The organism is Agromyces sp. NPDC127015 (assembly GCF_042725165.1).
In the GTDB taxonomy this organism is placed as follows: Bacteria; Actinomycetota; Actinomycetes; order Actinomycetales; family Microbacteriaceae; genus Agromyces; species Agromyces chromiiresistens.
In genome coordinates this window covers 341,370-396,822 of record NZ_JBHXDI010000001.1, presented here as the reverse complement: position 1 = coordinate 396,822, position 55,453 = coordinate 341,370, and the positions used below count along the sequence as shown (strand labels likewise).

The window sequence follows — 55,453 nt, the reverse complement described above, 5'->3', positions numbered from 1 at the left end:
CGCATGCTCGACGAGCTGCTGGTGCAGCGCTCACCTCGCCTCTCCGGGGTCATGGCCGACTACGACCGGGTGCTCAGGCAGCGCAACTCGCTCCTGAAGAGCGCGCGGGCCCGCGGACTGGCGGCCGACAAGCTCACGACCCTCGACATCTGGGACGAACGGCTCGTCGCGCTCGGCACCGAGATCATCGACCAGCGCATCGCACTCGTCGCCGAGTTGGGCGACCCCGTCGCCGCGGCGTACCGGTCGATCGTCGACGCCGACCACCGGCCGGAACTGCGCCCGGTGCTGTCGGTCGACGGGGCCGACGTCGACGGCGACGGGGCGGCCGGTCTCGATCGGGGAGCCGGTGGTGTCGTCGCGGCGGAGCACAGCGACGACGCGCATCGAGACCGGGCGGGCGCCACTCGACCAGCGGGGTCCACCGCTGACCGGTTCGCCGCCGCGCTGCGTGCGCTCCGCGGCAAGGAGCTCGAGCGCGGCGTCACGCTCGTCGGGCCGCACCGCGACGACGTGCTGCTGCTGCTCAACGGACTGCCGGCGAAGGGCTATGCGAGCCATGGCGAATCGTGGTCGTTCGCGCTCGCGATCCGGCTCGCCTCGGCCGAGCTGCTTCGTCGCGACTCGTCGACCGGCGATCCCGTGCTCGTGCTCGACGACGTCTTCGCCGAGCTCGACCGCCTCCGGCGGGAGCGCCTGGCCGAGGCGATCGGCGGATTCGAGCAGGTGCTCGTGACCGCTGCCGTGCTCGAAGACGTGCCGACGCCGCTCACGGCGCGTATCGTGCACATCGAGGCCGGGCGCATCGTCGACGGCGAGGCGACGCTCGGGCAGCAGGGTGAGCGCGGCGGCGAGTCCGACGACGCCTCGGTGTCCGTCGCCGAACACGAGGAGGGGGCCGCCGATGACTGACGTCTCCGAGGCCGCCCGCGTGTACCGGCACTTCCGCGAGATCTTCGGCGGTGAACCGCGTGTGCGACCCGGCCGCGCTCGAGTCCGCACCCGCGACGAGTCCGGCAGCCAGCCGTTCACCCCCGGTCGCGACCCGAAGCCGCTCGCCGCGACTCTCGACGGACTGAGTTCGCAGCTCGGCTGGACGGGCCCGCTCTCGCAGCACGACGTGCTCGCGTCGTGGGCGGAGATCGTCGGCGACGAGACCGCGCGGCACTCCGAGGCGATCGCGATCGAGGGCGGCGTGCTGCAGGTCAAATGCGAGTCGACCGCGTGGGCGACGCAGCTTCGACTGATGCGCACGCAGCTCGTCACCGAGATCGTCTCGAGGTTCCCCGGCGCGGGGGTCGAGACCATCCGCTTTCAAGGACCCGACGCCCCCACCTGGAAAAGGGGTCCCAGATCGGTTCCAGGGCGCGGTCCTCGCGATACCTACGGCTGAAGAGGCGAAAACGGTCGCTCGACCTGAGTTATCCCCTGAGAAGGCCCGTCGGCGGCCGTTCGGGACACTTGGTTTGATAGGATCGAACGTCGCCAGAACGACGGTTTGGAGCCCGATTCACCCATGACAGCGGAACCGACGAAGGCCCAGAGCGCGCCCGAATACGGCGCAGACGCGATCCAGGTTCTCGAGGGCCTCGAAGCGGTACGCAAGCGGCCCGGCATGTACATCGGATCGACCGGGCCCCGAGGGCTCCACCACCTCGTCTACGAGATCGTCGACAACTCCGTCGACGAGGCGCTCGCGGGCTATGCGACCGACATCGACGTGACGATCCTGCCCGACGGCGGTGTCCGCGTCGTCGACAACGGGCGAGGCATCCCCGTCGACGTCCACAAGACCGAGGGCAGGTCGACCGTCGAGGTCGTGCACACCGTGCTGCACGCCGGCGGCAAGTTCGGCGGCGGCGGATACGCCGTCTCCGGCGGACTGCACGGCGTCGGCGCATCGGTCGTGAACGCACTGTCCAGCCGGTTCGAGGTCGAGGTGCGCCGGCAGGGCCACGTGTGGCGCCAGGCGTACGAGATCGGCGTGCCGATGGCTCCGCTCTCGCAAGACGAGGCGAGCGATGCGACCGGCACGACGACCACCTTCTGGGCGAGCCCCGAGATCTTCGAGACCGTCGAGTACGACTACGAGACGCTGCGCACCCGCTTCCAGCAGATGGCGTTCCTCAACAAGGGCCTGCGCATCACGCTGACCGACCTGCGTGCCGGCCACGTGGTCGTCGACCCCGACGACACCGCAGAGGTCGAGGCGGACGCCGCGTCGTCCGGCCCGCGCACCGACACGTTCCTCTATGAACGCGGTCTCAGCGACTACGTCGAGTACCTCAACAAGTCCAAGCGGTCCGAGCTCGTGAACGACGAGATCATCTCGTTCGAGGCCGAGGACACCGAGCGCAACATCGCGCTCGAGGTCGCGATGCAGTGGACGACGGCGTACACCGAGTCGGTGCACACCTACGCGAACACGATCAACACGCACGAGGGCGGCACCCACGAAGAGGGCTTCCGGGCCGCGCTCACGACGCTGATCAACCGCTACGCCCGTGAGAAGAACATCCTCAAGGAGAAGGACGACAACCTCTCCGGCGACGACGTGCGCGAGGGGCTCACCGCGGTGATCTCGGTCAAGCTCGGCGAACCGCAGTTCGAGGGCCAGACGAAGACGAAGCTCGGCAACACCGAGGCCAAGTCGTTCGTGCAGAAGGTGACCGGAGACCAGCTCGGCGACTGGTTCGAGCGCAACCCCACGCAGGCTCGCGACATCATCCGCAAGGCGATCCAGGCGGCGACCGCCCGGCTCGCGGCGCGCAAGGCGCGCGAGGCGACCCGGCGCAAGGGCCTGCTCGAGTCGGGCGGCATGCCCGGCAAGCTGAAGGACTGCTCGTCGAAGGACCCGTCGCTCAGCGAGATCTTCATCGTCGAGGGCGATTCGGCCGGCGGATCGGCCGTGCAGGGGCGCAACCCCGAGACGCAGGCGATCCTGCCGCTGCGCGGCAAGATCCTCAACGTCGAGAAGGCCCGCCTCGACCGAGCGCTCGCGAACAACGAGGTCCAGGCGATGATCACGGCGTTCGGCGCCGGCATCGGCGAGGACTTCAACACCGAGAAGGCCAGGTACCACAAGATCGTGCTCATGGCCGACGCCGATGTCGACGGCCAGCACATCACGACACTGCTGCTGACGTTGCTCTTCCGCTATATGCGGCCGCTCATCGAGCTCGGCTACGTGTACCTCGCGCAGCCCCCGCTCTACCGGCTGAAGTGGTCGAACGCCGACCACCAGTTCGTCTACTCCGATCGCGAGCGTGACGCCCTGCTCGTCGACGGGCAGGCGAAGGGGTGGCGCATCCCGAAGGACAACGGGATCCAGCGCTACAAGGGCCTCGGCGAGATGAGCTACCAGGAGCTCTGGGAGACCACGATGAACCCCGAGACCCGCACGCTGCTGCAGGTCACCATGGACGACGCGGCCGCCGCCGACGAGATCTTCTCGACCCTGATGGGCGAAGACGTCGAGAGCCGCCGAAACTTCATCCAGAAGAACGCGAAGGACGTGCGTTTCCTTGACATCTGATGTGATCGAACCCGGCGACAACGGCGAGGGCCCCGGCATCCACGGCAGGATCGACCAGGTCGACCTGCAGCTCGAGATGCAGCGCTCGTACCTCGACTACGCGATGAGCGTGATCGTGGGCCGTGCCCTGCCCGACGTGCGCGACGGGCTGAAGCCCGTGCACCGCCGCGTCATCTACGCGATGTACGACGGCGGGTACCGTCCCGACAAGGCGTTCTCGAAGTGCGCCCGCGTCGTGGGCGACGTCATGGGCCAGTTCCACCCCCACGGCGACACCGCGATCTACGACGCGCTCGTGCGCCTCGTGCAGCCGTGGAGCCTGCGCTACCCGCTCGCGCTCGGCCAGGGCAACTTCGGCTCGCCCGGCAACGACGGCGCCGCCGCTCCGCGATACACCGAGACCAAGATGGCTCCGCTCGCGCTCGAGATGGTTCGCGACATCGACAAGGAGACCGTCGACTTCCAGGACAACTACGACGGTCGCACCCAGGAGCCGTCGATCCTGCCGGCGCGGTTCCCGAACCTCCTCGTCAACGGTTCCGTCGGCATCGCGGTCGGCATGGCGACGAACATCCCGCCGCACAACCTCCGCGAGGTCGCGTCGGGCGCCCAGTGGTACCTCGAGAACCCCGAGGCATCCCGCGAGGAGCTGCAGGAGGCGCTCCTGCAGCGCATCAAGGGACCCGACTTCCCGACGGGTGCGCAGATCCTCGGCGTCAAGGGCATCACCGACGCCTACCGCACGGGTCGCGGCTCGATCACGATGCGCGCCGTCGTCGACGTGGAGGAGATCCACGGCCGCACCTGCCTCGTCGTCACCGAGCTGCCGTACCAGGTCAACCCCGACAACCTCGCCATCAAGATCGCCGACCTCGTGAAGGACGGCAAGGTCTCGGGCATCGCCGACATCCGCGACGAGACCTCCGGCCGTACCGGCCAGCGCCTCGTCATCGTGCTCAAGCGCGATGCGGTCGCGAAGGTCGTGCTGAACAACCTGTACAAGCACACCCAGCTGCAGGAGAACTTCGGCGCGAACATGCTCGCGATCGTCGACGGCGTGCCCCGCACGCTCTCGATCGACGGCTTCATCGCGCACTGGGTCGACCACCAGATCGAGGTCATCGTCCGTCGCACGCAGTACCTGCTGCGCGAGGCCGAGGCGCGCATGCACATCCTGCGCGGCTACCTCAAGGCGCTCGACGCGCTCGACGAGGTCATCGCCCTCATTCGCGCCTCGGCCACGGTCGACGTCGCCCGAGACGGCCTGAAAGAGCTGCTCGACATCGACGACCTGCAGGCCGACGCGATCCTCGCGATGCAGCTGCGCCGACTCGCCGCGCTCGAGCGCCAGAAGATCATCGACGAGGCGAACGAGCTCGAGGCGAAGATCGCCGACTACAACGACATCCTCGCGACGCCGGCGCGCCAGCGCACGATCGTCTCCGAGGAGCTCGCCGAGATCGTCGACAAGTACGGCGACGAGCGACGCACGCACATCATGCCCGGGTTCGACGGCGACATGTCGGTCGAAGACCTGATCCCCGAAGAGGAGATGGTCGTCACGGTGACCCGTGGCGGGTACGTCAAGCGCACCCGCAGCGACAACTACCGGTCGCAGCACCGCGGCGGCAAGGGCGTCAAGGGCGCGCAGCTGCGCGCCGACGACGTGGTCGACCACTTCTTCGTGACCACGACCCACCACTGGCTGCTGTTCTTCACGAACATGGGCCGGGTCTACCGGGCGAAGGCGTACGAGATCCAGGAGGCCGGCCGCGACGCGAAGGGCCAGCACGTCGCGAACCTGCTCGAGATGCAGCCTGACGAGGAGATCGCCGAGATCCTCGACATCCGCGACTACGAGGCGGCGAAGTACCTCGTGCTCGCGACCCGCGGCGGGCTCGTCAAGAAGACCGAGCTGACCGCGTACGACACCAACCGCTCGCGCGGCGTCATCGCGATCAACCTGCGCGACGGCGACGAGCTCGTGTCGGCGATGCTCGCCGACGAGCACGACGAGATCCTGCTCGTCTCGAAGAAGGGCATGTCGCTCCGCTTCGAGGCGACCGACGAGGCGCTGCGCCCCATGGGTCGCTCGACCTCGGGCGTGAAGGGCATGGCGTTCCGCGACGGTGACGCCCTGCTCGCGGCCAACGTCGTGCCCGGCTCCGGCCTCGAGTCCGGCACCGTGCCCGATTCCCGTGAAGCCGCCGAGAATACGGTGGATGCCTCGGCCGAGGCCGACGGCGACCAGTACGTGTTCGTCGTCACCGAGGGCGGCTACGCCAAGCGCACCGCGGTCGACCAGTATCGCCTGCAGAACCGCGGCGGACTGGGCATCAAGGTCGCCAAGCTGAACGAAGATCGCGGCGACCTCGCCGGCGCCCTCATCGTCGGAACCGACGACGAGGTGCTGGTGGTCCTTGCCAGCGGCAAGGTGGTACGCTCCGATGTCGCCGAGGTCCCCGCCAAGGGCAGGGATACGATGGGCGTCGTCTTCGCGAAGTTCGCGATGGACGACCGGATCATCGCCATCGCGAAGAATTCCGAACGGAATCTCGTGGAGGAGGCCGCCGAGTCCGAAGCGGCCGAGCCCGCGGGAGAGGAGTAATCGTCTATGAGTAGCGTCGCCGAGAAGCTGGCCCGCAAGTCGAGCAAGCGCCCGCCGGCCAAGCAGGTGCGCCTGCGGCTCGTCTACATCGACTTCTGGTCGGCGGTGAAGCTGTCGTTCCTGGTCGCCGTGTGCCTCGCGGTCGTGTCGATCGTGGCGACCTTCCTCATCTGGACGGTGCTGAACTCGACCGACGTCTTCGACAAGCTCAACGAGCTCGTGAAGGACGTGGCGGGCACGGGCGGCGACCTGTCGTCGGTGCTGTCGCTCGGCAACGTCATGGGCTTCGCGATCGTCGCGTCGCTCCTGAACCTCGTCGTGACGACCGCCCTCGGTGCGATTCTCGCGGTGCTCTACAACCTCAGCGTGAAGATCACGGGCGGAATCCTGGTCGGCTTCACGAACAACTGAGCCGGCTTCGGCTCGATTCGGACTTTCGCCCGGAGTCGGGTAGTCTGTCCTTCGGCCGAAATTCGGGGATATAGCTCAGGCGGTTAGAGCGCTTCGCTGATAACGAAGAGGTCCGAGGTTCAAGTCCTCGTATCCCCACTCCACAACTCCACATCGCAGGTGCCGTACGGCACCTGCCCGGGGGCCTTAGCTCAGTTGGTAGAGCGCCTGCTTTGCAAGCAGGATGTCAGGAGTTCGATTCTCCTAGGCTCCACCCTCGCTCCGCCGAATCGGCGTGATTTCCACCCGCCGTCAAGACGCCGACTCCGGTAGCCTTGAGCCAAACGAGATCGGCGATCCCGGCTCGTCTCGATCACAGCGAAAGGCGACCGCGATGAACATGTGGAGCAACTTCTGGGACATCTTCAGCGGGCTCTTCGGCGTCTTCGTCTTCGTGGCGTACCTCGCGGTGCTGCTGACCATCATCCTCGACCTCTTCCGTGACCCGAAGCTCGCCGGCTGGGCGAAGGCGGTCTGGCTGATCTTCCTCGTCTTCGTGCCCTTCCTCACGGCACTCGTGTACGTCATCGCCCGTGGCCGCGGGCTCGCCCAGCGTGAGCGGGCGAAGCGCGGACTCGAGCAGGAGTACATCGACGACCGGGGCAACGTCTCGCAGGCGAGCGTCACTCCCGAGGTCGCTAAGGCGCAGGGACTGGGCGGCGATCCGACCGTCAGCCGCTCGTCGTTCGACTCCGTGCAGAACGACTCGATGATCCAGAGCTGAGGCCGGGCTCGGCGACACCGGTCGAGCGCGTCGCCGACCGCCCGGGTAGGGTGACCGAATGGACATCCGCATCGCCGCGTACGCCGTGATCATCCGCGACGGCGAGATCCTGCTCTCGCACTGGAACGAGCACGGTCGCTCGGGCTGGGCCCTCCCCGGCGGCGGCATCGAGGGCGACGAACACCCGGTCGTGGCCGCACGGCGCGAGGTGGCGGAGGAGACCGGCTACGAGGCATCCATCGATCGCCTGCTCGGCATCGACACGATGGTCGTTCCTGCGGCGAAGCGTCACACGGGCGCAGTACCGCTCTACGCGATGCGCGTCGTCTACCGGGGGCGCGTCGTCGGCGGTGAGTTGCGCAACGAGGTCGGCGGATCGAGCGACGAGGCACGCTGGGTGCGACTCGACGAGATTCGACGGCTCAAGCGCGTGAGCCTCGTCGACATCGCGCTGCGCCTGAACGACGCCGAACCCGCCGACGGGGTGCCGCCGACGTCGTGATCCGCCATCCGCAGTCCGGGAGGGCTCTGGGGTCAGGCCGTCGGCCGCGCCGGCACGACATCGACGTTCCGGCCGAGGCCGAACCGCCGGTGACGCGCCGGCGCGGTGGTGCCGGACCGCTCGGCTGAGGCATCCCGGCCGGGGGAATGGGGGGACGGCGCCGCCGCGAGGGCGACGGCGCCGTCCGCTGGGGTGATCATCGTGCTGGCCATGGGTATCGGCCGATCACAGGTGGGGGGCGATGAGGGCGACCCGCTGGAGGTCGCCGCCACGGACCCGGTGCGCGAGGCGCGTGTTCTGCTGTCGCAGCATCACGGCGTCGTGCGAGAGGCGCTCGCTCTGACGGCGGCTCCACGCGATGAGCGCGAGGCCGGCCCGCAGGGCGATGCGCTCGTTGAGTCGGCGCGCCTGGGCGCGCATCTCGGTGGCCTGTCGCTGCGACTGGCCGAGGGCGAGAGAACTGGTGTTCACGGTGTGTCCTTCATTCAGGGTGTTGGGAGGGTGCACCGGTCGGTGCGGAGAGCGTCGCCGCGGTCGCGGCGACGTCGTCGAGGGGTGATGCGGCGACGGCGGAAACGCTGTTCCGGTCACCGGGAGGCGGCGAAGGCCGCGGACCGACGAGGTGGCGGCGAGGCATCCGAGCGTCGGTCGCCCGATGCGTCGGGCATGACGGATGCTGCGGACAAGCCGCGGCTCGCACCTCGAAGGTGGCTGGCGAACGCGCTTCAGCGCGTGACGCCGGGGCGGAGAACTAGCAGGCCGGAGCGGTGAGGAGGATCACCGAGCGGCCGGCCGTGAATGCTGGCGTGAAGATGTACTTCATCATCGGGATCAACTCCTCTCTTCGTCTCCGGTGCGATTCGCACCGAGATCAGACACTAGCGGGGAACTCACGCCGACCGCAAGGCGCTTTCTCAGATTTCTCGGAAATCAGTGCAGGCCCTGAGCCCGGGTCGCGTCAGGCGAGGTCGGCGGCGGTGCGCTCGGCCGACTGGATCACGGCCTCGACACCGAGCATGAACAGCTCGCGGTCTTCCAGGTCGAGCAGTCGCGTGTTGATCGAGGTGATGAGCGGGTAGCGTCGCGGGTCGGCGAGCAGCGGCCCTTCGAACCAGGGGCTCGGCGCGTCGTCGGCGATGCCGTGCTCGCGCTGCTCGCCGCGGGCCCGCGCGATGCCGGCGGCGCTCGAGAGCATGTGCGACGCGAGCAGCGCGTAGTGGCGAACGAGGTCGTCGCCGGTGAGCCCCGCACGACTGAAGCAGTCGAGCATGAACTCGATCGCGTCGAGCTCGCCGGTGCCGTGCGTCGTGAGCACGGTCGCCTCGACGCCGACCGGAGGATGGCCGGCGATCTGCTCGAGCGTGCTCGCCGCCAACTGCCGGAGCCTGCCGCGCCAGTCGTCGGCGTCGGCGGTCACCGCGAGGAGACTGCGCCGGGTGAGTTCGTCGAGCAGCGCCTGCATGAGTTGGTCTTTGTTGCGGAAGTGGCGGTAGATGGCGGTCGGGTCGGCACCGAGGTGCGCTCCGAGCTCGCGCACCGAGAGCGAGGTCGTCGAGGCGGCGGCGAGTTCGAGACCGGCCGCGATGATCGAATCGCGATCGAGCCTGGTCTTGCCGCTCGAGCCGGAGGCGTCGCGCCGTCGCGTGGTGCTCGTCGGCATCTGGGCTCCCTTCGGCTGCTGTGCCATTCATGCTGCCACGCCCGCGACCCCTGTGTCGCGAAGACCTCGCGAGCGTGGCAGCCCGCCCAGCATAACAATCGGATCAATCGTGATGTCAACACTGTTGACATCACGAAGGGGCCCGGGCTAGTGTCACCACGTCCGACGCATTCGATGAGGAACGAGGGGCCGAGTTGCCTGTTGCCGACGTGCTGTTCACCGGCGGAGCCGTGTTCACCGGAACGGGGGAGCCCCTGCACGGGCACGCCGTCGCCGTGACGGGCGGCCGCATCGCCGCGATCGTGCCCGAGAACGAGGCATCCGCCCTCGTCGGCGAGGGCACGCGCGTCGTCGAGCTGGGCGGTGCACTGCTCAGCCCGGGCTTCCAGGACGCGCACATCCACCCGGTCGGCGGCGGCGTCGAGCTGCTGCAGTGCAACCTGACCGAGGCCGAGAGCGCCGACGAGGCCGTCGCGACGATCGCCGCCTACGCCGCGGCCAACCCCGATGAGCCGTGGATCCTCGGCGGCGGCTGGTCGATGGACCACTTCCCGGGCGGCGCGCCCCTGCGGGGGCTGCTCGACGCGATCGTGCCCGACCGGCCCGTGCTGCTCGTCAGCCGCGACCACCACAGCGCATGGGCGAACACCGTCGCCATGCGACTCGCCGGCATCGACGCCGAGACCGCCGACCCCGTCGACGGACGGGTCGAGCGCGAGAACGACGGGCACCCTGCCGGCACCTTCCACGAAGGTGCCGCCGACCTGTTCTCCGACGTCCGGCCGGGCACCGACCCCGAGCTCGTCTACCGGGGGCTCCTGCGTGCGCAGGACGAGCTCATCGCGCTCGGCATCACCGGCTGGCAGGACGCCCTCATCGGAACGATGAGCGGCGTGCCCGACGCGCTCGACGCCTACCTGCGGGCGATCGACGAAGGCACGCTCAAGGTGCACGTCGTCGGCGCCCAGTGGTGGGAGCGCTCGCGCGGCATCGAGCAGGTCGACGAGATGATCCGCCTTCGTGAGGAGATCCGCGCCCGCGGCCACGAGGAGCGGTTCTCGCTCGCCACCACGAAGATCATGGTCGACGGCGTGGCCGAGAACCAGACCGCCGCGATGCTCACGCCCTACCGCGACGGCCACGGCCACGACACGCACAACCACGGGCTCTCGTTCGTCGACCCGGAGCTGCTCGCCGAGGCCGTCACCGCGCTCGACGCCGCCGGGCAGCAGGTGCACTTCCACGCCCTCGGCGACCGTGCGGTGCGCGAGGCGCTCGACGCGGTGGCGGCGGCACGCGAAGCGAACGGGCCGAGCGACGGCCGGCACCACCTCGCGCACCTGCAGATCGTGGCCGAGGCAGAGACCGCCCGGTTCGCCGAGCTCGACGCGATCGCGAACATCCAGGCGCTCTGGGCGACCCACGAGGACCAGATCGACGAGCTCACCCTGCCCTTCCTGCAGGACGGCCAGGAGGCGCGCCAGTACCCGTTCGGCGAGCTCGTCGCGCGCGGGGCACGACTCGCGGGCGGCAGTGACTGGCCCGTGTCGACGGCCGACCCGATGGCCGAGATCCACATCGCCGTCACGCGCGTCACCCCCGGCGTCGACGCCGAACCGCTCGGCGGTGCGCACCAACGGCTCGACCTCGCGACCGCGCTGGCCGCGTACACGTCGGGGACCGCGTACGTGAACCACCGCGACCACGACACCGGGCACATCCGCGAGGGCTACCTCGCGAACCTCGTCGTGCTCGAACCCGATCCCTTCACCGTTCCCGCCGACGACCTCCACCGCACCACGGTGGCCTCGACGTGGATCGAGGGCGAACCGGTCTACTCCCGACAGGCCGATGCCCTGCCCGGCACCACCCCTTCCACCGAACCGTCCCTCACCGCCTGACCCCGAGGAGGCCCCTCCGATGTCCAACTTCCGAACCCCCGCCGGCCGGCGCAGCGTCGCGCTCGTCGCCGGCGCCGCGGCAGCGCTCCTGGCGCTGACCGGCTGCACCGCCGACTCATCCGACGAGGAGCCCACCGGCGCCGACTGGGAGATCACCGACACGACGCCGGCGCCGTCGGGCGACATCGACTCGTTCAGCTGGGCCAGCTACGCCGAGCCGTACTCGCTCGACTACGCCTACGCGTTCGACTACGCCGACAACCAGGTGCTGTCGAACGTCTGCGAGTCGCTGCTGCGGCTCAACCCCGACTACACGCTCTCGCCGGGCCTCGCCGAGTCGTACGAGCAGACGAGCGACCTCACGTGGGTCTACAAGATCCGCGAGGGCGTCACCTTCCACGACGGCAGCCCGCTGACGGCGGCCGACGTCGTCGCGTCGATGAACCGCATCATCGACCCGGCGGTCGGCTCGTCGTGGTACTCGGTGTACCAGAACGTCGCATCGATCGAGCAGACGGGCGACATGGAGGTCACCGTCACGACGACGATTCCCGACTCGCAGTTCAACCAGGGCCTCGGCGGCTCGGCCGGCGTCATCGAATCGGCGAAGACGCTCGGCGAGAAGGGCGCCGACTACGGCAACTCGACCGGCCTGGTGAACTGCACGGGCCCCTTCGAGATCAGCGAGTGGAAGTCGGGCGAGTCGATCACGCTCAGCCGCTACGACGACTACTGGGACGACTCGCTGAAGGCGAAGGCCGGCGAGGTCGAGATCGTCTTCATGAACGACTCGACCGCGCGCACGAACGCGCTCAAGTCGGGCGACGTCGACGGCGGCTACATGCTGCCGGTCGACGCGATCGACCAGCTGCGCGACTCCGACAACGGCGATGTGTACTTCGGCCTCACCTCGGCGGTGTCGAGCCTCATCGTCTCGAACCTCGAGGGACCGCTCGGCGACCAGCGCGTGCGCCAGGCCCTGCTCATGGCGCTCGACCGCGAGGGCATCCTGGATGCCGCGGCGAAGGGCTATGGCGAGGTGACGAATGCGCTGACCACCGAATCGGTCTGGACCGGTGCGACGGACGCGACTCGCGACGAGGCGTTCAGTGGGCTCGAGGAGTACCCGAACGACCTCGAGGCCGCCAAGAAGCTCGTCGAGGAGGCGGGGGCGACCGGTGAGAAGATCACCTTCGCGACTGCGCCGATCGGCAACGACTTCAATGTGATCTCTCAGGCGACGGTCGCGGCGGCGCAGTCGATCGGCCTCGAGGCCGAGATCGAGACGGTCACGCCGAACGCCTACACCGCGCTCTTCAGCGACCCGAGCGCTCGCGAGGGCATCGACATGTTCTACACGGTCTGGTACCTCTCGAGCCCCGACCCGCTGGAGATGTACGGCGTGCTGCGCACCGGTGAGTTCAGCAACTACGGCAACTGGTCCGACCCCGAGTACGACGAGATCGCCACGCAGGCGGTCGGCACGTTCGACTCGGAGGAGCGTGCGAAGCTCACGAGCGAGCTGCAGCACATCGCGAACGAGCAGCTGCCGTGGCTGCCGCTCTACACCGGACCGATGACGATGTTCATGAGCGACCGCATCACCGGCGCCTCGCCGTCGATCGCGTTCCTGTACTACCCGTGGGCGGCGACCATTGGCGCTCGATAGTTCCACCAAGGCGGTCGCCGCGCAGCGCGCGGCGGCCGCCGGCCCCCACCGCGGCGGTCACGCCGCCGCCACCGTGCGTCGCGTCGCGGGCAAGCTCGGCAGCCTTGCGCTGACGCTCTTCCTCGCGTCGCTGCTCGTGTTCTTCTCGCGGTTCCTCGTGCCGGGCGACCCGGTGAGCTTCCTGCTTCGCGGCCGCAAGCCGAGCCCCGAGGCGATCGCCCAGGTCACGGCGCAGTACGGCCTCGACCTGCCGCCGTGGCAGCAGTACCTGAACTGGCTGTTCGGCGCCCTGCAGGGCGACTGGGGGCGTTCGCTGCAGTACCGCCAGGACGTCTCCACCGTGATCGGGGAGCGCCTGCCCGTGACGCTCATGCTCGTCGTCATGGCGGGCATCCTCATCGCGATCGTGGGCCTCAGCGCCGGCATCGTCGCGTCGCTCAACAAGGGCAGGGTGCTCGACCGGGCGACGCTCATCGGCCTGACCGTGCTCAGCGCGATCCCCTCGTTCGTCGGTTCGATCGTGCTCATCGCGGTGTTCGCCGTGCAGCTCGGATGGTTCCCCACGTTCGGATCGGGCGAGGGGTTCGCCGACACCGTGTACCACCTCGTGCTGCCCTCGATCGCACTCGCGATCGTCTTCGTCGTGCTCGTCGGCAAGGTCACCCGTTCGTCGATGGTCGAGCAGCTCGGCCGCGAGCACGTCGAGGTCGCCACGAGCCGCGGGCTCAAGCGCGGAACCGTCATCCGCCGGCACGTCTTCCGCAACTCGCTCGGACCGATCCTCACCGTGAGCGGCATCCTCGTCGCCGGCCTGATCGTGGCCTCGACGATCGTCGAGGCGGCGTTCGGCATCGCCGGCATCGGTTCCCTGCTCGTGGCCTCGGTCGACCGCCTCGACTTCCCGGTCGTGCAGGCGATCGTGATGCTCGTCGTGACCACCTTCGTCGTCGTGAACGCGATCATCGACATCGCCGAACCCCTCATCGACCCGCGATCCGCGGCAGGAGCCAGTGCCAGATGACCGTCTCGAACAACACCCTCGCCGTCGAGGTGATGCGGGCCCCGAAGCTGAAGCCCGCGAACGCGACCTTCGGCATCGCCATCGGCGTCATCTCGGTGATGACCCTCGCCGCGATCTTCGCGCCGTTCATCGCGCCGTACCCGCCCGACCAGCTCGACTTCGCCGCGGTCAACGCGCCGCCGAGCCCCGAGCACTGGCTCGGCACCGACGGCCTCGGCCGTGACCTCCTGAGCCGGCTCATCTTCGGCGCTCGCACCGCGCTGCTCGGCCCGCTGCTCGTCGTCATCGGGTCGACCGTCGTCGGCATGCTGCTCGGCCTCATCGCCGGATGGCGCGGCGGTTGGATCGACGCGGTGCTCGGCCGAATCTTCGACGTGCTCTTCGCCTTCCCGTCGCTGCTGCTCGCGATCATGGCGGTGGCGCTCTTCGGCAAGGGCCTCGTCGCCCCGGTCATCGCGATGAGCATCGCGTATGCACCGTTCGTCGCCCGGCTCACGCGTGCGCTCATCAAGGCCGAGCGCACCCGACCCTACGTCGCGGCCTACCGCGTGCAGGGCTTCAGCGGCCCCTGGATCGCGCTGCGCCGCGTGCTGCCGAACGTGACCCCGATCGTGGGCGCGCAGTCGACGCTGAACTTCGGGTACGTGCTCGCCGAGCTCGCCGGCCTGTCGTTCCTCGGCCTCGGCGTGCAACCGCCGACACCCGACTGGGGCGCCATGATCAACGAGGCCCAGGCGGGCATCGTCGGCGGCCACTTCCTGCCCGCGCTCGAGCCAGCCGTCTGCGTCGTGCTCGTCGTCGTGGCGTTCAACATCATCGGAGAAGAGCTCTCCGACCGCATCGGAGGCGAGATCCCCGCATGAGCCTGCTCGACATCTCCGACCTGACGCTCGACCTGCCGAACGGCACCAGGCTGCTCGACGGGATCTCGCTCGGCGTCGAAGCCGGTGAGACCGTCGGCCTCGTGGGCGAGTCGGGCTCGGGCAAGTCGCTCACGGCGCGCACCGTGCTCGGCCTGACCCCCGACGGGTCGGCCCTCGGCGGGCGCGTGCTCGTCGACGGCCGCGACCTCGTGGCCGCCGGCAGGCGCGACGTGCTCGACGTGCGCCGCCACGCGGCTGCGATGATCTTCCAGGACCCCCGCGCCGGCATCAACCCGATGCGCACCATCGGCGACCACATGACCGAGACGCTTCGCCTGTGCGAGGGCAAGTCCGAGTCGGAGGCGAGGGCGCGCGCGATCGAGCTGCTCGCCGCCGTGCGACTGCCTCGCCCCGAGGACCACCTCAAGCAGTACCCGCACGAGTTCTCGGGCGGCATGCTGCAGCGCGTCATGATCGCCGGTGCGCTCACGAGCTCGCCGAAGCTGCTCGTGTGCGACGAGCCGACCACCGCCCTCGACGTGACCACGCAGGCCGAGATCATCCGCGTGCTCGTCGAGCAGCGGGCGAGCCGGGGCATGGGCATGCTCTTCATCACCCACGACCTGAACCTCGCGGCGTCGATCTGCGATCGCGTCGTCGTCATGAACAAGGGTCGCGTCGAGGAGACGGGTGACGCGCGCCGGGTGTTCAGCGCACCGCAGGCGGACTACACGAAGCGGCTCGTCGCCGCGACCCCCACGGTCACCGGGTCCGCCGGTCCGGTCATCGAGATCCGGGATGCCTCGGCGCCCGCGACCTCGCCCGTCGACGCCCCCGGGGGTGACGCGGCAGGTCCGGTTCCCGAGCCGGTCGCGGCTCCGACGCCGCTCGAGCGCGCGGACGAGGCATCCGCCATGACCGTGGCCGCGGCGCCAGCGGACGACGAGCCGATGCTCGCCGTGGCGGGGGTCTCGAAGACGTACCACCTGCGGGGCAAGCCGCCGGTGCACGCGGTCGCGTCGACCGACCTGCGACTCGCCCGCGGGCGAGCGCTCGCGGTCGTCGGCGAGTCGGGCTCGGGCAAGTCGACGCTCGCGCGCATGATCGTCGGCCTCGAAGAGCCCGACACCGGTGAGATCAGGGTCGCCGGTCGCGACCGCACGATCGTGCCGAAGTCGCGGCAGGAGCGCATCGCGCACGCGCGCAGCGTGCAGATGGTGTTCCAGGACCCGTACCTCTCGTTGGATCCGCGGATCACGGCGGGCCGCGCCATCGAAGACGCGCTGCGGCTGCACACCGAGCTGTCGACGACCGGCGCCCGTGCCCGGGTGGTCGAACTGCTGGAGCAGGTGGGTCTCGGGGCGCAGCACGCGCAGGCGCGTCCGCGCACGCTCTCGGGCGGCCAGCGCCAGCGCGTGGCGATCGCGCGCGCGCTCGCGATCGAGCCCGACGTGCTCGTCATGGACGAGGCGACGAGCGCGCTCGACGTGTCGGTGCAGGCGCAGGTGCTCGACCTCGTCGCACGCATCCGCGAGGAGCGCGGCCTCACGCTGCTGTTCATCAGCCACGACCTCGCCGTCGTACGCCGAGTCTGCGAGGAGACCGTCGTCATGCGCTACGGAGAGATCGTCGAGCGCGGCAGCACCGTCGAACTCCTCGCCGCACCGCAGCACCCCTACACGCAGCTGCTCATCGACTCGGTGCCGAAGCCCGAATGGGCGCCGGAGCCGCGACGCGCCGAGGCATCCGCCTGATCTCTTGCGGTCGGTCGCCGTGGTGACCCGCCCCCGTCATGCGAAACGGCCCCGCTCGTGCGGGGCCGTTTCGTCGTGCGGTGCCGGGCTCAGCCCTGGCTCGTGGGACCGCTCGGCTCGTCGTCGGCGACCCAGAGCTCGTCGTCGGCGCGGAAGGTCTGCCAGACGGCATAGGCGACGCCCGCGGCGGCCACCACGCCGGCGCCGATCGCGAGCCAGGTGCCGACGCCAGGGCCCTTCTTCTGCTCGACCACGACGGCCGCCCGCGGCGAGACGCGCTCGAGGGCGCGTCGCACGCGAGCGTCGTTGGCGATGTCGCCGATCGACAGGACCGAGCCCAGGGCGGTGCCGAGCCCGCGCTCGACCGAGTCGCCGGCCGACCTGGCGTAGCGGCCGGCCTGCTGGACTCCGGGTCGGACGTAGCTCTCGTACCCGGTGCGCACCCGCGGAACGACCTCTTCGCGGGTCAGGTGCCCGAGCTGTCGGCTGGCCTCGCGAGCGACGGCATTGGCGTGCTCGAGCACGTGCTGCTGGTTCCCCCAGAGTTCCTCCGCACTGCTGCGCAGCCGCTTGAGTTCCTTCCGGCGCTTGCGTGACAGGCTCATCTCGACCTCCATCGTCAGTACAGCGAACGTTTCCATCTTGCCACCGAACCGGCTGGAAACGGGGTGGGAGTCGCAATACGGCATGCCGCTTGACGAACCTGCGCATGACAGAATATGAGGATGCCGATTCACACCGCCGTCGCGACGATCAACACCAACCACGGCCCCATCAAGGTCGACCTCTACGGAGACCACGCCCCGAAGACCGTCAAGAACTTCGTCGGCCTCGCCACGGGTGAGATCGAGTGGACGCATCCGGCCACCGGCCAGAAGACGACCGACCCGCTCTACGACGGGGTCATCTTCCACCGCATCATCCCCGGCTTCATGATCCAGGGCGGCGACCCGCTCGGTCAGGGCGTCGGCGGCCCCGGCTACCAGTTCGACGACGAGATCAACCCCGAGCTCGACTTCACCGAGCCCTACGTGCTCGCCATGGCGAACGCCGGCCGCGACCGCATCACGGGCGGCGGCACCAACGGCTCGCAGTTCTTCATCACCGTCGGCCCGACCACCTGGCTGCAGGGCAAGCACACCATCTTCGGCAAGGTGACCGACGCGGCCAGCCAGGCCGTCGTCGACAAGCTCGCCTCGGTCGCCACCGACGGCCGCGACAAGCCCCTCGACGACGTCGTCATCGAGAACATCACCGTCGAACAGGTCTGATCCAGCGGTGAGCACCGTGCCTTCGGCCGGCTCCGGGGCGGCCGATCGGTCGAACTTCTGCTATCGGCACCCCGATCGGCAGAGCTACGTGCTGTGCCAGCGCTGCGGTCGCACCATCTGCCCCGAATGCATGACGCAGGGCGCCGTCGGCGTCATCTGCCCCGAGTGCATGCGCGAGCAGCGCGCGAGCGCGCCCCGCACCAAGCCGGCCGTGCTCACGCGCGCTCGTGCTGCGGCGGGCCGCGGAGCGCCCATCGTGACGTATGCCCTCATCGGCATCACGCTCGCCGTCTACGTGCTGCAGCTCATTCCGGGGCTCGCCGTCACTGAGCGGCTGCTCTACGCCGGCGTGTACTCGATACCCGGCAACCTCGAGCCCTGGCGCATGCTGACCTCGGTCTTCGTGCACTCGACCGGGCTCATCTTCCACGTGCTGCTGAACATGTACACGTTGTGGATCTTCGGCCAGTTGCTCGAGGGGTTGCTCGGCCGCTGGCGGTTCCTCGCCCTCTACCTGATCGCCGGGCTCGGCGGCTCGGTCGGCGTGCTCTGGCTCTCCGACCCGCGCGTCGGCGTCGTCGGCGCCTCCGGCGCCATCTTCGGGCTCATGGGCGCGTTCCTGGTCATCCAGCGCCGGCTCGGCGGGCAGACGACGCAGCTGTTCATCCTGCTCGGCATCAACCTCGTGATCGGGTTCGTGCCCGGATTCAACGTCGCCTGGCAGGCCCACCTCGGCGGACTCGTGACCGGCGCCCTCGTCGGCCTCATCTACGTGGAGACGCGCAAGCGGTCGCAGCAGACGCTGCAGGTGTGGCTGCTGATCGCGCTCGTCGTCGTGCTGCTCGTGCTCAGCCTGCGTTACGTCTTCTTCCCGGTCTTCTGACTCGACGCCGCGGTCTTCGTGCCGCGCTCGCGTTGAACCCCCTCGCGGTTATCCACAATTCTCTCCACAGCTGTTGAGAGTTACACGTGTGTAATTGTCCGCACTTCAGTGGACGGGCGGACTTCGGAGATCTCCACATCTGTGGATAACCGTGGGAAACCTGTGGACAGTGCTGAGGATGAGCGGTGGACGGCATGTGGGAAACGGCCCACCACGCGGAGTCGCTCCTGACTGGCGCCGCAGCGCCCCGGGGCCGCACCGACATGCGGAAAGGGCGGATGCCGAAGCATCCGCCCTTTCCGGTCGAAGCGAGCCGGCGTCAGCGCCAGCGGGTGGTCATGAGGAAACCGACGAAGGCGATGCCGAAGCCGATGAGGATGTTCCACGAGCCGAGATCGGCGATGGGGAAGCGGCCCTGGCTGACGTAGAACACGATGATCCAGGCGAGCCCGAGCAGCATGAAGCCGAACATGACGGGCTTGAACCACACCGGGTTCGGTGCCTCCTCGCCGTTCGCCGCGGCCTCGGCGCGCGCCGGCTTCGTTGATTTCGTACGTGCCATGGGCTGATTCTAGCCGAGGCGCATGCATGCTCGCAGCGAGCTCACGTCCTGGCGGAATAGAATCGCCGTTATGTCTGAGTCGCAGCCCGACGGCCGGCGTGCCGCGCGACGCGCGACGCGCGATCGGCACCGCGTCAGCGTGGTCGGCGTGCTCGGCGAGCTGCTGCTCACGGCGGGCGTGCTGATCCTGCTGTTCCTCGGCTGGCAGCTGTGGTGGAACGACGCGATCATGAACACCCAGCAGTCGCAGGCGGCCGGTGAGCAGAGCGCCGAATGGGCCGAAGCGTCGAAGGCCGAGCGCGGAGGAACGCCGCCCCCGGCGACGCCCGACCCCGGCGAGCCCGTCGTCGACACCACGGAGTACGGCAACGGCGAGGCGTTCGCGGTCATGTACGTGCCGCGCTTCGACAGCGAGGGCACGCACGACTCGGTGCGCAACATCGCGGAGGGCTACGGGCTCGACGTGCTCAACAGCTTCGACCTCGGCATCGGCCACTACCCCGGCACCCAGATGCCCGGCGAGGTCGGCAACTTCGCGATCGCGTCGCACCGCAGCGCGTACGGGGGCGGCATGCATGAGATCGAGCAGCTGCAGCTCGGCGACGCGATCTACATCCAGACGAAGGACGGCTGGTACACGTACCGGTTCCGCGACTTCGAGTACGTCACGCCGGCCACCACCGGGGTGCTGGCCGCAGTGCCGCACCATCCCGAGCTTCAGCCGACCGACCGCATCATCACGCTCACGAGCTGCAACCCGCTCTACTCGACGGCCGAGCGCATCATCGCGTACGGCGTGCTCGAGTCGTGGCAGCCGGGCGCCGACAACCCGCCCGCCGAGATCGCCTCGGTCGTCGCCGAATGGGGGAACTGAGCATGTACGGCGCGCTCTGGCGCATCCTTCCCGGACCGGCGTGGCTGCGCGTCATCCTGCTGCTGGTCCTCGCCGCAGCGGTCGTCTACGCGCTCTTCACGTGGGTGTTCCCCTGGGTCGACTCGATCCTCAACCCGATCAACGTCACGGTGGAAGAATGACCCGCATCCTCGTCATCGACAACTACGACAGCTTCGTCTACACGCTCAACGGCTACCTGCGCGAGCTCGGCGCGGAGACCGAGGTCGTGCGCAACGACGACTTCGGCGCCGCCGAGGTGCCCGCTCGCATCGCCGACTACGACGGCGTGCTCGTCTCGCCCGGCCCGGGCAAGCCGTCCGACGCGGGCGTGTCGATCGCGGTCGTCGAAGCCGCGCTCGCGGGCGGTCGGCCGCTGCTGGGCGTCTGCCTCGGCCATCAGGCGATCGCCGAGGCGTTCGGCGGTGTCGTCACCAACGCCGAAGAGCTCATGCACGGCAAGACCTCGCGGATCGAGCACGACGGCAGCCCGTTCTACGAGGGCGTGCCGCAGCCGTTCACGGCGACGCGCTATCACTCGCTCGCCGTGGTCGACGGCACGCTTCCGCCGTCGCTCGTCGTCACGAGTCGCACGCAGGGCGGCGTGATCATGGGGCTCCGCCACGTCGAGGCGCCCATCTTCGGCGTGCAGTTCCACCCCGAGTCGGTGCTCACCGAGGGTGGGTACCGCATGCTCGGCAACTGGCTCGCGGTCGCTGGCCTGCCCGAGGCGCGAGCTCGCGCCGAGCACCTGAGCCCGCTGGTGCGCGCGAGCGCCTGACGGCGAGGCGCGCCCGGGCCGGCACCCACCACGCTCCGGCAGGTGAGTTCGCCGAAGGCTCGCTGCTACCGCTCAGCCGAGGCTCAGCCCGCGCAGTAGGTCAGCTCGACCTCCGAGCCCTGCGGCACCTCGCCCGGCGCGAGCGACTGATGCGTGATGGGGGAGCCGGGCTCGGTGGGGCACGACGTGTCCTGGACGGGGGTGACGTTCAGTTGGCGGTCGTCGGCGGTGAGCAGGCCGACCGCGGCGTCGAGGGAGACGCCGATCACGTCGACCATCTCGACCTTGCCGTTCGACAGCGTGAACTCGACGGTCGAACCCTGTTCGACCGCCTTTCCGGCCTCAGGATTCGTGGACAGCACGACGTCGGCCGCGACGGTCGCCGAGTTGACGCGCGTCTCCTTGCCGGGCTTCAGCCCGGCCGCTTCGAGCGCCTTCTTCGCCTCGTCGAGCGACATGTTGACGGTCTCGGGGACCTTCACGGCTTCGCGTCCCGTCGAGACGTAGACGGTGATCGCCTGCCCCGCGTTGACGATCTCGCCCTCAGCGGGCTCGGTGCCGATCACCTGGTCGGCCGGGACGGTCTCGTCCGTCTGGTCGACCTCGGTCGCGGGCAGCCCGAGCTTCTGCAGCTCCTCGACCGCCTGCTCGTAGGTCATGCCCGCGACTGCCGGCACCTTGCGCGCGCTCGAGGGGATCTCCTCGGTCGGCTGCAGATTGAACGCCCAGTACATCACTGCGATGACGATGACGATGACGCCGATGATGCCCGACCAGATCCAGATCGCCGGAGGGCGACGCTGGGTGCGCGACATGGTCTCGTCCTCGGTGAGCTGCCGCAGCGCGAGCTCCGAGCTCGAGAGCGACGCGGTCGGCGCGCCGAACAGCATCGTTGCCTGGTCGGGCTCACGATGCACCGGCACCCGACCGGATGCCGCGGTGTCGACGTCCGCGCGGAACTCCACCGCCGTCTGGTAGCGCTGGTCGCGGTTCTTCGCAAGGGCTCGCATGACGACCGCGTCGAGCGCCGGCGAGACCTTCGGGTTGATGACGCTCGGCTTGACCGGCCGCTCGCTCACGTGCTGGTAGGCGACCGCGACGGGCGTGTCACCGCGGAACGGCGGCCGCCCGGTGAGCAGTTCGAAGAGCACGACGCCCGTCGAGTAGAGGTCGGTGCGGGCATCGACCGTCTCGCCCTTCGCCTGCTCGGGTGAGAAGTACGACGCCGTTCCGAGGATCGCCGTCGTCTGGGCGACCGTCGTCGACGAGTCCGAGACCGCCCGGGCGATGCCGAAGTCCATGACCTTGACCTGGCCGGTCGTCGTGATCATGATGTTGCCCGGCTTGATGTCGCGGTGCACGACGCCTGCCCGGTGCGAGTACTCGAGCGCCGTGAGCACGCCGTCGATGACCCTGACGGCCGCGGCCGGCTCGAGCGGGCCGTCGTGGATGATGTCCTTGAGCAGGCGCCCCTCGACGAACTCCATGACGATGAACGGCAGCTGCACCTCGTGGCCGGAGGCGTCGACCACCGTCTCTTCGCCGGCGTCGAACACCCGCACGATCGTGGGGTGCGCCATGCGAGCGGCCGACTGCGCCTCCTGGCGGAACCGCATGCGGAACGCCGGGTCGGTCGCGAGCTGGGGCTTCAGCAGCTTGACGGCGACCTGGCGGCCGAGCCGGGTGTCGGTGCCGACGTGCACGTCGGACATGCCGCCGCGCCCGATGAGCGCGCCCACGCGGTAACGCCCGGCGAGGACGCGTCCTTCATCGTTCACGGTGTGCGGCTCCCTTCAGGCGGCTCGGCCGTTCGTCTCTACTGGCTACTGGTTGCGGATGCCTCGGCGCGGCGTCAGCCGCCGGTGCCGAGCTCGGTCGTGTCGGGACCCTGGACGTCGGCCGGGACGACCTGCGTCGAGCCGGCCGGCGAGGTCGGCGAGCTCACCTGACCGCAGAAGTAGACGTAGGTGACCTTGATCGTCGAGTTCTCCGCGGCGTCCTTGTTGACGAGCATCTTGGCTTCGTTCGTGTTCGAGTCGAACTGCAGCTGATTCGCCGTCGCCGGACCATCGATCGTCAGCGAGTAGCCCGAGAGCGTCTGCCCTGCCGGGCACTGGGCGCGACTCCACGAGACCGTGAACTCCTCTTCGGGATTGACCGTCTCGGGGAGGGTGGGTGCCGGCGGTTCTGCCGGTTGCTCGACCGCGGCGTAGTACGTGATCGTGATCTCGCTGTTGAACGGCACCGGACCCGTCGGGTTGACGTCGTAGACGGTGCCGACCAGATCGGGGTCGGTCGCCGCGTTGCCCTCGACCGCGTTCGCGACCATCTTCAGTTCGGACAGCTTCGCGCGCGCCTCGTCGACCGTGAGGCCGATGAAGTCGTCGGCGTTGATCTGCGCCGTCGTCGGGGCCTCGCTGGTGGGCGGGGGTGTGTCGGTCGGCGTCTGCGACTGCGTGGTCGCCGGCGTCTTCGTCGACGAGGTCTTCACCGGGTCCTTCTGGCCCGAGTTCAGAGCGAGCGCGATGATCGTGCCGATCAGCACGATCGCGAGCAGCGCGATGAGCACGATGAGCGGCCACGTCCACGGGCTGCGCTTCTTCTTCTCGCCCTCTTCTTCGCCCTCGGGCTCGCCGTCGGGCGCAGCTGTGGGCAGCACCGTCGTCGCGGCGGTCGCACCGGCCTGCGGCAGGAGCATCGTGGCCGCCGTGAGGCCGGCCGCGCCGAGCACGGCGGGCACCGCCGCCGCCGCGCCCTGCACGTCGCCGCGACGCAGGGCGGTCGCCGCCCGCGCGAGGTGCGCGGCCGACTGCGGACGGTCGGCCGGGTTCTTCGCGATGCACGAGTAGACGAGATTGCGCACCGGCTCGGTCACCGTGACGGGGAGGTCGGGCGGCGTCTCGTTGATCTGCGCCATCGCGATCGCGACCTGCGACTCACCGGTGAACGGACGGCGACCCGCGAGCGCCTCGTACGCGACGATGCCGAGCGAGTAGATGTCGGTCGTCGGCGACGCCGGGTGACCCGACGCCTGCTCGGGCGAGAGGTACTGCACCGTGCCCATGACCTGGCCGGTCGCGGTGAGCGGCACCTGGTCGGCGATGCGCGCGATGCCGAAGTCGGTGATCTTCACGCGTCCGTCGGGCGTGATGAGCAGGTTGCCGGGCTTGATGTCGCGGTGCACGAGGCCCGCCGCGTGCGCGGCCTGCAGCGCCGCCGCGGTCTGCGCCACGATGTCGAGGACCTTGTCGGTCGAGAGCACGTGCTCGCGCTCGAGGATCGTCGACAGCGCCTCGCCGGGCACGAGCTCCATGACGAGGTAGGCGCTGCCCTCTTCCTCGCCGTAGTCGAAGACGTTCGCGATGCCCTCGTGGTTGACGAGCGCGGCGTGACGGGCCTCGGCGCGGAAGCGCTCGAGGAACCCGGGGTCGCCGAGGTACTCGTCCTTGAGGATCTTGATGGCGACCTGTCGGCCGATCACGAGGTCGGTGGCCTGCCACACCTCGCCCATCCCGCCGATCGCGATGCGGGATTGCAGTTCGTAGCGCCCCCCGAAGGTGAGCCCTGCGCTCGGTCTCATTTGTTCAGCACCGCCTCTAGTACCTGCTTTGCAATAGGTGCGGCAATCAGGTTGCCGTACCCCTCCTGGCCCATTCCTCCGCCGTCTTCCACGAGTACCGTGATCGCGTACTGAGGGTCGTCGGCGGGGGCGAATCCGGTGAACCACAAGGTATACGGGTCATCCTCGCCGTTCTCCGCAGTTCCGGTCTTACCGGCCACGCTGACGCCGTCTATTCTTGCATTACTCGCGGCCCCGTTCTCGACGCCGTTGACCATCATCTGCACCATTGTGCGCGCCGTCTCCTCGCTGATCGCGCGGCCGAACTCCGTCGCCTGGAACTCCTGCAGCGGGCGGAAGTCGGGGGCCGTGATCTGGTCGACGAGATTCGGGTTCATCACGATGCCGCCGTTCGCGATCGCGGCCGACACCATCGCCATCTGCATGGGCGTCGCGCGGACGCTGCCCTGGCCGAACGCGCTGAGCGCCGTCTGCGCGTCGTCGAGGCCCTTCGGGTAGACGCTCGGCTCGGTCTCCGTCGGGATCGCGAACTCGTGGTCGAAGCCGAACTTCTCGGCCTGGTCGCGGATCGCGTTGTCGCCGAGCTCCACGCCGAGCTCCGCGAACGGGATGTTGCACGAGAGCCGGAGCGCGTCGGCGAGCGTGACCGTGGCACCCGGACCGCACGTGCCGCCGCCCGAGTTGCGCACGACCGACGACGAGCCGGGCAGGGTGTATTCGCCCGGGTTCGGGAAGGTCGACTCGGGCGTGTATTTGCCCGACTCGAGCGCCGCCGCCGTCACGACGAGCTTGAACACCGAGCCGGGCGGGTTCATGTCGCCGCCGGTGGCGCGGTTGTAGAGCGGATCGCTGGGGTCCTCGACGAGCGCGTTGTACGTCTCGAGCACCTGCTCGCCGTCGTGCACCGCGAGGGCGTTCGGGTCGTAGGTCGGCTTAGTGACCATCGCGAGGATGCGTCCGGTCGAGGGTTCGGTGACGATGACGGCGCCCGTGTAGTCGCCGAGCGCGTCCCACGCGGCCTGCTGCGCGACCGCGTCGATCGCGACCTCGACCGAGGCGCCCATCGGGTCCTGTCCGGAGATGAGGCGGTTGAGCTGGTCGAAGAACTGGCTCGACGACTGGCCGCTGAGGTAGTCGTTGAGCGAGCGCTCGAGGCCGGTCGCCTCGCCGTTGACCGGGATGTACCCCGTCACCGGGGCGTACAGCGGCCCGTTCGAGTAGACCCGCTGGAACCGGTAGAAGTCGTTCGACGGTTCCGAGAAGGCGATCGGGTCGCCCTTCACGAGGATGGGCCCTCGCTCGACCGAATAGCTCTCGTACAGTGTGCGCGAGTTGCGCGGGTCGGCGGCGAGCGAGTCGGCCTGGACGAACTGGATGATCGTCGACGACACCAGCAGCGTCAGGAACATGGCGAGTGCGAGCACCGAGACCCGCTTGAGTTCGCGGTTCATCCGTCGATCACCAGCCTCGGATGGTTGCGGACCGTATCGGACAGGCGCAGCAGCAGGGCCACGATCATCCAGTTGGCGACGAGCGACGAGCCGCCGGCCGCGAGGAACGGCGTCGTGAGGCCGGTCAGCGGGATGACGCGGGTGACGCCGCCCACGACGATGAAGACCTGCAGTGCGACGACGAACGCGAGGCCGACGCCGAGCAGCTTGCCGAAGTCGTCCTGCCCGGCGAACCCGATGCGGAAGCCGCGGGCCACGAAGAGCAGGTAGAGCGAGAGGATCGCGAAGATGCCGGCCAGCCCGAGCTCCTCGCCGAGCGAGGCCATGATGTAGTCGCTCTGCGCGACCGGGGTGATGTCGGGCCTGCCCTGGCCCCAGCCCGTGCCGATGAGTCCGCCGTTCGCGAGCCCGAACAGGCCCTGCACGAGCTGGTAGCTGCCGCCGATCTCGGCGCTGAACCGGTCGTCGGCGAACGGGTCGAGCCAGTTCGCGAAGCGGTTGCCCACGTAGCCGAGCGTCTGGCTCGCGATGATCGCGCCGGCGAAGAAGAGCGAGAGGCCGAGCACGACCCACGAGATGCGGCTCGTCGCGACGTAGAGCATGACGAGGAAGAGCCCGAAGTAGAGCAGGGCGGTGCCGAGGTCGCGCTGGAACACGATGACCGCCATCGAGAGCGCCCAGACGACGAGCAGCGGGCCGAGGTCGCGGGCCCGGGGGAACTTCATGCCGAGGAACTTCGTGCCCACCATCGACAGGGAATCGCGGTTGCGCACGAGGTAGCCGGCGAAGAACACCGCGAGGGCGATCTTCGCGATCTCACCGGGCTGGAAGGTGGCGATGTCGCCGATGCCGATCCACACCCGTGCGCCGTACACCTCGCGGCCGAGACCCGGGATGAGCGGAAGGAGCAGCAGCACGATGGCCGCGAGCCCGGAGACGTACATGTACTTGAACAGCACCCGGTGGTTGCGGATCACCATGATCACCACGATCGCGGCGATGATCGCGATCGCGCTCCACGCGATCTGGCGCACCGCAGCGCTCTCCCAGCCCGCCTCGTTGTTCGCGATGTCGATGCGGTAGATCATCGCGATGCCGAGGCCGTTGAGCACGGTCGCGATCGGCAGCAGGAACGGGTCGGCGTCGCGTGCGACGAACCGCATCGCGAAGTGCAGGCCGAACACGAGCAGCGAGAGCCCGGCGCCGAGCAGTACGAGCTGGGTGTCGACGCGGCCGAGCGCCCCGAGCTGCACGAGCACGATCGCGGACGCGTTGATGACGCAGGCCACGGCGAGCAGCCAGAACTCGAGGTTGCGCAGCTTCTGCGGCATCCGGATTCTGCGGACCCCGCTGGGCGGGGTCGTCGGCTTGGCGGGCGCGCCGCCGTCGCCGGCGGTCACGACGCCCTGCGTGGGCAGGTCGGAGCGGTCAGTCAAGGGACGCCTCCAATCGCTCCACGATCTGGGATGCCTCGGCGAGCGAGCCCGCGCTGATGGTCTGCTCGACGCGCTGCTGGTCGTACGTGCGCAGCTCGGACACGTCGATCTCGGTCTCGCGGTGCAGCTCGTGCAACGAGATGGGGCCGAGATTCTGCTGGATGCCCTGGTAGATGGCCACCCGGCCGTTCGACTCGCCGACGTAGTAGCGCGTCTGCGTCCACTGGTAGCCGAGCACGACGGCCGCGACGATCGCGGCGACAAAGAGCGTGATCCACACGCCCCACACGATGCGGCGGCGGCGCCGCCGGCGCTCGTCCTCCTCGATCAGCTCGTCGAAGTAGTCGGCCGAGTCGGGCTCGAAGTGCGTCTCCTGCACCGGGTGCGGCCGGAACGGCGTCAGGCGGATGCCCCGGGGCTTCACGGGCTCGGCGGCGGCGCCGAACGCGAGCGGGGCGGCGGCGGAGCCGACGATGAGCGGCGGCGTCGCCGGGGCGGCGGGCTCGCCGATGTCGACCACGACCACCGTGACGTTATCGGGTGCGCCGCCGTCGAGCGCAGCCTTGACGAGTCGGTCGGCGACCGGCTTGGCGCCCGCCTCGGAGGACATGAGCTCGTGGATGTCGTCGAACGCGACGACGCCCGAGAGTCCGTCGGAGCAGAGCATCCAACGGTCGCCCTCGCGGGTGTCGAGCACCATCTGGTCGATCTCGGGCGACGCCTCGACATCGCCGAGCACGCGCATGAGCACCGAACGACGGGGGTGCACCATCGCCTCTTCGGCCGTGATGCGGCCGGCGTCGACGAGCCGCTGCACGAAGGTGTGGTCGGTCGAGATCTGGCTGAGCTCGCCCGAACGGAGCAGGTAGATGCGCGAGTCGCCGATGTGCGAGATCACGATGCGGTCGCCCAGGTGCAGCATGGCGCTCACGGTCGTGCCCATGCCGGTGAGCTCGGAGTGCTCGGCGACGGTCTCGGCAAGCCGGCGGTTCGCCGCGATCAGGGCGCCCTCGAGCGCGGCGGCGGCCTCGGGGGCGCTGTCGTAGTCGAGGTCGGCGTCGGCGATGCGCCGCGTCGCGATCGCGCTCGCGACATCGCCGCCCGCGTGACCGCCCATGCCGTCGGCGACGAGGAACAACCGGCGTCCGGCGTAGCCGGAGTCCTGGTTGTTCGAGCGGATGCGCCCGACATGCGAGACCGCTGCGCTCGCCTTGACCGCCGGCATCGGTTACCGCCGCAGCTCGAACGTCGTCGCGCCGACCTTGACGGTGGCTCCGAGCGGGATGGGCGTGGGCACGGTCACTCGGGAGCCGTTGAGGAAGGTGCCGTTCGTCGAGTCGAGGTCCTGGATCATCCACCGGCCGTTCCACAGCATGAGCCGGGCATGGTGGGTCGAGGTGTAGTCGTCGCGGATGATGATCGCCGAGTCGCTCGACCGGCCGATCGTGATCTCGTCGGTGCCGAGCGGGAACTCGGTGCCCGACTTCGCGCCGTTCGTGATGATCAAGCGCCGCGCGTTGTCGCTCGAGGCGAGCTCGCCGTTGCCGCCGGACGGCGGCGTCGTGACCGCCTCAGTCGGCGCGGCCGCCGCGGCCGGCGCGGATGCGACCGGCGAGCTCGGGAACGAACTCGCCGTCGGTGCGGACGCGGCCGCCGCGTCGGGCTGGAGCTTGCGCACGCGCTGGCCGAACAGGTCGCTGCGCAGCGCGTACACGATCGCGAAGATGAACACCCACAGGAGCAGCAGGAACGCGAGCTGGAGGACGAGGAGGGTCAGTTCGCTCATACGGTCGGCCCCCAGAATCCGCCCATGTCGTGACGACGGGTGGCCGACGGCGGCTCGCCGCCGCCGGCGGCCTGGGCGAGCACGCGGAACACGATGCGCGATCGCCCGATCGTGATGACGGAGTCGGGTGGCAGGATGGCCTCCTTCACGGGGGCGCCGTCGAGCTGGGTGCCGTTGGTCGAGCCGAGGTCGCGCACGCGGGCGCGCGATCCGTCCCACTGGACCTCGGCGTGGCGGCGCGAAGCGCCCGAGTCGTCGAGGGTGACGTCGGCCTCCGAGCCGCGGCCGATGACCGTGCGGCCCTTGATGATCGGGTAGCGCTTGCCGTTGACGTCGAGCACCGGGGTCCAGGCCACCTGGCCCTTCACGTTCTGCGAGTCCACCTGCACCATGCCGACGCTGAGGCCCTCGTCGGACCGGAGCGCGATCGTGATGCCGCCGGCGAACTGGAAGTGCTGGCTCGCCGCGTGCTTCTGCACGAGGTCGACCAGCTCGTCGATGAGTGCGGGACCTAGCCCCGACATGTGCTCGTGGTCGGTCGGCGACATGCGCACGACGAAGTTGTTCGGCACGAGCACGCGGTCGCGCGAGACCACGGCCGCCTTCGTGTCGATCTCGCGCTTGAGCGCCGAGGTGATCTCGACCGGTTGCAGCCCCGAACGGAAGGTCTTCGCGAACGCGCCGTTCACGGCGCGCTCGAGACCTTTCTCGAAGTTGTCCAGTAGGCCCACAGGTCTCCCGATTCCGGTGTCTGACTTCGCGTCATGTTAGCGCGAGCGGCTGGAAACACCCCGGATCAGTCGATCGGGATGACGGTTTCGATGTCGTCGGCGTCGAGCGACAGGGTCGGGATGGACGCCGTGAGCAGGGTACCGTCGGCCCGGCGCGTGCCCGCGACATCCTGCATCGTCGGCGAGCCGTAGAGCCGCGGCCCCTGGCCGTCGAGCGGCACCGACACCGGCGCGTCCGCCGTCACCGTCACCTCGACGCCGCGCACCGAGAGCGTCGCGGCGGTGCCGGCTTCGACCGTGAACGCGATCTGCTCGGGGGTCAGCTCGACGCGGACGCGGGTGCCGAGCACGGTGACCCTGAAGGTGAGCCCCGTCCAGCCGTCGGGCAGGCGCGGGTCGAACGTGAACCGGCCGCCGTGGTCGCGGAATCCGCCGAAGCCCGAGACGAGCGCCGACCACACGCCGCCCGTCGAGGCGACGTGCACGCCGTCGGCCGCGTTGTGGTGCAGGTCGGCGAGGTCGACGAACAGGGCCGATCGGAAGTACCGCATCGCGAGCTCGTGGTAGCCGACCTCGGCCGCGACGATCGACTGCACGACCGCCGACAGCGTCGAGTCGCCCGTCGTCAGCGGGTCGTAGTACTCGAAGTTCGCGCGCTTCGCCTCGGCCGTGAATCGGTCGCCCTGCAGGTAGAGGGCGAGCACCACGTCGGCCTGCTTGAGCACCTGGAAGCGGTAGATGACGAGAGGGTGGTAGTGCAGCAGCAGCGGACGCCGGTCGTCGGGCGTGTTCTCGAGGTCCCACAGCTCCTTCTGCAGGAACGCCGAATCCTGCGGGTGGATGCCGAGCTGTTCGTCGTAGGGGATGTGCATGTGCGCCGCCGCGCGCCGCCAGCTCGCGACCTCGGCCGGCGTGACGCCGAGTCGGTCGACGAGCCGGTGGTAGGCCGCCGCATCGTTCACCTGCAGGTTGTCGACCGCGCCCGCCGCGGCCGCGAGGTTCGCGCGCGCCATGACGTTCGTGTAGAGGTTGTCGTTCACGACGGTCGTGTACTCGTCGGGACCGGTGACGCCGTGGATGTGGAACACGTCGTCGGCGTTCGACCGCCAGAAGCCGAGGTCCTCCCACATGCGGGCGGTCTCGACGAGGACGTCGATCGCGCCCCGGCCGAGGAAGTCGTCGTCGCCGGTCGCGGCGACGTACTGGCACAGGGCGAAGGCGATGTCGGCGTCGATGTGGTACTGAGCCGTGCCCGCCGCGTAGTACGCGCTCGACTCGAGGCCGTTGATCGTGCGCCACGGGAAGAGGGCTCCGCGCTGGTTGAGCTCGAGCGCCCGGGCGCGCGCGGCGTCGAGCATGCGCTGCCGGAAGCGCAGCACGTTGCGGGCGACGATCGGCGCCGTGTACGTGAGGAACGGCAGGACGTAGATCTCCGAGTCCCAGAAGTAGTGCCCGCCGTAGCCGGAGCCCGACACGCCCTTGGCCGCGACCCCGCCGCCGTCGGTGCGCGCCGTGGCCTGCGCGAGCTGGAACAGGTTCCAGCGCGTCGCCTGCTGCAGCATCGGCCGGCCCGCGATCTCGACGTCGGAGCGGGCCCAGAAGTCGTCGAGCCACGACCGCTGCTGCGCGAACAGCTCGCCCGTGCCGATCTCGGCGGCCCGGTCGAGCGTGCGATCGCAGCGGTCGGCGAGCTCGCGCGCGGGCACCTTGCGCGCCGTGTGGTAGCTGATCGTCTTCGTGATGCGGATCGGCATGCCCTGCTTCGCCTGCACCCGGTACACGTGCTTCGCGAGGTCGTCGCCGATCGTGCCGCTCTCGGTGAACGGGTTGTCGGTCGTGATCGCGTGCTCGGCGCCCACGGCGAGGGTCATGCTCGAGTTCGTGCACTGGTAGCCGAGCATGTAGCGGCCGCCCTCGGTGCGCTTGACGCGCGGCTGCAGCACCCGATCGTTGAACTGCTCGGCCTTGCGCGGATCGAAGGCGCCGGGGGTCTGCGCCTCCTGCTGGACGCCAGAGCGGTACTCGTCGCGGCCGTCCTGGCGGTTGAGGATCTGGCTCGAGATCGTCACGGCGGCGTCGGCGTCGAGCAGTTCGACCTCGTAGTCGACGACCGCGAGGTGCCGGTCGGTGAAGCTCGTCATGCGACGGCTCGTGATGAGCACGCGCTTTCCGGCCGGCGTGCGCCACTCGATCGACCGGCTCAGCGCGCCGAGGCGGAAATCGAGTCGCCGCTCGTACGAGAGCAGCTCGGCCTCGGTGAGCACGAGCGGCTCGTCGTCGACGTAGAGCCGGATGATCTTCGCGTCGGGCGCGTTCACGATCGTCTGCCCGACCCGCGCGAAGCCGAACGCCTCCTCCGCGTGGCGGATCGGCCACGTCTCGTGGAAGCCGTTCACGAACGTGCCGTGCATGTGGCCGTCGCGGCCCTCTTCGACGTTGCCGCGGAGGCCCAGGTAGCCGTTGCCCACGGCGAAGAGGGTCTCGGTGCGGCCCATGTCGGACTCGCCGAACTCGGTCTCGACGAGCGCCCACTCGTCGACCGGGAACCTGCTGCGGTTCAGGGGGTCGTCGTCGGCGAACCTCATGTGGTGTCCTTCCGGTTCGGATCGAGATCGGGGATCAGCTCGTCGAGCTCGTCGACCACGACATCGGCGCCGAGACGCTCGAGCACGTCGCGACCGACCCCGCGGTCGACGCCGACGACGAGCCCGAAGTCGCCCGCCGCGCCCGACTTCACGCCCGACTCGGCGTCTTCGACGACGGCGCACGCGGTGGTCGGCAGGCCGAGCAGCTCGGCGGCGCGCTCGTACGTGTCGGGGGCGGGCTTGCCGGGCAGTCCCTCGCGGGCCGCGACGGCACCGTCGACGACGACCTCGAAGCGATCGGCGATGCCCGCCGCCTCGAGCACGGACGGCGCGTTCTTCGAGCTGGAGACGACGGCCACGAGGCATCCGGCCGCCTGCACCGCGTCGAGGAAGGCGACGCTCGCCGGATACGGCGCGACGCCCTCGTCGGCCAGCGTCTCGTTGAAGGCGGCGTTCTTGCGGTTGCCGAGCCCGCACACGGTGTCGGCCTCGGGGGGATCGGCGGGTGTGCCCTCGGGCACGTGGATGCCTCGGCTCTCGAGCAGGCTCCGCACCCCGTCGTAGCGCGGCATTCCGTCGATGTACGCGAAGTAGTCGGCGTCGGTGTACGGCGCGGCGCCGTGCGCCTCGAGGTAGGGGGTGAAGAGGCGCGACCACGCGTGCATGTGCACGATCGCGGTCGGGGTGAGCACGCCGTCGAGGTCGAAGAGCCAGCCGCGGATGTCGCGGGGCCGGGTCGCGCGTTCGGATCGCTCGTCGGGGGTGGAGGTGGGGAGATGGGTCACGGGGCGCTCCTTTCGTCGCATCGGTCGGTGGGCGCCGGTACCCGGGGTTCCGATGCTATTCCCGGCCGGCCGACGGGCGCGAGGCCGGTGCGCGACTCGGAGCGGATGCCAAGGGTTCTGCTCCGGGCGGGTCGAAGGGGTGCGGAGGCGTCTCGAATGGAGTTGTCGGCCGCGAGGTGTTAGGCTCTCGTGGCTGGACGCACTACGGTGCGACCACACATGCGCGAGTGGCGGAATTGGCAGACGCGCTGGCTTCAGGTGCCAGTACTCGCAAGGGTGTGGGGGTTCAAGTCCCCCCTCGCGCACGAACAGAAGAGCCCCCGCGGTCGCGGGGGCTCTTCGTCGTTCGAGGATGGTTCCCTCGGCCGGGTCTACTTCGCGAGGAAGGCGAGCAGCGCCTCGGTGACCTCGTCGCCGTGCGTCCAGAGCAGCCCGTGCGGCGCGCCCTCGATCTCGACGTAGTCGGCAGCGGGGAGTCGCTTCACGAACTCGCGGGCGGTCGAGTCGATCGGGAGGATGCGGTCGGCGGTGCCGTGCAGGATGAGGCTCGGCACCTCGACCTTCGCGATGTCGTCGCGGAAGTCGGTGAGCCAGGACTGCACGACCGCCGACGAGGCGTACCAGGAGGCGCCCGCCGCCGTGTTCCAGCTCGCGCGGACGGCCGCATCGCTGATGCGGCTGCCGAGCGTCTCGTCGAGGTTGTAGAAGTTCTGGAAGAACTCGTCGAACCAGGCGTAGCGGTCGGCCTTCGCCGCCTGCTCGATGCCGGCGAAGACCTCGGCGGAAACGCCGGCCGGGTTGTCGTCGGTCTGCAGCAGGAACGGCTCGAGCGAGGCGAGGAAGGCGGCCTTCGCGATGCGCTCGCCGCCGTACGCACCGAGGTAACGGCCGAGCTCGCCCGTGCCCATCGAGAAGCCGACGAGCACGACGTCGCGCAGGTCGAGCGTCTCGAGCACCACCTTCAGGTCGTGGGCGAACGTGTCGTAGTCGTAGCCGGTGGTGGGCTGGCTGGACTTGCCGAAGCCTCGCCGATCGTAGGTGATCACGCGGTAGCCGGCCTCGAGCAGCGCGGCCGACTGCTTCTCCCACGATGCGCCGCTGAGCGGGTAGCCGTGGATCAGCACGACCGGCTGCCCGGACCCGTGGTCCTCGTAGTACAGGTCGATGTTCTGCGAGTTCTCGGTTCCGACGGTGATGTACGACATGGGGTCCTCCTGGGTTCCTTCCGGTATAACTGGATTGCAGTTTCAATCCGGTTAGTTCTGGTGTGGATGCAACGCTATAACCCCATCGCTATTCCATGCAAGTTAGAATTGGGAACACCGGATGAACCCGAGGAGCCGTCATGACCGAGCCCGTCGCCACCGCAGGGCTGCTGCTCGACCTCGTCAACTCGCGACTCGTCTACGACGATCGGGTCGACGACGAACTCGACGACGAGCGGGGGGCGGCTTGGCTGCGTGCGCACGGAGTCCCCGCCGAGGCATCCGACCTCGACGACGCCCGAGCGGTGCGCGACGCGCTCGTCGCGGTGCTGCGCGGCACCCGCTCGCCGGATGCGCTCGAGCCCTGGCTCGTGGCGATGACCCGCCGGCCCGAGCTCGCCGCCGAGGGAGGGCTCGTCTGGCGCGACCGCGACGAGGCGGGCCGCCGCATCGGCGGTGCCGCCATCCGTGAGTGGGCGGCGCTGCAGTCCCCGTCGGGGTCGCGCATCCGGCCGTGCGCCGCGCCCGACTGCCAGCACTTCTTCATCGACACGAGTCGCGGCAACGCGCGGCGGTGGCACTCGATGGAGAGCTGCGGCAACCGTGAGAAGGCACGTCGCCACTACGCGAAGGCGGCTCTCTGAGCTGAGATCCCGTCCGGGGTCATCGGCACCTGCGCGCGCCCGCCGGGTCGTGGATCGGAATCGTCCGGGGCGCATCCGCCCTCGAACGGTCTCCGCGGGTGGCGTTCTGCCTGCGATGCTTCCAATCGGTCGACGGGATGATTGGATGGATCCCTGCCGATTCCCGCAGACCATTCACATCGAGGTGAAATGACCAGTTTGGAAACCACTCCGGCCGAGGCGACGGAGCCCGGTGGTGAGGCGAGCGACGCGCTGCCGCTCGTCGAGGATCGGGCGGGAGAGGCGCGCGATGAGGCGTCCGCTCCGCCGCTGCGGCGATCGCGCGGGATGCTCGTCGCGATCTGGCTGCTCGCGATCGCACTGTCGGCGGCGATCGCGGGCGGCGTCTGGTACTACCTGCAGCTCCAGGACGCGCAGGATCGGCTGATCGAGCAGCAGCAGCGACTCGAGGAGCAGCGCGATCTCATCGAGAAGAAGGAGACGTTCGGCGCGGCGATGGACGGGCTCGTCGAGTCGGCGGCGAAATTCGACGGCGTGCTCATGGCGTCCGCCGTGCCGTGGGAGGACTACCGCCGGCTCGCGGTGCAGTCATGGGTGCATCGCTGGGATGCGTCCGAGCTCGCCGACGACACCCGCGCCGTGGAGCGCGCGACGGCCGAACTCGAGTCGCGCTGGGGTGCTGCGCAGACCCAGGCCGCCACGAACGCCACCGGATCGACCTACGAGTCCGTCATCGACCGCCTGTCCGGTGGATTCGTGGAGTCCGTCATCGATGGCACCGATCAGCTCTGCGATGTCGACGTCGGCGACCGCGATGTGCTCGGGTGCGTCATCAGCGACGATCCCTATCTCGTCCACTTCGACGCCAGCGCCAACGCACTGCCGTACATGACCGACGAACTGCGCACCGGAATCGCCTACCACGAGTTCGCACATGTGCTGCAGTTCACCAATCCCGTCGCCACCGCTGACGCGCTCGACGCGTTCGACGGCGACGGCGAGGTCATGGCCGACTGCTTCGCCCTCACGTTCCTCGACGGCTGGACACTCGACCACCGCATCTGGACGAGTGACTACGAGTACTGGGACGTCAACATCGGCTATGGGAAGGCGTGCACCGGCCCGCAGCAGCAGGCTGTCCGCGACTGGTACGGGCGACTCGGCGTCGAGCTGAAGCCGATCTCGAGCGGCGCGCTCACCTGACGCCGACGGGCGTCGGCCACGGAGCACCCGCCCTCGAACGGATGCGGGCACCGCTGCCCATTGCGCCACTGGGCGCAGGCCGCCATTCTTGAGCAGGGCCACCCGAGGCCCCCGACCCGAACCCGCCCGAGAGGACCCAATGCTCGAGTTCTTCGCCGCCGCCCCGATCATCGGCATCGTCATCCTTGCCGTCATCGTCGTGATCGCCCTGTGGATCTGGGCGAAGGTGCTGTACCGCAACGTCTCGCCCGACGAGGCCATCGTCGTCACCGGCAAGCGCTCGCGTCGCCGCGTCGTCGACGGCGTCGACACCGAGGAGTCGGGGCAGCGCGTCGTGCACGGCCAGGGCGTGTGGATCATGCCCTTCTTCCAGAAGGCGCACAAGATCTCGCTGCGCTCGCGCGCGATCGAGATCCGCGCCGAGGCGCAGACGAACAACGGCATCACCGTGCACGTCGACGCCGTCGCGATCGTGAAGGTCGGTGACTCGGCCGCGTCGATCCGTGCCGCCGCGCAGCGGTTCCTCGGGCAGGACAAGAACATCGACATGTTCGCCCAGGAGGTGCTCTCGGGTTCGCTGCGCGCCTCGATCGGTGCGACCGACGTGCTCACGATCATCAACCGCCGCGACGAGCTCTCTGCCGCGGTGCTCGGCGTCGCCCGCGAATCGCTCGTCAACCAGGGCCTCGACGTCGACTCGTTCGAGATCAAGGGCATCTCCGACACCAACGGCTACATCGACGACCTCGGCCGTGCCGAGCAGGCGAAGGTGCGCAAGCAGGCAGAGATCGCCGAGGCCGTCGCACAGCGCGAGGCGCGCGAAGCCGTGATCGCCGCCGAGCAGACCGTCGCCGAGCGCGAGGCCGAGCTCGCCCAGCGCAAGGCGGCGCTGCAGCGCGAGACCGACAAGGCGATGGCCGAGGCCGCCGCCGCCCGCCCGCTGGCCGAGGCGCTCTCGCAGCAGGAGGTCGTCGCCCAGCAGGAGATCACCGCGCAGAAGAAGGCCGCACTGCGCGCCGCGGAGCTCGACTCCGAGGTCAAGGCCGTCGCCGACGCGCAGGCCTACAAGGTGAAGGTCGAGGCCGAGGCCGCAGCCGAGGCCGTGCGCATCGCCGCCGACGCCGATCGCATCGCCCGCACGGCCTCGGCCGAGGCGCTCAAGGCCGAGGGCCTCGCCGAGGCCGACGCGATCCAGGCGAAGGGTGCCGCAGAGGCCGCCGCGACGAAGGCCGCGGCCGAGGCCGTCGCCCAGCAGTCCGAGGCGCTGCTGCAGATGCGCGTCATCGACGCCCTGCCGCTCATCGCCCGCGAGCTCGCCGCACCGATGTCGAACATCGACCAGCTCACCGTCGTCTCGACCGACGGCGCCTCGCAGCTCGCGAAGAACGCCGTCTCGGGCATCACCGAGGTCGACGCGATGCTGAGCTCGACCATGGGCGTGGGGCTCAAGGAGCTGCTCGGCTCGATCATCGGCGGCGCGGCCGCAGGCGGTGCGGCCGCTCGCGCCGCCGACCACGACGGTGCGGCCGTCGGTGCCGCGGTCGCATCGGCCGGCGCCAAGCTCGCTGCGGCCGTCGGCCCGGTCGCCGAGCGCCTCGACGCGCTCGAGCCGCTCGTCGACGACGTGGCCGACGATGCGGGTGCCGGCACGGCACGCTGACGCGACGTCGTCGACTCGGGGCCGGGTGATCCTTGCGGATCCCCGGCCTCGATCGCGTCACGCCGTCGAGTCGTGGCCGTCGCCAGGCCGCCGTCGCACCGCTTCGGCTCAGCCCGGAAGCTCGCACCACATCGTCGCGACGCGGCCTCCGCCGATCGGGGCCGTGAAGGCGCCGACCTCGCGGAAGCCCGCTCGCTCGTAGCGCCGGTTGTTCGCGGGGTTCGTCGACTCGAGGTAGGCCGGCAGCCCCTGCGCGGCGAACGCGCGCAGGTTCTCGGCGAGCATCTGCTGGGCGAGGCCCTCGCCGCGTCGCGACGGGTGCGTCGCGAGCAGGCTGAGGTACATGTGCGGGGGTTCGGCCGGGTGGTGGTGCTCGAACGCCTCCCAGATCTCCGCGAACGCGCGGCGCTGTTCGTCGTCGAGGCGCTCGTCGACGAAGGCCTGCACGTCGGCGAGCTGCTCGCGCGTCATCTCGTCGCCGCCCGACGGCAGCCACACCGCCACGGCGGCACCGTCGTCGACGACCCACACGGTCTCGTACCGGAGCGCGCCGCGCACGAACGGCGCCCAGAACCGCTCGAGCGCGGTCGCGTCGCCGTCGGCGAGTCGCAGGATCGGGCCCCACGCGGGATCGTCCGCGAAGGCGAGGGAGAGGGTCTCGGAGATGGCGGGCACGTCGGCGTCGACGGCGAGTCTGAGCTGCACGAGTCCATGGTGGCACGGATGCCCCGGCTCTGAGGTGTTCGCCGATTCGACGGCATCGTCGCGGGCTGCCCTAATTGGTATACCATCATGGGCGCGCGGAGGATCGCGCGGACGCGACCGGCCGAGGGGATTCGGAGGGCGCTGCGATTCGGAGACGTTCGGTTCCCGGGTTGCAGCAGCGTCGCGTGATCGCGCATTCTCCGCGTGATCGCTACGCTCGCGAGGCAGAGCCCGCGAGGGACGGGTTGCCAGGCAGAGGAGACGAACGGATGACCCGACGAGACCCCCGACCGCCCACCACGGCCGACGTGGCGCACCTGCGACGCTGCGTCGACCTCGCACGCGAGGCGCTCGACTCCGGCGACGAGCCGTTCGGCTCGCTCATCGTCGACGCTGAGGGCCGCGTGCTGTTCGAGGACCGCAACCGCGTCGCGGGCGGCGACCAGACGAGGCATCCCGAGTTCGAGATCGCGCGCTGGGCCGCCGAGCACCTGACGCCCGCCGAGCGCGCGGCGAGCACCGTCTACACGTCGGGCGAGCACTGCCCCATGTGCTCGGCCGCGCACGCGTGGGTCGGCCTCGGCCGCATCGTCTACGCGGGCAGCACCGAGCAGCTCGTCGCGTGGCGACGGTCGTGGGGGCTGCCCGACGGGCCGGTTGCCGCGCTGCCGATCGGCGAGATCGCACCGGGCATCGACGTCGCCGGCCCCGCGCCCGAGTTCGCCGACGAGCTGCGTGCGCTGCACGCCCGCTGGGCCGGACTCGACGATCGCGTCTGACGGCGCATCACGCCCCGTCGTGCCGCGGCACGAGCGGACGCGAATGGAACAATGGTGCGCATGAGTGCGCCCGATGTGTTCGAACCGGAGTCCGTGCGGGTCACCCGGCGGATCCGCGACGAGATCCTCGACGGCGTGCGACTGCCCGGATCGAAGCTCGTCGAGCGCGACCTCGCCGAGGAGCTCGGCGTCAGCCGGGTCCCCGTGCGGGAGGCGCTGAAGACGCTCGTCGCCGAGGGGCTCGTGACCCCGCGCCCGCGCACCTGGGCGGTCGTGCGGGAGTTCACCCCTGCCGATGTCGCCGACCTCAACGAGGTGCGCTCGGCGCTCGAGGTGCTGGCCTTCCGGCTCGCGGCCAACCGGCGCACGCGCGAGGGCCTCGAGCGGCTGCGCGCGGCACTCGAGACCGAGCTCGACGCGGCGCGCGCCGGCGACGCGGCGCGTGCCCGCCGCGCTGCGGCAGACTTCCACGAGACCGTGACGGCGATCGCGGGCAACGACCTGCTGTTCGAGATCGACGGGCTGCTGCGCAGCCGGATCCGGTGGTTGCTCGTGCAGCACGAGGACCTCGACCGGGTCGCGGCAGAGCACCAGGCGCTCTACGACGCGATCGCACAGCGAGACGTGACCCGCGTGAGCACGCTGATCCTCGCGCACATGGGCAACATCAGGTACCTCGACGACCCGACCTGGCGCGAGGACGATCCGCTGCTCGGGGCGGCGCCGGTCGAGTAGGCACGGGCCCGTGGTCGAGCGGCGACGCAGGAGCGCAGCGAGATCGGATCTGGGTCTCGACAGGCGGGCTCCTTCGTGGCTCGCTGCTCGCCCGGCGAGGTCGCTCAGACCTCGGAGGACAGCGGGTCGATGAGCGTGGGGTCGCCGGGGTCGATCGCGCGGTGGTTGTTCACGCGCGGGTCGACCTCGTACTCGGTGATCGTCGGCGCGACGCGGTCGGACGCCTCGATCAGGAAGTCGACCATCGCCTGCATTCCGCCCGCGTCGAGCTTCACCGGGTCGAGGTACCGCTCGATCTCGTCGAGCGGCAGGTACACCGGCATGCGGTCGTGGATCTCGCCCGAGGCGTCGCGCGCCTCTCTCGTGATGATCGAGGTCGACACCTGCCACTCGCCGTCGGGCAGCTTGCGCGCGGTCGAGATGCCGGCCGCCGCGAGCACGTCGCCCTCACCGTGCAGGTAGTGGGCGCGCTTCTTGCCGGGCTCGCCCGTCCACTCGAAGTAGCCGCGCATCGGCACGATGCATCGGCCCTGGGCGAACGCGCCCTTCCACAACCCGTTGGTGGCGACCGTCTCGATGCGGGTGTTGAACTGCGGGCGCTTCGCATCTTTCATGAACGACGGGTGGAAGTTCCACACGGCCGGCTCGAGCCGCCGCACGAACTCGCCCGTCTCGCGATCGGCGCGTTCGCGGACGATTGGCACCGTATCGGTCGGCGCGAGGCTGAAGCTCGGCTGCCAGTCGTCGAAGTCGTTCTCGGCGTCGAACACCGCCGTGAGGTCGTCGACCTTCTGCGAGACCACGAATCTGCCGCACATGGATGCCTCCTGGTCGATGCCGCCCGGGTTCACCACCAGCCTGCCACCGAGCACCGACATGCGAGAAGCAGCCGGCGAGCCGAGGTTGCGCCAGCCGCAACGCCTGCCACTCGGGTAATGTTAGTGACTAACATTGGTGACGTGGGTGATGACACGAGACCAGGGCGAGCGACGTCGACGCGGGCGCGGCTGACCGAGGCGGCGGTCGAGTTGTTCGAGGTGCGCGGGTACGAGCAGACGACGGCGGCGCTGATCGCCGCAAGGGCGGGCGTCTCGGAGATGACGTTCTTTCGCCACTTCGGCACGAAGGAGGGTGTGCTGTTCGATGACCCGTATGATCCGATGATCGTTCGGGCGGTTGCCGCTCAGCCGCTGGATCTCCCGCCGGTGCGCCGAGTGGTCGAAGGGCTTCGCCAGGCATGGTCGGCGATGTCGTTCCCCGACGCCGAACTGGTGCGGCGCCGGGTACGGGTCGTGAGCTCCACCCGGTCGCTCAGGGCCGGCATGTGGGCGAACATGCAGCGCACCGAGGACGGGATCGTCGAGCAGCTGGTTCTGGATGGGACGCCCGAGCCGGTCGCGCGGATGGCCACCGCCGCGGTGCTGGCGGCGGTCACCCAGGCGCTGCTGGCCTGGGCCGCCGACGATGGTGAGACCCTTGAAGCTCTGCTCGCGCAAGCGTTCGAGGTTGTGGCGGGGGGCCCGCGTTGAGCGAGGGGATGGCGCTGGAATGGGTGACGCGCTCATATCGAGGAGGTGCCGGCGTCCGGGATCTCGTGATGACGATCGAACCCGGAGAAGTGCATGCCCTGATCGGGTTGAACGGTGCGGGGAAGTCGACACTGATGAAGCTGTTGCTCGGCATGCTGCGTCCGGAGCGCGGGGTGATCCGTATCGCCGGCACCGATTCGAAGCGCGTCAGCCCGGGGGCGTGGTCGCGGTTCGGGCAAGCCGTCGAGGCTCCGCTCGTCTATGGCGAGTTGACCGTGCGCGGCAACCTCGCCGCCGCGGCGGCGCTCCGCGGCATCCCCCGCCGGGACCGGGACGCCGTCGTCGGCTACGGAATCGACGCACTGGACCTCGCCCGCTACTCCGGGTCACCGGCGCGCACGCTGTCACTGGGGAATCGTCAACGACTCGGGCTCGCGATCGCGTTGCAGCATCGGCCCGACTATCTGGTCCTCGATGAGCCGACGAACGCGTTGGATCCGAGGAGCACCCTGCTGCTGCGCGACCTCCTGCTCGAGCGGGCCCACGCCGGGGCAGCGGTGCTGATCTCGAGCCACCACCTGGATGAAGTGGCCCGGATCGCCGATCGGATCACAGTCATGAACGCCGGCCGCCTCGTCGGCACGCTCGATCCCACCGAACCGAACCTCGAACACGCGTTCTTCAGCATGGTCCTGGACGACGATCGCGAGCGAGCCCGCGACGGGGACACGGCATGAACCGGCCTGCCGGGCTCGGTGCGGCGCTGGGCATCGAGATTCGCAAATTCCTCTCTGCGCGACTCCCCATGGTGACCGCAGCCATGGTCGTCGTCGGTGCGGCCGCGATCGCCAGTTCGGTGGTGCTGGCCGCGGCCGGCGGGTCACCCAATCTGGTTGCGAAGCTCGGTCCACTCGCCGCACAGGGCGGATGGGCCGGCTATCTCTCCGCCGCGACCCAAGTGACCTCCGCCGGCGGGTTCCTCGCCTGCGGTGTCGTCGCCAGCTGGGCCTACGGTCGTGAGTTCACCGACGGCACGATCGCCGGCCTCTACGCCTTGCCGGTGCGCCGCACCACGATTGCGGGAGCGAAACTCACCGCCTACCTGGCATGGGCTCTGGCCGCCTCGGTGCTCCTCGCGGCTGCGCTCCCACTGGTCGGCCTCGTCGCCGGGTTCGGGACGCTCGGGCCTGCGGAACTCGGCGCACTGTGGCGGTTGTCGGCTCTCACGCCCCTCACCGCGCTCATGGCCGTCCCCGCGGCATGGATCGCAACGCTCACCCGCGGCCCACTCGGCGGCATCGCGGCAACCGTCGTCCTGGTCGCGAGCGCTCAGATCTTGGTGCTCTCCGGAGCCGGGGAGTGGTTCCCCCCTGCAGTGCCAGCGCTCTGGGCGATGGCACCAGCTGCGACGAACCCGGCCGCGCTGCCGATCGCCCTGTGGTGGCCGGTGCTCGCGACTCTGCTGACCCTGGGGAGTTGGCGACGACTACAGCTGGACCACTAGGGGCGGGGCGCAGCATTCGCTGCGCCCCGCGCAATCATCCGGTGACGTCCCGACGGCTCAGGGCGAACGTCGCGCCGGCGACGAACAGGATGCTGATTCCCCAGAGCAAGCCGAGCCCACCCCAGTCGGCGCCCTCGGTGAGCGGGGACTCGTGATACGCCCAGGAGTACGGGGACACCGCTCGCACCCAGTCCGCGTCGGCGACTTGATTCGCGATCGCGTTCGCGACGTACCCGAGAACGGCGATGCCGGCACCGGCCGCGGTCGCGAGGATCTTCCTCCCGGTCGACGCGCCGACGAGGAGCGCCACCGCGGCGGACAGGAACGCCAGCCCGACCAGCGACGCCGTGACGGCCGCGACGTGCCCGGACTCGATGCCGAGCTCCGACGGTTCGTTCAACATCACGACGATCGCCGCGCCGAACAGGCCGAGCCACGCTAGCCGCACCAGCACGGCGAGTGCTGACTCGAAGGCGTACTGCGCTCGGCCGACCCCGTGTGCGAGGGTGAGTTCGAGTCGCCCGGCTTCCTCAGCGCCGGCGATCGCCGAGGATCCCCAGGACGTTGCGGCGATCACGAGCAGCAGGAACCCGATCAGTCCGTAGAACGTGCCCTGCGCATAGCCGGGACCGGAGGAGATCTGTTCGTACCCGAGCGTCTTCACGAGCTCGGGTGGCATGCTGTCGATGATCTGCTGCATCTCACCGTCGCCGCCGATGCTGGGAAACAACGGCAGGTACATGAACAGGGCCGCGGCGACCCCGAGACTCCAGGCGAGCAAGCTCCGCCAGGAGTCGGCCAGAGAGCGACGGAACACCGGCAGGATGCTACGCACCGTGCACCTCCTCCATCGGCCCGTTGGCTTCAGCGCCGTACAGTCGCAGCACCGATTCCTCGAGGTCCGGTTCCTCGACAGCGAGGTCGAGCACGTGGTGGGAGGCCAGCAGCTTCACGACGGGATCGATGTCACCATCGACGGTCGCACCGATCCGCACGATACCGTCACCGTTCACGATCAGGTCGCGGACCTGACCGAGCACGCGGAGCTCGGCTTCGAGGACCGCTGCGGGCACCCCGTCGACACTGGCGCGGATCCGCCGGATGCGGCCGAGCCGCAGGGAGGCGACATCACCCTCTGCGACGATACGTCCCTCGGCGAGCACCGCGACATGATCAGCGGTCTGCTGGATCTCGCTCAGCACGTGCGAGCTGAGCAAGACGGTCTGCCCGTTGGCTCGAGCCTCACGCACCATGCTCAAGAACTCGCGTTGCACGAGCGGGTCGAGCCCGCTCGTCGGCTCGTCGAGGACGAGCAGCTCGGGGCGGTGCATGAACGCTTGGATGAGGCCGAGCTTCTGCTTGTTTCCCTTCGAGAGCGTGCGGACCTGACGGTTCAGGTCAACGCCGAGCCGGTCGGCGAACCCATCGATGACGCCGGGTGCGACCGGGCCGCTGATCTCGGCGAAGTGACGAAGGAGCGCACGACCACGGACTCGTCCTTCGAGACGGAGTTCGCCCGGCACGAACCCGATCCGCCGACGGAGTGATGGCCCACCGGTTCGCGGAGGCTGGCCGAGCACCGTCGCGGTGCCGGAGGTGGGACGGATGATGTCGAGCAGCACGCGGAGCGTCGTGGTCTTCCCGGCGCCGTTCGGCCCGATCAACCCGAACACCGTGCCCGGCTCGACGGTCAGGGTGAGGTCGTGCACGGCGGTCTTGTTGCCGTATCGCTTGTGCAGATCAACTGTTTGGATAGCAGGGGTCATCGCCCGTGCTCCTTTCAAGGGGAATGAAGAATCGAACGAAGAATCGAACCTCGGGACGCCTACCCGCGCGGCGGGTCCGGGTCCTGGTTCGGGTCGTTCTCCCCCTTGTCCGAGCGTGGTCCCGCGCTCCGCCCGAGTGCATCACGCGCCGCGACGAGAAATCGGTCGTCCGCGTAGAGACCGTTCGTGTAGAGCTCGAGAATCGGGATCGTCGATCGGCGAAGAGCTGCAGCATCCACGACGTCGGTGCCGAGGGAGCGAGCGAGCTGGCGTTGCATGACCAGAGGCACCACCCCGTACATGGTCAGGTACAGCGCGGTCACCTCGCGGTCGGCCGGGACCCGCATGATGCCGGCCGCGACCTGCTCATCCACGAGCGAGGTCGTGCCCGCCAGCAACGCGTCGAACAGTTCGTCGGCGGCCGATGTGGGCTCGGTCAGCATTCGCGACACGTAGTCGATCAGCGGTCGATGCTTCTCCGTATCGTCAAGCCACCGCTGCATCGCCGCTGACGGGTCGCCAGTGCGGAGCTCATCCTTCCGGCCGATGAATTCACTGACCACGAACTCGTCGCAGGCAGTGCGAAGCGCGTCCTTCGAGCCGAAATGGTGGATTACGAGCCCGGGGCTCACCCCCGCTGCCTTGGCGATCGCGCGCAGACTGGTGCGCTCGAACCCGTCGCGGCCGAACAGGAGCACCGCGGCATCACGAATCCGCGCCCGCGTCGTGAGATCCTGCTGCATTGAACGCACATTCAATATACTAAACGTTTGTTCAATGCGCGCGCAAGGGCTCGCTCCTGCCCGGCGAGAGGTATCGGCACACGCTCGGATCGGTGCCGACTGCGCTTGCGGAGAAAGAGTTTTGTTGCAAAACTATCTGCACGCTCCCGACGAGACCCGCACCCCTGCGACCGCGGCGCGCCCATGACAAGGAGGCCATGTTGAAGATCGTCATCGCCGGGGCCGGCATCGGCGGGCTCGCCGCTGCCCTGAGCCTGCACCGCGCGGGCTTCCGCGACATCACCGTCTACGAGCGCGTGCGCGAGCTCAAGCCGCTCGGCGTCGGCATCAACCTGCTGCCGCACGCGGTGCGCGAGCTCACCGAGCTCGGCCTCGCCGACGAGGTCGCCTCGATCGGCGTGCCGCCGAGCCGCCTCTCGTACTACAACCGCTTCGGGCAGCCCATCTGGTCGGAGCCCCGCGGCCTCGACGCCGGCTACCGCTGGCCGCAGCTCTCGGTGCACCGCGGCGAGTTCCAGCTGCTGCTCGCCCGCGAGGTGGAGCGCCGCCTCGGGCCCGACACGATCCGCCTCGGCTGCCGGCTCGTCGGCGTCGAGCACCTCGAGACCGACTCGCCCGTCGCCCGGGTGGCCGGCCACGCCGAGTTCGCCAAGTTCGTGCGCGAGGGCGGCGACGGCCGGCCCGAGGAGTTCGAGGTCGCCGCCGACGTCGTCATCGGCGCCGACGGCATCCACTCGGCGATGCGCGCCCAGGCCTACCCCGATGAGGGCGGCCCCGTGTGGAACGGCCTCATCCTCTGGCGGGGCACCGCGACCGTGCCGACCTACCTCGACGGCCGCACCATGATCATGGCGGGCGACGGCGAGCAGAAGTTCGTCTCGTACCCCCTCGTCGCCCCCGGCGCCGACGCGGGCGCAACCCGCCTCAACTTCATCGCCGAGCGACGAGCGCCCGAGGGCGTCGACGAGACCGCCGACTGGAACCACGCCGTCGACGCGGGCCCCATCGAACGGCTCTTCGCCGACTGGAGCTTCGACTGGCTCGACGTGCCCGCGGTCATCGCTGCCGCCGACGAGATCCTCGAGTACCCGATGGTCGACCGGAACGTGCTGCCGCAGTGGACCTTCGGCGGCTCGACGCTCATCGGCGACGCCGCGCATGCGATGTACCCGAACGGGTCGAACGGCGCTTCGCAGGCGATCATCGACGGGCGCACGCTCGCCTTCCACCTCGCGAACGAGGCATCCGGTCCGGAGGTCTCGACCGACGCCGAGGCGCGTGCCGGTGCCGTGCGCCGCGCCCTCGCGGCCTACGAGGCCGACCGCCGTCCCACGACCGCGCGGCTGCTCGAGATGACCCGGCAGCTCGGGCCCGAGAAGGTCATGCAGCTCGCCTACGACCGCGCGCCCGAGGGGTTCGCCGACATCCACGACGTCATCCCCGCCGAGGAACTGCAGGAGATCGCCGACGGGTACAAGCGCACCGCCGGCTTCCACCCCGCCGCGCTCAACGAGCGAGCGTCGCTCACGCCCGAGTCGGCGCCGCCGATGGCAGACTGAACGGATGACCGAGGGACAGCCGGCACAGGAGCTCGCGCGGCTGGGCTCGATCGTGTCGCCGCTGCGGCGCGGCCTGCTCAAGGCCGCCCGCACGGCCGCGCACCTGCCCGACCTGCCCGACGCGCACATCGAGGTGCTGCGCGCGCTGCCGCGCGGCGTCATGCGATCGCCGGGGGAGCTCGCCACCGAGCTCGGCCTCAGCCGGCCGACCGTGAGCAACCTGCTGAAGGCGATGGAGTCGGCGGGGCTCGTGACCCGCGAAGTGCCCGAGACCGACCGGCGCCGCGTCGAGGTGCGGGCCTCGACGCGGGCGCTCTCGCTCTTCGACCGGTTCGACGGGGCGAGCGAGGCGATCCTCGTCGCATCGCTCGCCCGGCTCGACGACGCCGACCGTGCGGCGCTCGCCGTCGCACTGCCCGCGCTCGAGCGCCTGCGCGACGTCGTGCAGGAGGCGGCGCGAGGCTGAGCGCCTCGCGCGGAAGTGGCCCCGCCGACGACGCTCGGCGGACGCGCTCGGTCGGCGACAGGTTCAGACGGTGCCGAACGGGTTGTCGATCACGTACCGCCAGCCGTGCTGCTCGTCGTACCGGGCGACGTCGGCCGTGATGCCCCAGAGCGACACCTCCGAGCCGTCGGGACCGGCACCCGCGATCGCCCACTCGGCCATCACGAGGCCGGTCCCGCCCGTGACGAACGCGTGCTTGGTGCGCATCGAGATCGGCAGCCGCAACGCGAGGAACTGCTCGAGTGCCGGGCGCACGGCATCGCCCTCGACCGGCTGGCCCGGGGCCGGCACGAACACCGCGCCGGGCTCGTTGAGGTCGAGCAGGCCTTCGAGGTCCTGGGCGTTGAAGCGCTCGGCGAAGGCGAGGGGCAGGGCGCCGAGGTCGGTGACGGGAATAGACATGGAGGCTCCGATCTTCGAGTAGGTGACCCGGAGGACGGGTCATCGAGAAAGACGTCGACGAGCGAGAGATGTGACAGATGCCCTCATCCGCCCCTCAGGAGAGCACGCTGCTCGAACTCATCGCCGATGAGCCCCAGCGGCTCCGTCGTCGCGCGCTCAGTCTCGGAATCCATCCCGACGACGCCGACGACCTCGCGCAGACCGTGCTGCTGCGCGCCTGGAAGGCGATCGACGGCGTGCGCGACCCCGGCGCGGGCACGGTGTGCGCGTGGGTCGACGCGATCGCGCGCAACACCGCCGTCGACCACCTCCGCGGGCGGCGCTTCGACGACCGGCTCGACGCCGAGTCGCACGTCGTCGCACCGTCGGTCGACGAGCGCATCGAAGCACGCGTCGACCTTCGCGCGACCCTCAGCGCGATCGGCGACCTGCCCGAGCCGCTACGGACCCCACTCGTGCTCTCGGCGCTCGAGGATCGATCGGGCAACGAGATCGCCGAGTTGCTCGGCATCAGCCCGGCGCTCGTGCGCCAGCGGATCAGACGGGCGCGCCAGCGCTTGGCCGCCGCGCTCTCGTCGCGCGCTGTCGAGCCCGACCCGGGCTGAGCCGGGGGGTTGCGGGGACGCTCGCCGCGCTCGCTCCTCAACCCGCGAGCGGGAGCGCGATCGGCAGCACCTCGGCGCCGGGCAGGCCGGCGAGGTACGCGCCCGACACGAGCAGCTTCGCGTCGCGGTTGCCGCCGCCGACGATGAGGCGTTCGTGCGCGGCGACCGACTCGTCGACGAGGATCGGCCAGCCCTCGGGCAGGCCGAGGGGTGTGATGCCGCCGACCTGCATGCCGGTGAGCTCGACCGCGAGGTCCATGGGCGCGAACGACAGCTTGCGGGCGTCGAGGCGCCGTCGCACCGCGCCGTTCACATCGAGCCGGTCGGCGCCGCGCACGAGGCACGCGGCGTACCAGGTGCGGTCGCCGCGGCGGGCCTGCACGACGACGCAGTTCGCGCCGTCGCCGGGCGAGACCTCGTAGTGCTCACAGAACGCGGCGGTGTCGGCGAGCGACGGGTCGATCGACGCGACGAGCACGTCGCGATCGGGCGCGGCGGCCAGTGCGGCGGCGGTCGGCGGGGCGAGCAGCTCGGGCGAATCGACGGCGGGCGAGAAGTCGAGGGTTCCGAAGCGCATGGTCGCAGCGTAGCGGCGACCGGTGGAGCGGGACTCGAACTTCCGATCGATGCCGGGCTCCGAGGCATCCGCGTACCCTCGGAGGGGAGGGAACACCATGGATCTCGAGCCGATGCTCTTGAAGCTCGACCGCATCGCCGGCGGCCGCGCCGCGGGCGTGAAGGTCGCGGACGAACTCGTCGGCCACCCGCGCACCCGCCGCGCGTTCACGTGGATCACCTGGCTGCTCGCGCTCGAGGTGCTCATCGGGCTCGCGGCGTTCGTCGTCGCGGCCGTGCTGTTCTTCAACGGCACGGTGCTCGCGTTCCCGGTGTGGATGCGCATCCTCGTCGTGCTCGGCATGACCGTCACGCTCTTCTACTTCGCCTGGCGGGCGCAGAAGGGCTACCGCTGGGCGTACTCGCGGCTGCGGCTGTTCAGCAAGATCTTCCCGGTCGTGACGCTCGTGATGGCCGCGATCCCGGGGCTCTTCCCGTTCTGGATGGTGACCGAGCAGATCGTGTTCAGCCTCATCCTGATCGGCATCGCCGACTTCCTCGACAGCGACCACATGCGGCAGGTGTTCCGGAAGCCGGACGAGCAGACCGGGCACGCGGTCTCGTAACGGCGCTCAGAACCGGCGGGCGAGCAACCGGGATGCCTCGTGCGTGAGCCCCGCGATCACGTCGGCGACCGGGCGTGACGTGCGCAGCAGCCCGACCCCCTGACCGGCGTCGAAGGGCACGAGGTCGTGCTCGCCGGCGGAGTTGGCGCGTGCGAACTCGGCCTTGAACGCGTCGAGACCGTCGCCGTGGCTCTCGCCGCGCAGCTCGGGCACGCGGTGCTCCCATTCGTCGACGAAGTCGTTGCGGATGACCCGCTCGGGGAAGCGGTCGGGCCACGGCAGCCCGAGTGCGGCATCGGCCGCGCTCGTGTTGACCGTGTCGTCGCCCGTCGCGGCGAAGATCACCGGCTTCGCCGACTCGGGCGTGAGCGCCTCGGGGCTCGCGATGAACGCGGTGCCGATCCAAGCGGCGTCGGCACCGGCCGCGAGCACCGCCGCGAGGCTGCGACCCGAGCCGATCCCGCCGGAGGCGAGCACCGCGGGTGACCCCGAGCGACCGGTCGACTCGTGCGCGCCGGTCGCCCCGGCGGCGGCCCGGCGGTCGTCCAGCGCGTCGAGCACCGCGTCGAGCAGGGCGAGCGTTCCCATGCGCGGGTCGCCGTGCCCGCCGCCCTCCGCGCCGCGGGCCACGATGACGTCGACCCCGGCATCGGCCGCGACGACCGCCTCGGCCGCGGTGTAGACCTGCGTCGCCGCGAGGCATCCGGCCCCGTGCACGCGGTCGACCCAGTCGAAGCGGGTTGCGAAGCCGACCGAGACGAGCGCCGGGCGGGCCTCGAGCGCGACGTCGAACATCGCCGGGTCGCGTTCGAGCCCCCAGTGCACCATGCCGATGCCGAACGGGCGCCGGCCTCCTGCCGCCTCGAACTCGGCGCGCTGCGCCGTGAGCTTCGCCGCCGAGCCCGCGCTGCCCATGCCGATCATGCCGAGCGCGCCCGCACGGGACACCGCGTCGGCGAAGCGTCCGCCGGCGACGCCGCCCATCGGCGCGCTGACGATCGGCGTGGCGAGGCCGAGCGAACGCGACCACGCCGTCGAGAGCACCGGGGTGGCGTCGCTCACGACTGCACCTCCTGTTCGGCCGCCCAGCTCACGAACGCCGGATCGGCCGAGACGATCCGCGACACCTCCTCGCCGCCGTCGCACCGGCACAGGCTCACGATCGCGCCGTCGTCGGTCAGCTCGCGCAGGGCCCAAGTTCCGCCGAAGCTCTCCCAGCGCTCGAGCTCCTCGAGCGGGGTACGGGCGACGCGGGATGCCTCGGGCTGCGCCCGCCCCGAGACATCCGGAAGCGAAGCGGCAGTGGGCGACGTGCGCGTCCATCCGACCTGCTCGCCGCGGTCGAAGAAGTGGCGGAAGCTGTAGATGAGCGGGTGCCACGCGTGCGGGTCGACGTGCTGGGTGCCGGGCACGTTGAGCTCGGGCAGGGCGTGCACGCGCACCACCTCGACCTCGACCATGAAGTACCCGGCGTCGACGCCGGAGGTCATGCGGCGCACCCGGCCCTCGAACTGCAGCGGCGCCTCGCGCACGCGCGGTGATGAGACCAGGTCGGACGGCTGCGCGCTGAACCCCGCGAGCTCGAACTTGCGCGGCTCGAACCGGTACTGATCGGCCTTCGCGTCGGGCACCGGGTCGCGACCGGTGACGGCCGAGAGCCGCTCGACCTCGCGCCACTGCTTCGCCGCGGGGAAGTTGACCGTCAGCTGCGGACGTTCGAGCAGGTTCTGCGCCGACTGGCCGTCGGCCTCGAGTCCGAGCACGAGCATGCGCCCGAGCGCCCAATGGCTCGACGCGGGCGCGAGGTTCGCCGTGCCGTCGGCGTTCTCGGTGACGACGAGGTAGACGGGCGTGCCCACGTAGAGCACGGTCGGCTCGATGACGAGGTGCTCGTCGTTCACGGCGGGGTCGGGCGCATCGGCTCGCGGCATTGTTCGCCTCCCGGCGGTCGGTTCGCGGATGCCTCAACGCTACGCCCGCACGCTGCCCGCGCCGCCGTATGTGACGACGCGGGCACCGCGGATCGGGGGTCAGGCAGCGCCGGACTCCGCCCCGAGATGGCCCCGGCGTTCGGGCCCGAACCCGCCTGGGTGCGGATGAGCCGGAGCACCTCGAGCACCCGCAGCGAGAGGGCCCGTGGCATCCGCCATGAATCAGCTACGACGCGCTGAGGTGGGTTCGAACCGACCTCAGCGCGCCGAACCCACCTCAGCGCGGAACGGCCCCGCGTCGAGCAGCTCGCGCGCGCTCAGCGCATCGAGTCGAGGATCGCGACCAGCTGCTCGAACGTCGTCATCGGGTTGATGATCGCGAACCGGGTGTTCGGCCGCCCGGCGTGCGAGCTCGGCGTGACGAACGCGCGCTGCTCGTCGAGCAGCTTCGCCGACCAGCGCTCGTAGTCGTCCATCGTCCATCCGTCGCGCTCGAACACGACGATCGACAGCTGCGGGTCGCGCACGAGCCGCAGCTCGGGTCGGGTGCGGATCTCGTCGGCGATGCGCTGGGCGAGCTCGAGCGAGTTCGTGATCGCGGCGCGGTACGCGGCGGCGCCGTAGGTCGCGAGCGAGAACCAGAACGGCAGGCCGCGCGGGCGGCGGGTCAGCTGCACCGCGAAGTCCGACGGGCTCCACTCGGGCTTGCCCGTGAGGGTGTCGAGGTACTCGGCGTGCTGCGTGTGGGCGCGGCGGCCGATCTCGGGGTCGCGGTAGATGAGCGCGCACGCGTCGAAGGGGGCGAACAGCCACTTGTGCGGGTCGACGATCACCGAGTCGGCCCGCTCGACGCCGGCGTAACGGGCACGGGCGACCGGCGAGAGCATGCCGGTGAGGCCGTAGGCGCCGTCGATGTGCAGCCAGAAGTCGTACTCGTCCTTGAGCGCGGCGATCGAGGCGACGTCGTCGACGATGCCGAAGTTCGTCGAGCCGGTCGTCGCGATCACCGCGAACACGTCGTCGCCGTGCTCTTCGAGCGCCGCGCGCACGGCGTCGCCGCGAAGCATGCCGTCGTCGCCGGCCGGAACGAGCACGACGTCGACGTCCATGACCTTCGCGGCCGACTTGTTCGACGAGTGCGCCTCGGTCGAGCAGACGAGCTTCCAGCGGGCGGGCATCGGCGCGCCGGTGGCGGCGCGCTTCTCGCGGGCGAGTTCGCGCGCGGCGACGAGCGCCGAGAGGTTGCCGATCGTGCCGCCCTGCACGAACACGCCGCCGGCACCAGTCGGCAGGCCGAACTCGTTCGCGAGCCAGGCGAGCACCTCGTTCTCGGCGTGCACGGCGCCGGAACCCTCCATCCAGCTGCCGCCGTAGAGGCTCGACGCCGAGACGACGAGGTCGAACGCCATCGCGGCCTTCGTCGGTGCCGCGGGGATGAACGAGAGGTACTGCGGGTGGTCGATCGTGATGCACGCGGGCGCGAGCACGTGCTCGAAGATCGAGAGCGCACGGCTCGCGCCGATGCCGCGCTCGTCGATGGTGCGGCCGGCCAGGCGCTGCAGCTCGGCCTCGGTCTCGGGCTTGTCGAGCGGAGTGTCGGTCGAGAGCAGGCGCCGACGCGAGTAGTCGAGCACCAGGTCGACGATCGATTCGGTCTCTCCGGTGACGGCGTGCATGCGGGTCGCGTCGATCGACGAGGACGCCGCGGCGGCGCCCCGCTCGGAAGCGGCGGTGGTCGCGCGGGCGGGGGATTCTGGTGCGGTGCCCATGTCTGTCCTCTCGAATGGCAGAGCAAGTCTCACCCCTGATGGGGTTTCACGCAACTTCCTCGCACAGATCGCGATCGAAGCGCAACGATCCATTGTCCGATGCGATTCTGTGCAAGCTCCGTGCGTCGGCCTGCACACGGTGCTCCGGCCTCGCGGCGGGCGCGTCGGCGGGATGGCGCACACTGGAGAGGTGACCGCAGACGCCGAGCTCGACTGGCGCGCGCCGCACCCGACCGACCTGCACCAGACCGTCGGCGCGCTGCGCCGCGGCCCCCGCGACCCGAGCTTCGCCACCGCGCCCGACCGCTCGGTCTGGCGCACGACGCGGATGCCCTCGGGCATCGCGACGATGCGGCTCTCGCAGCGCGGCACCGACGAGTTCCGCTGCGAGGCCTGGGGGCCGGGCGCGGCGGAGGCCGCGGCATCCGCCCCCGAGCTGGTGGGAGCGCGCGACGCGACCGATGCGTTCGAGCCGTTGCTGCCGCGGCTCGCCGACGCGCATCGGCGCAATCCGGGCATGCGGGTCGCGCGCAGCGGTCGCGTCTTCGAGACGCTCGTGCCCGCCGTGCTCGAGCAGAAGGTGATCACGCTGCAGGCCCACGACTCCTGGCGCGCGCTGCTGCAGCGGTTCGGCGAACCGGCGCCGGGGCCCGTGCCGCGCACGATGCGGGTGGCGCCGTCGGCCGACGGCTGGCGGCGCATCCCGAGCTGGGAGTGGCACCGGGCCGGCGTCGACCCGAAGCGCTCGCGCACGATCGTCGCGCTCGCCCCGTACGCCGCGCGCATCGACGAGGCCGCGTCGATGACGCCCGCCGACGCGTTCGCCCGGCTCACCCACTTCACGGGCGTCGGGGCGTGGACGGCCGCCGAGGTCGCCCAGCGCGCGCTCGGCGACGCCGACGCCGTCTCGGTCGGCGACTACCACCTCGCGAACTTCGTCGGGCACGCGCTCGAGGGCCGTGACATGACCGACGACGAGATGCTCGCCGCGCTCGAGCCGTGGGCGGGCCAGCGCTACCGGGTCATCCGGCTGCTCGGGTACTCGGGTGCGCGCGGCAAGCCGCGCCGCGGCCCGCGCATGGAGTTCGTCGACCATCGCGGCCGCTAGTTCGTCGACGCGGGTCGATCGATAGGCGCGCAGCGCCGGATCGAGACCACTGCCCGTGGTCTCGACACGCTCCTTCGTCGCTCCTCGACGGCCTACCCGCCCAGCACGGCGTCGAGCGCAGGGTGCAGGTGGCGGGTCGTCAGCACGGATGCCGCGTGCCGGGCGCCCGCCGCGAGTGCCTCGGGCAGCTCGGCTCCGTCGAGGGTGGCGTCGAGCACTCCCGACATGAATGCGTCGCCTGCGCCGTTCGTGTCGAGCACGTCGACGGGCGCCGCGTCGACCCGGTGTTCGCGACCGGCGGCGTCGAGCGCGACCGCGCCCTCGGCGCCGAGCGTGCACACCGCGATCGAGGCGCCGCCGTCGATGAGGGTGCGCAGGAACGGCACCGGATCGCCGATGCCGTCGGCGTTCATGAACACGGCGTCGGCGGCCTCGATGAACGGGCGGTGGAACGCCGCCCGTCCGTCGTAGTCGTGGATGTCGGTCCAGA

General features: G+C 70.0%; 55 protein-coding genes and 3 tRNA genes (2 of these 58 only partly in view). 33 read left to right on the top strand and 25 right to left on the bottom strand.

Annotation, left to right across the window (positions count from 1 at the left end; genetic code table 11):
- From recF to ACFWGP_RS01735, 9 genes are all read left to right on the top strand, one after another.
- Positions 1–912, top strand: the 3' portion of a protein-coding gene (gene recF, locus ACFWGP_RS01775; RefSeq protein ID WP_376929999.1) for a DNA replication/repair protein RecF. 396 nt of this gene lie to the left of the window's left edge; the window shows 912 of its 1,308 coding nt (coding positions 397–1,308); its start codon lies off the left edge, out of view; it ends in the stop codon at positions 910–912.
- Positions 905–1,393 (top strand): DUF721 domain-containing protein, encoded by a 489-nt coding sequence (locus ACFWGP_RS01770; RefSeq protein WP_231429240.1) that lies wholly within the window; start codon positions 905–907, stop codon positions 1,391–1,393. Before recF ends, ACFWGP_RS01770 begins: the two co-directional genes overlap by 8 nt.
- A 123-nt stretch (positions 1,394–1,516) precedes the next feature.
- Positions 1,517–3,535 carry a DNA topoisomerase (ATP-hydrolyzing) subunit B gene (gene gyrB, locus ACFWGP_RS01765; protein ID WP_231429239.1) on the top strand — a complete coding sequence of 673 codons (2,019 nt, stop codon included), beginning with the start codon at positions 1,517–1,519 and terminating at the stop codon, positions 3,533–3,535.
- Position 3,536: 1 nt separating this feature from the next.
- Positions 3,537–6,143 carry a DNA gyrase subunit A gene (gene gyrA / locus ACFWGP_RS01760; protein ID WP_275506983.1) on the top strand — a complete coding sequence of 869 codons (2,607 nt, stop codon included), beginning with the start codon at positions 3,537–3,539 and terminating at the stop codon, positions 6,141–6,143.
- A gap of 6 nt (positions 6,144–6,149) precedes the next feature.
- Positions 6,150–6,554 carry a DUF3566 domain-containing protein gene (locus ACFWGP_RS01755; protein ID WP_231429237.1) on the top strand — a complete coding sequence of 135 codons (405 nt, stop codon included), beginning with the start codon at positions 6,150–6,152 and terminating at the stop codon, positions 6,552–6,554.
- Positions 6,555–6,618: 64 nt separating this feature from the next.
- A tRNA-Ile gene (locus tag ACFWGP_RS01750) sits at positions 6,619–6,692 on the top strand.
- A gap of 42 nt (positions 6,693–6,734) precedes the next feature.
- Positions 6,735–6,807: transfer RNA gene (locus ACFWGP_RS01745), tRNA-Ala, on the top strand.
- A gap of 120 nt (positions 6,808–6,927) precedes the next feature.
- Positions 6,928–7,317 carry a hypothetical protein gene (locus tag ACFWGP_RS01740; RefSeq protein WP_231429236.1) on the top strand — a complete coding sequence of 130 codons (390 nt, stop codon included), beginning with the start codon at positions 6,928–6,930 and terminating at the stop codon, positions 7,315–7,317.
- 58 nt (positions 7,318–7,375) lie between these two features.
- A complete protein-coding gene (locus tag ACFWGP_RS01735) occupies positions 7,376–7,819 on the top strand; it encodes an NUDIX hydrolase (RefSeq protein WP_231429235.1) in 444 nt (147 codons plus the stop codon).
- A 225-nt stretch (positions 7,820–8,044) separates the two neighbouring features.
- On the opposite strand, the gene ACFWGP_RS01730 is transcribed toward ACFWGP_RS01735, so the two are convergent.
- Together ACFWGP_RS01730 and ACFWGP_RS01725 are read right to left on the bottom strand one after the other, a co-directional pair.
- A complete protein-coding gene (locus ACFWGP_RS01730; protein ID WP_231429234.1) occupies positions 8,045–8,290 on the bottom strand; it encodes a hypothetical protein in 246 nt (81 codons plus the stop codon).
- A gap of 487 nt (positions 8,291–8,777) precedes the next feature.
- Complete coding sequence (locus tag ACFWGP_RS01725; RefSeq protein ID WP_231429233.1) at positions 8,778–9,479, bottom strand: TetR/AcrR family transcriptional regulator; 702 nt, start codon at positions 9,477–9,479, stop codon at positions 8,778–8,780.
- 194 nt (positions 9,480–9,673) lie between these two features.
- Here ACFWGP_RS01725 and ACFWGP_RS01720 point away from each other — a divergent pair, with 194 nt between their 5' ends.
- Genes ACFWGP_RS01720 through ACFWGP_RS01700 form a run of 5 tightly spaced genes read left to right on the top strand, consistent with a single transcriptional unit; the run spans position 9,674 to position 16,687 of the window.
- Positions 9,674–11,380 (top strand): amidohydrolase, encoded by a 1,707-nt coding sequence (locus ACFWGP_RS01720; RefSeq protein WP_376929998.1) that lies wholly within the window; start codon positions 9,674–9,676, stop codon positions 11,378–11,380.
- Positions 11,381–11,399: 19 nt separating this feature from the next.
- Entirely contained in the window at positions 11,400–13,049 is a 1,650-nt protein-coding gene (locus ACFWGP_RS01715; protein ID WP_231429231.1) for an ABC transporter substrate-binding protein, read from the top strand.
- On the top strand, positions 13,036–14,070 hold the full coding sequence (locus ACFWGP_RS01710; protein ID WP_255679813.1) for an ABC transporter permease: 1,035 nt from the start codon (positions 13,036–13,038) through the stop codon (positions 14,068–14,070). The genes ACFWGP_RS01715 and ACFWGP_RS01710 overlap by 14 nt, the downstream gene beginning before the upstream one ends.
- Positions 14,067–14,933, top strand: coding sequence for an ABC transporter permease (locus ACFWGP_RS01705; protein WP_231429230.1), 867 nt, complete (start codon positions 14,067–14,069; stop codon positions 14,931–14,933). Before ACFWGP_RS01710 ends, ACFWGP_RS01705 begins: the two co-directional genes overlap by 4 nt.
- Positions 14,930–16,687, top strand: a complete 1,758-nt coding sequence (locus tag ACFWGP_RS01700; RefSeq protein ID WP_376929997.1) for a dipeptide ABC transporter ATP-binding protein — start codon at positions 14,930–14,932, stop codon at positions 16,685–16,687. Before ACFWGP_RS01705 ends, ACFWGP_RS01700 begins: the two co-directional genes overlap by 4 nt.
- Before the next feature lie 89 nt (positions 16,688–16,776).
- Here ACFWGP_RS01700 and ACFWGP_RS01695 read toward each other — a convergent pair whose 3' ends face one another.
- Complete coding sequence (locus ACFWGP_RS01695; RefSeq protein WP_231429228.1) at positions 16,777–17,292, bottom strand: hypothetical protein; 516 nt, start codon at positions 17,290–17,292, stop codon at positions 16,777–16,779.
- Between the two features lie 120 nt (positions 17,293–17,412).
- Here ACFWGP_RS01695 and ACFWGP_RS01690 point away from each other — a divergent pair, with 120 nt between their 5' ends.
- Both ACFWGP_RS01690 and ACFWGP_RS01685 read left to right on the top strand, forming a co-directional pair.
- Positions 17,413–17,958 (top strand): peptidylprolyl isomerase, encoded by a 546-nt coding sequence (locus tag ACFWGP_RS01690; RefSeq protein WP_231429227.1) that lies wholly within the window; start codon positions 17,413–17,415, stop codon positions 17,956–17,958.
- A gap of 7 nt (positions 17,959–17,965) precedes the next feature.
- Entirely contained in the window at positions 17,966–18,841 is an 876-nt protein-coding gene (locus ACFWGP_RS01685) for a rhomboid family intramembrane serine protease (protein WP_231429226.1), read from the top strand.
- 319 nt (positions 18,842–19,160) lie between these two features.
- Here the strand turns inward: ACFWGP_RS01685 and ACFWGP_RS01680 are convergent, their stop codons facing one another.
- Positions 19,161–19,403 carry a cell division protein CrgA gene (locus ACFWGP_RS01680; protein ID WP_231429225.1) on the bottom strand — a complete coding sequence of 81 codons (243 nt, stop codon included), beginning with the start codon at positions 19,401–19,403 and terminating at the stop codon, positions 19,161–19,163.
- 70 nt (positions 19,404–19,473) lie between these two features.
- Here ACFWGP_RS01680 and ACFWGP_RS01675 point away from each other — a divergent pair, with 70 nt between their 5' ends.
- The 3 genes from ACFWGP_RS01675 to ACFWGP_RS01665 are packed head-to-tail and all read left to right on the top strand — an operon-like array spanning position 19,474 to position 21,076.
- Positions 19,474–20,277: a class E sortase gene (locus ACFWGP_RS01675; RefSeq protein WP_231429224.1), complete on the top strand. Its 804-nt coding sequence runs from the start codon at positions 19,474–19,476 to the stop codon at positions 20,275–20,277.
- Entirely contained in the window at positions 20,265–20,438 is a 174-nt protein-coding gene (locus tag ACFWGP_RS01670; RefSeq protein WP_275507037.1) for a hypothetical protein, read from the top strand. The genes ACFWGP_RS01675 and ACFWGP_RS01670 overlap by 13 nt, the downstream gene beginning before the upstream one ends.
- A complete protein-coding gene (locus ACFWGP_RS01665; RefSeq protein WP_231429222.1) occupies positions 20,435–21,076 on the top strand; it encodes an aminodeoxychorismate/anthranilate synthase component II in 642 nt (213 codons plus the stop codon). Before ACFWGP_RS01670 ends, ACFWGP_RS01665 begins: the two co-directional genes overlap by 4 nt.
- 83 nt (positions 21,077–21,159) lie before the next feature.
- Here ACFWGP_RS01665 and pknB read toward each other — a convergent pair whose 3' ends face one another.
- The 9 genes from pknB to ACFWGP_RS01620 all read right to left on the bottom strand — a co-directional run bounded on the left by pknB (position 21,160) and on the right by ACFWGP_RS01620 (position 33,430).
- The gene (gene pknB / locus ACFWGP_RS01660; RefSeq protein WP_376929996.1) at positions 21,160–22,854 is read right to left on the bottom strand and encodes a Stk1 family PASTA domain-containing Ser/Thr kinase; all 1,695 of its coding nucleotides are present in this window, start codon (positions 22,852–22,854) and stop codon (positions 21,160–21,162) included.
- A gap of 74 nt (positions 22,855–22,928) precedes the next feature.
- Positions 22,929–24,656: a protein kinase gene (locus tag ACFWGP_RS01655; RefSeq protein WP_376929995.1), complete on the bottom strand. Its 1,728-nt coding sequence runs from the start codon at positions 24,654–24,656 to the stop codon at positions 22,929–22,931.
- Positions 24,653–26,107, bottom strand: coding sequence for a penicillin-binding protein 2 (locus ACFWGP_RS01650; protein ID WP_231429219.1), 1,455 nt, complete (start codon positions 26,105–26,107; stop codon positions 24,653–24,655). The genes ACFWGP_RS01655 and ACFWGP_RS01650 overlap by 4 nt, the downstream gene beginning before the upstream one ends.
- Entirely contained in the window at positions 26,104–27,438 is a 1,335-nt protein-coding gene (locus ACFWGP_RS01645; RefSeq protein ID WP_231432217.1) for an FtsW/RodA/SpoVE family cell cycle protein, read from the bottom strand. The genes ACFWGP_RS01650 and ACFWGP_RS01645 overlap by 4 nt, the downstream gene beginning before the upstream one ends.
- Before the next feature lie 97 nt (positions 27,439–27,535).
- Positions 27,536–28,768 carry a PP2C family serine/threonine-protein phosphatase gene (locus ACFWGP_RS01640; RefSeq protein ID WP_231429218.1) on the bottom strand — a complete coding sequence of 411 codons (1,233 nt, stop codon included), beginning with the start codon at positions 28,766–28,768 and terminating at the stop codon, positions 27,536–27,538.
- A 3-nt stretch (positions 28,769–28,771) separates the two neighbouring features.
- Entirely contained in the window at positions 28,772–29,329 is a 558-nt protein-coding gene (locus ACFWGP_RS01635) for an FHA domain-containing protein (RefSeq protein WP_231429217.1), read from the bottom strand.
- A complete protein-coding gene (locus tag ACFWGP_RS01630) occupies positions 29,326–30,060 on the bottom strand; it encodes a DUF3662 and FHA domain-containing protein (protein ID WP_231429216.1) in 735 nt (244 codons plus the stop codon). Before ACFWGP_RS01630 ends, ACFWGP_RS01635 begins: the two co-directional genes overlap by 4 nt.
- A gap of 65 nt (positions 30,061–30,125) precedes the next feature.
- On the bottom strand, positions 30,126–32,645 hold the full coding sequence (locus ACFWGP_RS01625; protein ID WP_275506976.1) for a glycoside hydrolase family 65 protein: 2,520 nt from the start codon (positions 32,643–32,645) through the stop codon (positions 30,126–30,128).
- A complete protein-coding gene (locus ACFWGP_RS01620; protein WP_376929994.1) occupies positions 32,642–33,430 on the bottom strand; it encodes an HAD family hydrolase in 789 nt (262 codons plus the stop codon). Before ACFWGP_RS01620 ends, ACFWGP_RS01625 begins: the two co-directional genes overlap by 4 nt.
- A gap of 221 nt (positions 33,431–33,651) precedes the next feature.
- On the opposite strand from ACFWGP_RS01620, the gene ACFWGP_RS01615 reads away from it, so the two are divergent.
- Positions 33,652–33,735: transfer RNA gene (locus ACFWGP_RS01615), tRNA-Leu, on the top strand.
- 66 nt (positions 33,736–33,801) lie between these two features.
- Here the strand turns inward: ACFWGP_RS01615 and ACFWGP_RS01610 are convergent.
- Complete coding sequence (locus ACFWGP_RS01610; RefSeq protein ID WP_376929993.1) at positions 33,802–34,635, bottom strand: alpha/beta fold hydrolase; 834 nt, start codon at positions 34,633–34,635, stop codon at positions 33,802–33,804.
- A gap of 140 nt (positions 34,636–34,775) precedes the next feature.
- Between ACFWGP_RS01610 and ACFWGP_RS01605 the strand changes: the two genes are divergently transcribed.
- From ACFWGP_RS01605 to ACFWGP_RS01595, 3 genes are all read left to right on the top strand, one after another.
- Positions 34,776–35,279: a CGNR zinc finger domain-containing protein gene (locus ACFWGP_RS01605; protein WP_376929992.1), complete on the top strand. Its 504-nt coding sequence runs from the start codon at positions 34,776–34,778 to the stop codon at positions 35,277–35,279.
- Between the two features lie 189 nt (positions 35,280–35,468).
- Positions 35,469–36,482: a hypothetical protein gene (locus tag ACFWGP_RS01600; protein ID WP_376929991.1), complete on the top strand. Its 1,014-nt coding sequence runs from the start codon at positions 35,469–35,471 to the stop codon at positions 36,480–36,482.
- 139 nt (positions 36,483–36,621) lie between these two features.
- Positions 36,622–38,142 carry a flotillin family protein gene (locus tag ACFWGP_RS01595; RefSeq protein ID WP_231429212.1) on the top strand — a complete coding sequence of 507 codons (1,521 nt, stop codon included), beginning with the start codon at positions 36,622–36,624 and terminating at the stop codon, positions 38,140–38,142.
- A 108-nt stretch (positions 38,143–38,250) separates the two neighbouring features.
- Here the strand turns inward: ACFWGP_RS01595 and ACFWGP_RS01590 are convergent, their stop codons facing one another.
- Positions 38,251–38,847, bottom strand: coding sequence for a GNAT family N-acetyltransferase (locus ACFWGP_RS01590; protein WP_231429211.1), 597 nt, complete (start codon positions 38,845–38,847; stop codon positions 38,251–38,253).
- Positions 38,848–39,116: 269 nt separating this feature from the next.
- Here ACFWGP_RS01590 and ACFWGP_RS01585 point away from each other — a divergent pair, with 269 nt between their 5' ends.
- Together ACFWGP_RS01585 and ACFWGP_RS01580 are read left to right on the top strand one after the other, a co-directional pair.
- Positions 39,117–39,626 (top strand): nucleoside deaminase, encoded by a 510-nt coding sequence (locus ACFWGP_RS01585; protein WP_376929990.1) that lies wholly within the window; start codon positions 39,117–39,119, stop codon positions 39,624–39,626.
- A 60-nt stretch (positions 39,627–39,686) separates the two neighbouring features.
- Complete coding sequence (locus ACFWGP_RS01580; RefSeq protein ID WP_231429209.1) at positions 39,687–40,361, top strand: GntR family transcriptional regulator; 675 nt, start codon at positions 39,687–39,689, stop codon at positions 40,359–40,361.
- Positions 40,362–40,465: 104 nt separating this feature from the next.
- Here ACFWGP_RS01580 and ACFWGP_RS01575 read toward each other — a convergent pair whose 3' ends face one another.
- Positions 40,466–41,239, bottom strand: coding sequence for an SOS response-associated peptidase (locus ACFWGP_RS01575; RefSeq protein WP_376929989.1), 774 nt, complete (start codon positions 41,237–41,239; stop codon positions 40,466–40,468).
- An 81-nt stretch (positions 41,240–41,320) separates the two neighbouring features.
- Here ACFWGP_RS01575 and ACFWGP_RS01570 point away from each other — a divergent pair, with 81 nt between their 5' ends.
- From ACFWGP_RS01570 to ACFWGP_RS01560, 3 genes are all read left to right on the top strand, one after another.
- Positions 41,321–41,890, top strand: a complete 570-nt coding sequence (locus ACFWGP_RS01570) for a TetR/AcrR family transcriptional regulator (protein ID WP_275506971.1) — start codon at positions 41,321–41,323, stop codon at positions 41,888–41,890.
- Positions 41,891–41,958: 68 nt separating this feature from the next.
- Positions 41,959–42,627 carry an ABC transporter ATP-binding protein gene (locus ACFWGP_RS01565; RefSeq protein ID WP_376929988.1) on the top strand — a complete coding sequence of 223 codons (669 nt, stop codon included), beginning with the start codon at positions 41,959–41,961 and terminating at the stop codon, positions 42,625–42,627.
- Positions 42,624–43,394, top strand: coding sequence for an ABC transporter permease (locus tag ACFWGP_RS01560; protein ID WP_376929987.1), 771 nt, complete (start codon positions 42,624–42,626; stop codon positions 43,392–43,394). The genes ACFWGP_RS01565 and ACFWGP_RS01560 overlap by 4 nt, the downstream gene beginning before the upstream one ends.
- 34 nt (positions 43,395–43,428) lie before the next feature.
- Here the strand turns inward: ACFWGP_RS01560 and ACFWGP_RS01555 are convergent, their stop codons facing one another.
- From ACFWGP_RS01555 to ACFWGP_RS01545, 3 genes are read right to left on the bottom strand one after another with little or no spacing between them, the layout of a single operon-like run.
- The gene (locus ACFWGP_RS01555; protein WP_338029111.1) at positions 43,429–44,211 is read right to left on the bottom strand and encodes an ABC transporter permease subunit; all 783 of its coding nucleotides are present in this window, start codon (positions 44,209–44,211) and stop codon (positions 43,429–43,431) included.
- A gap of 10 nt (positions 44,212–44,221) precedes the next feature.
- Positions 44,222–45,160 (bottom strand): ABC transporter ATP-binding protein, encoded by a 939-nt coding sequence (locus ACFWGP_RS01550; protein WP_376929986.1) that lies wholly within the window; start codon positions 45,158–45,160, stop codon positions 44,222–44,224.
- Between the two features lie 59 nt (positions 45,161–45,219).
- On the bottom strand, positions 45,220–45,903 hold the full coding sequence (locus tag ACFWGP_RS01545) for a TetR/AcrR family transcriptional regulator (protein WP_275505921.1): 684 nt from the start codon (positions 45,901–45,903) through the stop codon (positions 45,220–45,222).
- A 197-nt stretch (positions 45,904–46,100) separates the two neighbouring features.
- On the opposite strand from ACFWGP_RS01545, the gene ACFWGP_RS01540 reads away from it, so the two are divergent.
- Together ACFWGP_RS01540 and ACFWGP_RS01535 are read left to right on the top strand one after the other, a co-directional pair.
- Positions 46,101–47,462, top strand: coding sequence for a flavin-dependent oxidoreductase (locus ACFWGP_RS01540; protein ID WP_376929985.1), 1,362 nt, complete (start codon positions 46,101–46,103; stop codon positions 47,460–47,462).
- Positions 47,463–47,466: 4 nt separating this feature from the next.
- Entirely contained in the window at positions 47,467–47,928 is a 462-nt protein-coding gene (locus ACFWGP_RS01535) for a MarR family winged helix-turn-helix transcriptional regulator (protein ID WP_376929984.1), read from the top strand.
- 63 nt (positions 47,929–47,991) lie between these two features.
- Here ACFWGP_RS01535 and ACFWGP_RS01530 read toward each other — a convergent pair whose 3' ends face one another.
- On the bottom strand, positions 47,992–48,369 hold the full coding sequence (locus tag ACFWGP_RS01530) for a nuclear transport factor 2 family protein (RefSeq protein WP_231429205.1): 378 nt from the start codon (positions 48,367–48,369) through the stop codon (positions 47,992–47,994).
- Positions 48,370–48,446: 77 nt separating this feature from the next.
- Between ACFWGP_RS01530 and ACFWGP_RS01525 the strand changes: the two genes are divergently transcribed.
- The gene (locus ACFWGP_RS01525; RefSeq protein WP_376929983.1) at positions 48,447–48,974 is read left to right on the top strand and encodes an RNA polymerase sigma factor; all 528 of its coding nucleotides are present in this window, start codon (positions 48,447–48,449) and stop codon (positions 48,972–48,974) included.
- Positions 48,975–49,011: 37 nt separating this feature from the next.
- On the opposite strand, the gene ACFWGP_RS01520 is transcribed toward ACFWGP_RS01525, so the two are convergent.
- The gene (locus ACFWGP_RS01520) at positions 49,012–49,551 is read right to left on the bottom strand and encodes a YbaK/EbsC family protein (protein WP_275505924.1); all 540 of its coding nucleotides are present in this window, start codon (positions 49,549–49,551) and stop codon (positions 49,012–49,014) included.
- Between the two features lie 97 nt (positions 49,552–49,648).
- On the opposite strand from ACFWGP_RS01520, the gene ACFWGP_RS01515 reads away from it, so the two are divergent.
- Entirely contained in the window at positions 49,649–50,155 is a 507-nt protein-coding gene (locus ACFWGP_RS01515; protein ID WP_231429202.1) for a hypothetical protein, read from the top strand.
- A gap of 6 nt (positions 50,156–50,161) precedes the next feature.
- Here ACFWGP_RS01515 and ACFWGP_RS01510 read toward each other — a convergent pair whose 3' ends face one another.
- From ACFWGP_RS01510 to ACFWGP_RS01500, 3 genes are all read right to left on the bottom strand, one after another.
- Positions 50,162–51,217: an NAD(P)H-dependent flavin oxidoreductase gene (locus ACFWGP_RS01510; RefSeq protein WP_376929982.1), complete on the bottom strand. Its 1,056-nt coding sequence runs from the start codon at positions 51,215–51,217 to the stop codon at positions 50,162–50,164.
- Positions 51,214–52,086: a flavin reductase family protein gene (locus ACFWGP_RS01505; RefSeq protein WP_376929981.1), complete on the bottom strand. Its 873-nt coding sequence runs from the start codon at positions 52,084–52,086 to the stop codon at positions 51,214–51,216. Before ACFWGP_RS01505 ends, ACFWGP_RS01510 begins: the two co-directional genes overlap by 4 nt.
- Positions 52,087–52,403: 317 nt before the next feature.
- Positions 52,404–53,762 carry an aminotransferase class V-fold PLP-dependent enzyme gene (locus ACFWGP_RS01500; protein ID WP_231432214.1) on the bottom strand — a complete coding sequence of 453 codons (1,359 nt, stop codon included), beginning with the start codon at positions 53,760–53,762 and terminating at the stop codon, positions 52,404–52,406.
- Positions 53,763–54,045: 283 nt separating this feature from the next.
- Here ACFWGP_RS01500 and ACFWGP_RS01495 point away from each other — a divergent pair, with 283 nt between their 5' ends.
- Complete coding sequence (locus tag ACFWGP_RS01495; protein ID WP_275505927.1) at positions 54,046–54,963, top strand: DNA-3-methyladenine glycosylase; 918 nt, start codon at positions 54,046–54,048, stop codon at positions 54,961–54,963.
- A 92-nt stretch (positions 54,964–55,055) separates the two neighbouring features.
- Here ACFWGP_RS01495 and ACFWGP_RS01490 read toward each other — a convergent pair whose 3' ends face one another.
- On the bottom strand, positions 55,056–55,453 hold the end of the coding sequence (locus ACFWGP_RS01490; protein ID WP_231429198.1) for a carbohydrate kinase family protein. Its footprint extends 475 nt past the window's final position; the window shows 398 of its 873 coding nt (coding positions 476–873); its start codon lies beyond the right edge, outside the window — the gene reads right to left on this strand; the stop codon is at positions 55,056–55,058.

Coding starts and splice junctions, on each gene's coding strand:
- ACFWGP_RS01770 (WP_231429240.1), top strand. CDS start 905: ATGACTGACGTCTCCGAGGCCGCCCGCGTGTACCGGCACTTCCGCGAG.
- gyrB (WP_231429239.1), top strand. CDS start 1,517: ATGACAGCGGAACCGACGAAGGCCCAGAGCGCGCCCGAATACGGCGCA.
- ACFWGP_RS01755 (WP_231429237.1), top strand. CDS start 6,150: ATGAGTAGCGTCGCCGAGAAGCTGGCCCGCAAGTCGAGCAAGCGCCCG.
- ACFWGP_RS01740 (WP_231429236.1), top strand. CDS start 6,928: ATGAACATGTGGAGCAACTTCTGGGACATCTTCAGCGGGCTCTTCGGC.
- ACFWGP_RS01735 (WP_231429235.1), top strand. CDS start 7,376: ATGGACATCCGCATCGCCGCGTACGCCGTGATCATCCGCGACGGCGAG.
- ACFWGP_RS01725 (WP_231429233.1), bottom strand. CDS start 9,479: ATGCCGACGAGCACCACGCGACGGCGCGACGCCTCCGGCTCGAGCGGC.
- ACFWGP_RS01715 (WP_231429231.1), top strand. CDS start 11,400: ATGTCCAACTTCCGAACCCCCGCCGGCCGGCGCAGCGTCGCGCTCGTC.
- ACFWGP_RS01705 (WP_231429230.1), top strand. CDS start 14,067: ATGACCGTCTCGAACAACACCCTCGCCGTCGAGGTGATGCGGGCCCCG.
- ACFWGP_RS01700 (WP_376929997.1), top strand. CDS start 14,930: ATGAGCCTGCTCGACATCTCCGACCTGACGCTCGACCTGCCGAACGGC.
- ACFWGP_RS01695 (WP_231429228.1), bottom strand. CDS start 17,292: ATGAGCCTGTCACGCAAGCGCCGGAAGGAACTCAAGCGGCTGCGCAGC.
- ACFWGP_RS01690 (WP_231429227.1), top strand. CDS start 17,413: ATGCCGATTCACACCGCCGTCGCGACGATCAACACCAACCACGGCCCC.
- ACFWGP_RS01680 (WP_231429225.1), bottom strand. CDS start 19,403: ATGGCACGTACGAAATCAACGAAGCCGGCGCGCGCCGAGGCCGCGGCG.
- ACFWGP_RS01675 (WP_231429224.1), top strand. CDS start 19,474: ATGTCTGAGTCGCAGCCCGACGGCCGGCGTGCCGCGCGACGCGCGACG.
- ACFWGP_RS01670 (WP_275507037.1), top strand. CDS start 20,265: ATGGGGGAACTGAGCATGTACGGCGCGCTCTGGCGCATCCTTCCCGGA.
- ACFWGP_RS01665 (WP_231429222.1), top strand. CDS start 20,435: ATGACCCGCATCCTCGTCATCGACAACTACGACAGCTTCGTCTACACG.
- ACFWGP_RS01655 (WP_376929995.1), bottom strand. CDS start 24,656: ATGAGACCGAGCGCAGGGCTCACCTTCGGGGGGCGCTACGAACTGCAA.
- ACFWGP_RS01650 (WP_231429219.1), bottom strand. CDS start 26,107: ATGAACCGCGAACTCAAGCGGGTCTCGGTGCTCGCACTCGCCATGTTC.
- ACFWGP_RS01645 (WP_231432217.1), bottom strand. CDS start 27,438: ATGCCGCAGAAGCTGCGCAACCTCGAGTTCTGGCTGCTCGCCGTGGCC.
- ACFWGP_RS01640 (WP_231429218.1), bottom strand. CDS start 28,768: ATGCCGGCGGTCAAGGCGAGCGCAGCGGTCTCGCATGTCGGGCGCATC.
- ACFWGP_RS01635 (WP_231429217.1), bottom strand. CDS start 29,329: ATGAGCGAACTGACCCTCCTCGTCCTCCAGCTCGCGTTCCTGCTGCTC.
- ACFWGP_RS01625 (WP_275506976.1), bottom strand. CDS start 32,645: ATGAGGTTCGCCGACGACGACCCCCTGAACCGCAGCAGGTTCCCGGTC.
- ACFWGP_RS01610 (WP_376929993.1), bottom strand. CDS start 34,635: ATGTCGTACATCACCGTCGGAACCGAGAACTCGCAGAACATCGACCTG.
- ACFWGP_RS01605 (WP_376929992.1), top strand. CDS start 34,776: ATGACCGAGCCCGTCGCCACCGCAGGGCTGCTGCTCGACCTCGTCAAC.
- ACFWGP_RS01600 (WP_376929991.1), top strand. CDS start 35,469: ATGACCAGTTTGGAAACCACTCCGGCCGAGGCGACGGAGCCCGGTGGT.
- ACFWGP_RS01595 (WP_231429212.1), top strand. CDS start 36,622: ATGCTCGAGTTCTTCGCCGCCGCCCCGATCATCGGCATCGTCATCCTT.
- ACFWGP_RS01585 (WP_376929990.1), top strand. CDS start 39,117: ATGACCCGACGAGACCCCCGACCGCCCACCACGGCCGACGTGGCGCAC.
- ACFWGP_RS01580 (WP_231429209.1), top strand. CDS start 39,687: ATGAGTGCGCCCGATGTGTTCGAACCGGAGTCCGTGCGGGTCACCCGG.
- ACFWGP_RS01575 (WP_376929989.1), bottom strand. CDS start 41,239: ATGTCGGTGCTCGGTGGCAGGCTGGTGGTGAACCCGGGCGGCATCGAC.
- ACFWGP_RS01565 (WP_376929988.1), top strand. CDS start 41,959: ATGACGATCGAACCCGGAGAAGTGCATGCCCTGATCGGGTTGAACGGT.
- ACFWGP_RS01560 (WP_376929987.1), top strand. CDS start 42,624: ATGAACCGGCCTGCCGGGCTCGGTGCGGCGCTGGGCATCGAGATTCGC.
- ACFWGP_RS01550 (WP_376929986.1), bottom strand. CDS start 45,160: ATGACCCCTGCTATCCAAACAGTTGATCTGCACAAGCGATACGGCAAC.
- ACFWGP_RS01545 (WP_275505921.1), bottom strand. CDS start 45,903: ATGCAGCAGGATCTCACGACGCGGGCGCGGATTCGTGATGCCGCGGTG.
- ACFWGP_RS01540 (WP_376929985.1), top strand. CDS start 46,101: ATGTTGAAGATCGTCATCGCCGGGGCCGGCATCGGCGGGCTCGCCGCT.
- ACFWGP_RS01535 (WP_376929984.1), top strand. CDS start 47,467: ATGACCGAGGGACAGCCGGCACAGGAGCTCGCGCGGCTGGGCTCGATC.
- ACFWGP_RS01530 (WP_231429205.1), bottom strand. CDS start 48,369: ATGTCTATTCCCGTCACCGACCTCGGCGCCCTGCCCCTCGCCTTCGCC.
- ACFWGP_RS01525 (WP_376929983.1), top strand. CDS start 48,447: ATGCCCTCATCCGCCCCTCAGGAGAGCACGCTGCTCGAACTCATCGCC.
- ACFWGP_RS01520 (WP_275505924.1), bottom strand. CDS start 49,551: ATGCGCTTCGGAACCCTCGACTTCTCGCCCGCCGTCGATTCGCCCGAG.
- ACFWGP_RS01515 (WP_231429202.1), top strand. CDS start 49,649: ATGGATCTCGAGCCGATGCTCTTGAAGCTCGACCGCATCGCCGGCGGC.
- ACFWGP_RS01505 (WP_376929981.1), bottom strand. CDS start 52,086: ATGCCGCGAGCCGATGCGCCCGACCCCGCCGTGAACGACGAGCACCTC.
- ACFWGP_RS01500 (WP_231432214.1), bottom strand. CDS start 53,762: ATGCACGCCGTCACCGGAGAGACCGAATCGATCGTCGACCTGGTGCTC.